Genomic DNA, 56,936 nt, shown 5'->3' with positions numbered 1-56,936 from the left:
TTGCGCTCCCAGCGCGCAGCGGCATAGCGCGCCAGCGCAGCCGGGACTTCGGACGCATCCCCGCCGTCGAGCGCCTCCGCCAGCGCGACCGCGTCCTCGATGGCCATGCCGGCGCCCTGGGCCAGGTAAGGCAGCATGGGGTGCGCAGCATCGCCCGCCAGCGCAACTCGCTCGCCGGCCATCTCGTGCGGGCCGGTCAATGGCGGGCGATCGCTCAGCGTCCACGCTCGCCATGACGGCACCGCTTCGAGCAAAGCCTGCAGTTCGCGGCACGTGCGGCCCGTCGCGGCTTGCAACGCGCCAAGGCTCGTCGCCTGATCCCAATCGCGCGCGTCACCGACGGGCGCTGCTTCGGCGAGCACAACCACGTTGAGCGCCTCGCCACGACGCACGGGGTAGGCCACCGCGTGCAGCCGCGGTCCGAGCCAGACGCGGATCTGCGTGCTGCGCATCGATGCAGGCAATGCCGCCTGATCGACCAGTGCGCGCCATGCCGTATGGCCCGTCGCCCGGGGCGGGTCGGTGTCTTCCACCACGCGCGGGCGCACAGTGCTCCATAGGCCATCAGCGCCGATCAACGCATCGCCTTCCCAGGCGCGCGTCTCGGTACTCGATGCGCAGACCAGGTCTCCCCGTGCGACCACTTGCGTCACGCGCGCCCCGGTGGTGAGCGTGACGGCGCCGGTTCCGCGCACCGCGGCAAGCATCAGCGCATGGAGGTCCGCGCGATGGACACAGAGATAAGGTGCGGCATAGCTGTGCAGCATCGCGTTGCCGAGCGGCATCCGGGCGATTTCATGACCGCGTGTTGCACTGCGGACGACCAGCGCATCCGGCCGTGCGGCAACCCGTACCAGCGCTTCCGAGACACCAAGCGCCTGCAAGCGTCGGGTGACGTTGGGCCCGAGCTGGATACCCGCGCCGATTTCGCTGAATGCCACCGATTGTTCCAGCAGGTCGATGCGATGGCGCCGACGAGCCAGCGCCAGTGCCGTCGCGAGGCCCGCAATGCCTCCGCCTGCAATCAGGATATGAGCCGACATCGACCGCGCGCTTTCAGTGCGAGCGCGTCAGTGGCGGTTGGCCGTCTGCACCTGCCTTCGAACCCGTACCGGTCGAGCAGCTGCCGCAGCTGTCGCACGATCCGCAACCTGAGGTCTTGCCCAGCGAAGCCGCAAGTTGCCGTGCACGCTCCGCATCGACCAGCCCCGCGCGCTGCGATCCGGCTGCGAGCCTCGTCGCTGCCGCGCGGCGCCAGCTGCCCGGCATCCAGCGCCAGACGGCATAGACCGCAGCCAACGCGACGATCAGCGCTACGACGATCTGCTGTGTCATCTCATCCTCCTGTGAATGCCAGCGTCACCCGATAGGTGATCCAGCATGCAATGTAGGCGAGTGCGAACAAATAGCCAGCCATGATCCACACGTAGCGCCAGGAACCGGTTTCCCGCTTGACGGTCGCCAGCGTCGAGAGGCACTGCGGCGCAAACACGTACCAGACCAGGAGCGACAGCGCCGTGGCCAGCGACCAGCTGCCCGCGATCAACGGCTCGAGCTGGCCCGCCACGTCGTCCCCGGTGGCAGAAAGTGCGTACACCGTCCCCAAGGCGCCCACGGCGACTTCGCGCGCCGCCATGCCGGGCACCAGCGCGATCGAGATCTGCCAGTTGAAGCCGATCGGCGCAAAGATGTGTTCGAGGCCACGGCCGATCATGCCGGCGAGGCTGTGCTGAATAGCCGGCCCCGTCGCACCTTCGGGCGGCGACGGGAAGGTCGAGAGAAACCACAGCAGGATCGTGAGCGTGAGGATGATCGTGCCCACGCGCTGGATGAAAATCCAGGCCCGCTCGTAGAGACCCAGCCCGAGGTTGCGCAGGTTCGGCCAGCGGTAGGCCGGTAGTTCCATCAGCAACGGCGAATGTCGCTTCACGTCGCGGAAGCGCTTCATGACCCAGGCCACTGCCATGGCCGAAACGATGCCGAAGACGTACAGGGCGAACAGCACCACGCCCTGCAGGTTGAACACGCCGCCGACCGTGCGCGCCGGAATGAAGGCGGCGATCAGCAGCGCGTATACCGGCAGCCGCGCCGAACAGGTCATCAGCGGCGCGATCATGATCGTCGTGATCCGGTCGCGCCAGTTGCTGATGGTGCGCGTGGCCATCACGCCGGGAATCGCGCAGGCAAAGCTGGAAAGCAGCGGGATGAAGGAGCGGCCCGACAGGCCCACGGTGCCCATCACGCGGTCGAGCAGGAAGGCTGCGCGCGGCAGGTAGCCCGAGTCTTCCAGCGCAAGGATGAACAGGAACAGGATCAGGATCTGCGGCAGGAAGACGATCACCCCGCCGACGCCGGCGACGATGCCGTCGACCAACAGGCTCTGCAGCATGCCTTCGGGAATGACGCGCTTAATGAGTTCGCCGAACGCGGTGGTCGCGTCCTTGATGGCGTCCATCGGCACCTCGGCCCAGCTGAACACGGCCTGGAACATCAGGAACATCGTGACCGCGAGCACCACCATGCCCCATAGCGGGTGCATCACGACGCGATCGATGCGGTCGCTGGTGGCCAGGCTGCCGACAGGCTCTTTCACAGCGAGGCCGAGGATGCGGCGGACTTCCCGCTGGGTGCCGAGCACGTCGTCGAGGCCAGGCGCATGCCAGGGTTTCGGCGCCGCGGCGGCCACGGGCGCATCGAGCGCTTCGAGCAGCCCCTTCGCGCCGCCGCTGTGCACACCGACCGTCTCGATCACCGGCACGCCGAGTTCGCGGGAAAGCACGGCCACGTCGACCTGGATGCCCTGCTTCCTCGCCATGTCGGTCATGTTGAGCGCTACGACCATCGGCAAGCCCAGGCGCTTGGCTTCGAGCACCAGTCGCAGGTTGAGCCGCAGATTGGTGGCGTCGGTCACGCAGACGAGCAGGTCGGGCGGCGCCTCCTTGCTCTTGCCGGTGACCACGTCACGCGTGACAGCCTCGTCGGCCGACAGCGCGTTCAGGCTGTAGGCGCCCGGCAGGTCGAGCACGAAAACGCGCCGGCCCGCGGGCGTGCGCAAGGTGCCTTCCTTGCGCTCGACCGTTACGCCCGCGTAGTTGGCAACTTTCTGGCGGCTGCCCGTGAGCAGGTTGAACAGCGCCGTCTTGCCGCAGTTGGGATTGCCCAGCAGCGCGATGCGATCCGGCGGGCTCGTCGATGCGGCCGCACCGGGCTGGAAGTTCAACGTCGCCTCAACCATGGCCGATCGCTCCCGGCGTGACGCGAATCAGCGAAGCCTCATGGCGGCGCAACGCGAAGGTGGTATGGCCCAGGCGAACGGCCAAGGGCTCGCGGCCCGGGACGCCGTTCGCGACGATGCACACCGGCTCGCCCGGAACGAAACCGATTTCGGTCAGGCGGAGTACCAGTTCGCGATCCTCCGGCGCATCGGGCCGAAGCACGTCGAGCACGGTGGCCCATTGATGGTTGGGAAGCTGATGGAGGCTGATGGCGGCCAAGGCCGCGCCGGTCATTGTGGTCACCCGCGAAATCCAGATCTGCAAAATGAGAATTATTCTCGAAAACAGGGCGCAGCGGGCAACTTGGCGGCAAAGCCCCGCGGCGGAACCAAACGAGCGGACGCGGCTGCTAGCGACGGCGCGTGCCCCATGCTCGAACGACAGGTTGATGTCAAGTTGCTCAAAGTAACAACTAAAAGCAACACCTGCCTAGAATGAGAAAAAAGGTTCAGGGAGTTCAGGTGATTCATTGCAACGCTATCGGCCAGCGGCCGTCGGCACGTCCGTCCAAGTGCCGGACGTGCCTCGCGACTTCCGCGCTTCGCGGCTTCCGTCGGCTCAGTCATCCTCTTCATCCAGCAGGCCGGTCGTGAGCGCGGCTGCGATCGCACGCGCCCTGCAGGGCTGCGCTTGCCTGCCCGTCCTCGCGGCCCTGGCCGCGTGCGGAACGCCTCCGCCGTCCGATTACGGAGGCGAGTGGAGCCCCGTGAACCGTCTCCAGGACGTGACCTCGGCGATTCCGCTGTCCCCGCCCTATACGTTCCATGCCACTCCCATCGACGAGACGCTGAAGACGATGCTCAAGCGATGGGCGACGGACGCCGGCCTGAAACTCTCCTATCGGCTCGGCTCCGACTTCACCTTGTACAAGCCGGTCGCCCTTATCCGCACCGCTGACATCCAAGCGGCCACATCCGCATTGAGTGCCATCTACGCGACTCAAGGCGTGTCCGTCACCGCCGACGGCAAGCAGATCGTGGTGCGGCCCGCTTGCGAGGGAGGAGCTTGCTGATGTTCAGCCCGAGGCCCTCCACGCCGAAGATCGACGAATCCGTTGCCAAGGCCGTCGATTTCGAACTCACGATCGCAGATCTCGCCCGGCGCAGCGAGCGCCGCGCCTGGGCCGTCGCCTTCGGCGCCATCGTCATGGCGCTGGTTCTCGCGGGCGGTTACTTCTACATGCTGCCGCTGAAGGAAAAGGTGCCGTTCCTCGTCATGGCCGATGCCTACACCGGCACCAGTACCGTCGCGCGGCTCACTGACGACATCGTTAACCAGCGCATCACGACCAGCGAAGCCATCAACCGCAGCAACGTCGCTCACTTCGTGCTCGGTCGCGAATCCTATGACCTGGCGTTGACGAACCTGCGCGACTGGACCACGGTGCTGACGATGTCCTCGCCCGGCGTCGCCGCGGCCTATACGAGCCTGCACGCATCTCTCAACCCCGACAGTCCCTACAAGACCTACGGCAAGGACCGGGCAGTACGCGTGAAGATCCTGAGCATCGTGCTGATCGGCAGCGGGGCCAACGCCACGCCGAAAGGAGCGACGGTCCGATTCCAGCGCAGTCTCTACGACAAGCAAACCGGTGCGACCCGTCCGCTGGACAGCAGGATCGCGACACTGGAGTTCACCTACAAGCCCAACCTGAAGATGGACGAGCAGTATCGGATCGAGAATCCGCTCGGCTTCCAGGTCACCAGCTATCGTGTCGACAACGACTATGCCTCGGCGGCACCGGAAGAGATTTCAGTCCCGCTGCCTGTCAGCGCCGACACCAGTGCCCAGCAGTTGGACCTTGTCGTTCCGCCACCGCCGGTCCCCGAACATCGTGCAACCGTAGGGCCCACCGACGCCGTTCAGGGAGCGCGGCGCCAATGAGCCCGTCAAGCCGACTTCCTCTGGCCGCCATCGTGTGCATGGTGTCGGCCACCGCCGTGCACAACTCCGCCGCGCAGGCGGTCCAGCCCTACGAGTACCGACCCGACCGCATCTACCCGGTGCACACCGGCCTGGGCATCACCACGCAGATCGAACTGAGTCCGAACGAGAAGATCCTCGACTACAGCACCGGCTTCAGCACCGGCTGGGAGTTGACCCGGCGCGACAACGTGTTCTACCTGAAGCCCAGGAACGTCGACGTGGACACCAATATGATGATCCGCACGGAGACGCATTCCTACATCTTCGAATTGAAGGTGGTCGCCACCGACTGGAAGACGCTCGAATCCGCGCGCGCCGCCGGCGTCCAATACAAGATCAGCTTCACCTATCCGTCCGACGCGAGCTTCTCGAACGAAGCCGTCAAGGCCGCGCGGGCACCGGAACTCAGCACCTCGCTGGTCAAGGGCCGCAGCTACCACTTCGACTACGACTACGCGACCCGCGACACGGGGGCGCCTTGGCTGATCCCCACCGCCGTCTACGACGACGGACGGTTCACCTACATCCGGATGAGCGACATGAAGGAGTTCCCTACCGGGAATTTCCCGGCCATCTACATGCGCCAGATCGAGCACGGCGAGGACTCGGTAGTCAACACGACCGTCGAAGGAAACACGATCGTCGCTCATGGCACTTATCCGTATCTGGTCATTCGTCAAGACAGCAACGTCGTGGGTCTTCGAAGGAACACCGCCAAGTGAACTCGAACAACCCTCCTCCTCCCGGCCACGCTTCCGTATACGGCAACCCATACTCCGAGGGCTTCCAGCAGCAGGCCGCACCTCCCGACCTGGATGCCACGGCGCCAGAACTGAGGTCCAGCGAGATGCGGCGCATGAACCGCCGCGCATTGGGCTTCCTGGCAGGCATCGTCGTGCTGCTTGCGGCTGCAGCGCTCTGGATGTTCAACAGCGTGCTTCATCGCAATGATCGCCAACAGAAGGTGCGCGAAGAGACTGTCACCGTCCCGGCGGCGCCCAAGGCGCAGATGCCATCACTCCTTCCACGTCACGTCGAGGCGATCTCACTCGCACCGCCGCTGCCGGTGCTCCCTGCGCAACCGCCGCAACCCCTGCTCCCGCCGACAGCACGGGTCCCCCGTCAACCCACCTTGATGGAGCGTCGAATGATGTCCGCCGATACCGCAGCCGTGGTCGGCGTGGCCAACGGCAATGCCCGGCCGCCTGCCCCTGGCGCTCAACCCTTTGCAGGCCCGTTCGGCGCCGCAGGGCAGGAACAAGAAGTCCCTCCCAATAGCGCGTATTCGTCGAAACCTCTGGCGCAGACATCCAGTGCCCAGCCGCTCGTCCATCCCGACACGCTGATGTTGCGCGGGACCTATATCCGGTGTGTCCTCGAAACCCACATCGTCACCGACATCCCCGGATTCACCTCGTGCATCGTCACCGAGCCCGTCTACTCCTTCAGTGGCAAGCGGCTGCTCTTGCCCAAGGGCTCCAAGGTGCTCGGCAAGTACGACACCGAGCCGAACGGGCCTCGCGTGGCGGTCGTCTGGGATCGCATCGTCACACCCACCGGCATCGACGTGAACATGGCCAGTCCCGGCGTGGACAGCCTCGGCGGCGCAGGCCATCCGGGCTACCTCGACGAGCATTGGGGCGCACGGATCGGCTCGGCCATGCTGATCAGCCTGTTCAGCGATGCGTTCAAGTACGCCGCCGCCGAGCATGGCCCGAGCGGCACCACCGTCGGCGCTGGAGGTGTCGTGGTGCAGTCGCCCTACGAGAGCAACACGGCGCAGACGCTGCAGAACATTGCCAACCAGGCCGTCCGGCGTGGCGCCAATCGACCGGCCACCGTGACCATCCACCAGGGGACCGTGGTGAGCGTCTATGTCGCCAAGGACGTGGATTTCAGCGGCGTGGTCGCCCGCTACTGACCCGACGCCATGACCGACGAACTCGTCGCCTCCGTCTCGAACGAATTCCTGGCGTACCAGTACGAAGTGCTGGGCATCCAGGGCTACATGGTCTCGTCCGAGATCACCGAGATCTGCATCAACCGGCCCGGCGCGCTCTATCTGGAAGGCCGTGATGGTTGGCGAAAGGTGGAAGTACCCGGCCTGACCTTCGCGCGCGCCCTGCAGTTCTGCACCGCCGTCGTCAACGAGAGCAACACCGGCCAGCGCATCACCGATGCCAATCCGGTGGTGTCGCTGACCTTTCCCACGGGCCAGCGCGCGCAATTCGTCATTCCACCGGCCTGCGAAACAGGCCATCTGTCGATCACGATCCGCTTGCCATCGAAGCAGACGAAAACCCTGGCCCAGTACCAGGAGGACGGCTTCTTCGACCAGATCCTCGAAGACTCGACCGGCATCGGCGAGCATGACCGCATGCTGCTGGACCTGCGCGCGACACACCGTTACGCCGACTTCTTCCGCCAGGCCGTGCTCCTCAAGAAGAACATCGTGGTCTCCGGCGCCACCGGCAGTGGCAAGACCACCTTCATGAAGTCGCTGGTGCATCACATCCCGGCCGACGAGCGGCTGGTCACCATCGAAGACGCGCGCGAGCTGTTCATCGACCAGCCCAACGCAGCGCACCTTCTTTACTCGAAGGGCGGCCAGAGCACCAGCAACGTCACGGCCAAGAGCTGCATGGAAGCCTGCCTGCGCATGAAGCCGGACCGCATCATCCTGGCGGAGTTGCGGGGCGACGAATCGTTCTACTTCATCCGCAACTGCGCCTCTGGCCATCCCGGCTCCATCACCAGTTGCCACGCCGGCAGCACCGAGCAGACCTGGGATCAGCTGGCGCTCATGGTGAAGGCATCATCCGAAGGCGCGGGACTGGAGTTCGCCACCATCAAACGGCTGCTGATGATGACGATCGACATCGTGGTGCACATCAGGGCGCATGCCGGCAGTCGCTACATCACCGGTATCGACTTCAGCCCGGGCCGGCGATTCCCCCCGGACATCGCCTAGCCAGTGGCAGAACGAACAAACAAAAAGGGAGATCGCGTCGTGCTACCGGGAATCGAATTGATGGGATGCCAGGACCTCGCAGTTCCGGCGGCGGTGATGCGCCACGTCGTCCATGTCGAGTCCGGCGCCAACCCCTACGCGATTGGCGTCGTCGGCGGGCGGTTGGAGCGCCAGCCGAAGACGCTGGACGAAGCCCTGGCGACCGCGCGCATGCTCGAAGCCAAGGGGTACAACTTTTCCCTCGGCATGGCCCAGGTCAACCGAGCCAACCTCGGCAAATACGGACTCAATACGCACGAGAAGGCCTTCGATGCTTGCTCGAACCTCGCGGCCGGCGCCCGTATCCTGGCCGACTGCTACGCCAGTGCCCAGGGAGACTGGGGCAAGGCGTTCAGTTGCTACTACTCGGGCAACTTCGTGACCGGCTTCCAGCACGGCTATGTGCAGAAGGTCTACGACTCGATCAGCCGCGGCCGCGCGATCACCGGCATCTCCGCCGCGCCGGCAGCCGCTGCCAAGCCGGCGTCCGGGTCTACCGACCGGATTGCCATGCGCAGCGTACCGGTCAATGCAGTGCCCGCCATTGCGCCTGCAGGCCTCGTGGCCGAAGCGCCTTCCGGCGCCCGACCGGGCGTCTTCGTACCGCAAGTGCGTGGCCCGGGCGATCCACCCGCCCCGACAAGCACTACCGATCAGGCCAACCTGCGCAAAGGAACCGGCGATGGCGCCTTTGTCTTCTGAGCACCGAGGCGAACCAATGCGCCCGCCGTGAACTTCGCCGCCTGACAAGCGCGCTGCGAAAGCGGTACGCGCCGACTTTTCATTCAAACAGAGAGGAAACCCAAAAATGCAAACACAACAACGCACCTTCACCCCTGCACACCCGTTCGAACGCGCCTGCCTGCGTACCCTCTTCCAGACCACATTGGCCGCAGCACTCCTGCTGCCCGGTCTGGCCATGGCCCAGGTCGGCGGCAGCAGCGACGCACTCGGCACCACCTGCGGGTTCCTCGGCAGCATCCTGAGCATCCTGAATGCCGCATCGATCGTGGTCGTCACCATCGCGGTCATCTTTTCCGGCTACCAGATCGCCTTCGCGCACAAGCGCATTTCCGACGTCGCCCCCATCATGATCGGCGCCATCCTGATCGGCGCGGCGAGCCAGATCGCCAAGATGTTTCTTTCCGGTAGCGCTGGCGGCAATGCTTGTGCTTCCTCCACCTCCAGCATCTGGACGCCCGCCATGGATCACCTGGCCTCTGCTGCCCAACTCCTGGTCCAGCATGCATAAGAACGCGATGTTCCGCGGCTGCACACGCCCGCCCATGTTCCTGGGCGTGCCTTACGTGCCCTTCTTCCTGGGCGCGGGCGGATGCATGTTGCTGGCGATGTACTTCAACCTGTTCTACCTGCTGTTGATCCCGCCGGTGATCTTCGTCATGCGCCAGATGGCGCGCCGCGACGAAATGATCTTTCGGCTACTGGGACTGCGGCTGCAGTTCCGCCTCCGCGCGCGGAACATCCAGCAGCACGACGGCATGTGGGTCTTCACGCCCAACAGCTACCGCGGCCAGTCCAAGGTCAACAGCTAGCGGACGCAGGGCATGTCGAAACCTCCCTTCAGTCCCGATACAGCCATCGGCGAGTTCATCTGTCTGTCCACCCATGTCTCGCCCACGGTTGTCAAGACCACCGGCGGCGACTACCTCCTGACCTGGCGCCTGGAGGGGCTGCCGTTCGTGGGACGCGAAGAGTGGGAACTCGAGCATCGTCACAACACATTCAACCGGATGCTGCAGACGCTGCGCGCGCCGGATTTCGTCAACGTGGCCTTCTGGGCGCACGACCTGCGCCGCCGTCGTGCGATCAATGGCACAAGTCAGTTCGACCAGGCGTTCAACCAGTCGCTGTCGGATGCCTACTTCAGCGCGCTGTCGGCGCAGAAGCTCATGCAGAACGAGCTCTACCTCACCATGATGTATCGACCGGTGGTCGGAGGTAAGCGCTTCGTCGAGAAATCGAGCGACCTCTCCAGGCTCGAAGCGGAACAGCAGCAGGCCATCAACAAGGTGCACGAACTGGCCGGCAACGTCGAAGCCGTGTTGAAGGACTACGCACCCACCCGCCTCGGCATGTACGAAGCTGCCAACGGAATCGTCTTCTCCGAGACGCTCGAATTCTTCGGCTACCTGCTGAATCACATCGACGAACCGGTGCCGGTGCTGCAGGCGCCGGTGTATCGCTACCTGGCCGTCAGCCGGCAGCGCTTCTCAGCCAAGACCGGCGACTTCGTCCTCACCACGCCTACGAGCGTCAACCACTTCGGCGCCATCCTCAACATCAAGGAGTATCCCGACGGCACCTACCCGGGCATCCTCAACGGGCTCAAGTACCTGGATTTCGAGTACGTCATCACGCACTCCTTCAGCCCCATGGGCCGGCACGACGCGCTCAATGCGCTCGAGCGCACCAAGGGCATGATGATTTCCTCCGGTGACAAGGCCGTCAGCCAGATCATCGAGATGGACCATGCCATGGACCAGCTCTCCTCCGGCAACTTCGTGCTGGGCGAATACCACTTCACCATGGCCGTCTACGCGCCGGACCAGCCGACGCTGACCCAGCACATCGCCACCGCCCGGGCCGAGCTATCCAACGCAGGCTTCGTTTCGGTGAAAGAAGACCTGGCCGTCACGGCAGCGTTCTACGCGCAGTTCCCCGGCAACTGGAAGTTCCGCACTCGCCTCGCGAACGTCAGCTCGCTGAACTTCCTGGGCCTGTCGCCACTGCACAACTTCGCCACCGGCAAGAAGAACAACAACCCATGGGATGACTGCGTCACGACCTTGCAGACGACCAACGGCCAGCCGTACTACTTCAACTTCCACGCTACCCATCCCGGCGAGAACTCGCTGGGCGAAAAGGCCATTGCCAACACCATGGTGATCGGCAAGTCAGGCACCGGCAAGACCGCACTCATCAACTTCCTGCTCAGCCAAGTGCAGAAGCTCAAGCCTTCGCCGACCATCTTCTTCTTCGACAAGGACCGTGGCGCGGAGATCTTCGTGCGTGCGTGAGGTGGCAACTACCTCGCGCTGGAGAACGGCATGCCCACCGGCTTCAACCCCTTCCATTGCGAGCGCACGGAAGCCAGCGTGCAGTTCCTCTCCGATCTCACCAAGGTGCTGGCCGGCAAGGCCGTCTACAGCTCGCGAGAAGAGGACGAGATCTTCCGCGCGGTGGAAAGCATGCTCGACACGCCAGTGCATCTGCGCAGCATGACCAACTTCCAGAAGAGCCTGCCCAACATGGGCGACGACGGAGTCTTCATCCGCCTGCGCAAATGGACCGCAGGCAACGCGCTGGGCTGGGTGTTCGACAACCCGGTCGACACCATCGACCTGGAGCGCGCCAACATCATCGGATTCGACTACACCGAGATCATCGACAACCCCGAAGTGCGGGTGCCGGTTATCAACTACCTGCTGCATCGTCTCGAGGCATTGATCGACGGCCGACGACTGATCTACGTCATGGACGAGTTCTGGAAGATCCTCGACGGTCAGGGCGGGCTCAAGGAGTTCGCGAAGAACAAGCAGAAGACCATTCGCAAGCAGAACGGCCTCGGCATCTTCGCCACGCAGAGCCCGGAAGACGCGCTGGCCAGCGACATCGCCGCTTCGCTGATCGAGCAGACGGCGACCATGATCCTGCTGCCCAACCCCAACGCGAGTCGCGAAGACTATATCGATGGACTGAAGCTCACCGAGTCCGAATACCAAGTGGTGGTCAGTCTTGATGAGCGCTCGCGCCGATTTCTTGTCAAGCAGGGACACATGTCATCGGTGTGCCAGCTCGACCTGCGCGGGATGGACGATGCGTTGGCGGTCATTTCTGCGTCGACGGACAACACTGAAATCATGCATGAGGTGCTGCGCGAACGTGCAACTGCCGAAGGCGTGGCCGTGGACGACTTGCGGCCCGAACAGTGGCTGCAGACTTTCTACGAACGCCGCAAAGGCAGCGGCAAACAAAAGCCGGCAAACCCGGCGCGCGACACACGTCCGGTAACTGCGCACTGAGAGTTTCCATGAACCGACGACCAAGGATCACGCTCATGAATAAGACCCGACACCATGTGTCTCTACGCAAAGCCGCCTCCACCTCGGCCCTCGTGCTGGCCAGCATTCTGTTCACCGGTCCGGCCAGAGCGCAATTGGCAACTTTCGACTTCGCTGCCCTCGGCCAGGCAATCGCGCAATATTCCGCCCAGGCTTCGGAATACGCAGAGCAGGCGCAGCGCTGGGCCGAAACCGTACAGCAGTACCAGAAGCAAGTCGCGCACTATCAGCAGATGATCGCCAAGGTCGCGAGACTCGACTTCTCGGTCCAGCCCACGAACACCCTAACCCCCATCACCGACATCTCGGGCATGGTCGCTCAGGCTTGCCCTGGGGCTGGCAACAGCGTCACGGATACCGCCTTGAGCATCGTAGGGCTCTCTTCGCTGGACCTGAATGGCAATCTCGCAGTCAGGCAACGAACGATTTGCCAGCAGATCACACTCCTGCAGATCGACAAATACAACGAGACCGCCAAGATGCTCGAACGCATGAGCCAATACAGTTCCCTGCTTCAGAAAATCGATCAACACCGCGATCTTGTCCAGGGAATCAGTTCCGTCGGAGATCTCCAGGCCAACACCAATGAAGCCGTGCGCAATGCCAACAAACTCGCGAAGGAAATGAGTGACTGGCAAGCACTCATGGCAGCCAAAGATGCCGCGATCCACGCACTTCAAGCGCAGCAAACCACCGTGGCCAAGGTCCGCTTGAAAGGCAGCCCCAAAACCGTCCTGGGCGAGATCGTTCAAGCAGGCGCTTTTGCAGCCGCATTCAACTAGGCGCAGCCACGATGACCACCAGTATTGGCGATTTCGTCTATTTCGCACTGATCTACAAATGGCTTAGTGAACGGATTGCGCAATTCGGCAGCGATGTCATGGCTCGTACCATGGTGTGGGTCAGCGCAATGGCAATGATCCTTGTCACGCTCTGGGTGCTGATCCAGGGCTACCGCATGATCACCGGCCAGTCGCGCGAGCCGATGATGGCCATAGTGTCGAGCATGGGCAAAATCGCGGTGGTCGTCTCCGTGGCCTCCACCATGTCCCTGGGCAGCATCCAGCTGCAGGACTTCTTCACCAGCGGGCTGGCGCGCGAGATCAGCCGTCTCGTCACCGGCTCGGACAGTTCGCCCGCCAGCATCATCGACAAGAATCTGGCCTACACCCAGTTGGCCATGGGCGCCATCGATGCCGTGTATGTGCCTATAGGCGATCTCGCCACCGCAGACGAGAAGGCACGCACGATGCTGATCGCCACGCTGGGCACGGCAGGCCCGGCCATGGCCGCGGGCGCCATGCTGCTGCTCTATCAACTGGCCATGGCGCTGTTCATCGGCTTCGGGCCGCTATTCATCCTGTGCCTGATCTTCGATCAGACCAAGGAGTTGTTCCGCCGCTGGCTGATGCACGGCCTGGGCACGCTGTTCTCGCTGGCGGTGCTCAACTTCGTGGTCTCCCTGGTGCTGGAGATGACGCTGCGCGTCGCCGGCGCACTCTGGGGCACCGAAGTCATCTCCCGCATCACGGGTCAGGGCGCCGAGGGCTTCTCCAGCCAGGCCATGCAGCAAGGCGGCGTCGGACTGCTGATGACCGCACTGATCATCTCTACGCCTCCTATGGCTGCGATGTTCTTCAACGGGACGATGGGCAACTTCATGTTCCAGTCGGCCTTCAGTGGTGGAGGGGGTGCCCGCATGGGCTCGCAGGGGCAATTGATGCAGGGTGGGGGATATGGGGGGAATGCGCCGCCAACCAACACGCAACAATTGAATGCGGGAGACAAAGGCGTCGATACCAGTCGGCTCAACTCTGCATCTCATCGCAGCAACGGCGTCACGGCACCGTCGGACACAGTCAAGCCTTATCAGGGCGGGCCGGGCGTGCGCGCATGAAGCCCCGGTTTTTGTTAGCTCTACTCCTGGGCCTGTCGAGCTTGAGAATTACCGCGCATGCGGAGGGCGGATGCCCACCGGGATGGATGCCATACAGCAGCACCAATATCAGCTCATGCGGTCTTATTCCTGGCTACAACAACCCGCAACAGCAGGCGGCACCGCAACCTACGCCGCCACGGTGGGCGGATCGGTGGGGAGCTGTTGTCGCCGACATACCAAGAGGAGTTGTGGGCGCCTCCGCCAATATGTTCAATCGGCAAGCGGCCGAGCAATCGGCCATGGCCGATTGCTCGGCCCAGGACGGTAAGAATTGCAAGCTCGAAACCTGGTACAGCAATGGCTGCGTTGTATTGGTCGTGGGTGACGGGGGATACAACGTCACTGCTGAGGCCACCCTAGATCGGGCCACAGCATTGGGTACGAAATTTTGTACCGACGCCAAACGCACCAACTGCCACGTCTACTACTCTGCCTGCAGTCCGCCAGTACGAATTCAATAGACCAAAAGAACGATATGAGGTCACATCTTTCCGACGTCTTGTTCACACTCCTAGCGCTCTCCACGTTGGCATGCCATTCATCCATGAAAACACCCGACATCAAGCAGAATCCGCATCCGAAGATGCGCTATGAAATCACTCTGACCATTCAGGATGCGCCAGGGCCGTTCGAGTCGGTGGAGGGGTATGTCTATTACGAAGTGACGAATAAGGAATGCTCGCCGGAAAACCCGATCAGTGGCACGTGGGGCCAGCGACCAACCGCGAGCATTCCACTTGTCTTCACCCCAATAGCTGACGGCGTCTACACCGGCACGGTGTATCTCGACCTGTTGCAGGACGAGGATTATTTTGGACTCGGAGTGTGTCATTGGAAATTTGGCACGGCAGGAGCATCGCTAAAAGCCAAAGAAGTAGGGTTCACCCCGGGAATTTCCTCGGCCAGTATTGCTACGGGTCGGTCAGAGACAACGTATTTCTCCAGAGAACACTATGTCGACACCACCGCCAAGGGCATGTCTTTCGGCGGTGTTCCTCTATCGGCCTGGATCACCAAACAGCCAGATAGATTCTTCTCTGCGACGTTGATCGCCAAGGAGCAACTCGAATGACCATCGGTACTCATGAGCATGCGGTCTTGGCAAACGACACCTATGGGGATCGCTCTAAGAACTTAGGCAAAGACCCCGTCCCCATCGATGGCGTCAACTACAAGGTTCTGGCTGTCGTTGATCGACCCTCCGGCTACCAAGGCACAGCCTACCAACGCGTTGACACCGGCGAATTCATCATCGCCCATCGCGGCACCGAGTCGATCAACGACGGCATCACCGACATCGGCATGGCGCTCAGAGGCCGCAGTAACCAACTCGATGACGCGCTGGCATTTACCAAACACGCCGTGGAGCTGGCAAGGAAAACCGAGTCCAACTATCCCCACTCCATCGCCATCAGCATCACCGGTCATTCCCTGGGCGGCACCTTGGCCGAGATCACCGCGGCCAAGTACGACCTGCCCGCCGAGACGTTCAATGCCTATGGCCCCACCAACCTGAAGAATCTCAAGGACTACGGCGTCAATATGCATGGCCAGTATCCGAACATTGTCAATCACGTGCGCGCCACTGATGTGGTCGGCGCGGGCAGTGCTCATCTCGGCGAGGTTCACACGTATGCCGCGCCGCAAGATATCGAGAATCTGAGGCGCGGGCGCTATCTCGAATCGGGGTCTTTGTACCTGCCCACCAATCCGCTGCTGACCGCCGATCTGTCGGCGCACAAGATGGGCAACTTCCTGCCGAACAACGATGTTATTGGCGAGTCGGTCCTCTCACCGGTGAACGAGGCAAGAGCACGCGCATATCACGGCGCGATTGCGCACTACCGTCGGGATGTGGTTCAGGGACGCATTGACCTGGCGGCGATCGCCCATCGCGCGCCTTCGCCATTGCACCAATTCAATCCGCTCGACACCGGTGTCAAGCTCAAGGCGCAAGCATTGGATGCGGGGGTGACCATGGGCGGGCATGCGGTGGCCGACGGGGTGGTGCAAGCGGGGCGTGCGGCAGTTCAAGGCGCGAAAATCGTCGGCGATGGCGCTTCACGCACCTATAGCTCGCTCACTGGCTCCCTGTTCGGCAGCAAGCAAGCAACTCCATCCCCGTCGCCTCCTCTGAATCAACCGGCCCACCCCGCCCATGCGCTGTTCAAGCAGGCCCAGGTCGGCGTACACAAGATGGATGCCGATGTTGGCCGCGCACCCGATCCGCGCAGCGACCAACTGGCCGCCTGCCTTGTGGTGGCCGCACGCAGCGATGGGATGAACCGCATCGACCATGTGTCGCTGAGCACCGACGCCTCCAAGGTGTTCGCAGTGCAGGGTGCGTTGAATTCGCCGCTCAAGCAGATCACGAGTGTGCCGACGGTGAAGTCACTCAATACGCCGATTGCGCAAAGCAGTGCCACTTTGCAGCAGGCTATGCAACACAAAGCGCAGGACCATCAGGTGCCATCGCAGGTCCAGCAGCAAGATCGCCAGCAAGCGCAGCGCCATGCAGGTCCGGCAATGTCCATGTAGTCCGATGGCGATGCATTGCACCATTCAGGGCTACCGCATGATCACCGGCCAGTCGCGCGAGCCGATGATGGCCATGGTGTCGAACATGGGAAGGATCGCGGTGGTCATTTCTCTGGCCTCCTCCATGTCCCTGGGCGGCATCCAGCTGCAGGACTTCTTCACCAACGGGCTGGCGCGCGAAATCAGCCGTCTCGTCACCGGCTCGAACAGTTCGCCCGCCAGCATCATCGACAAGAATCTGGCCTACACCCAGTTGGCCATAGGCGCCATCGATGCCGTGTATGTGCCTACAGGCGATCCCGCCACCGCCGACGCGAAGGCGTCCGACTGCTGATGACTGCGCTGATCATCTCTACGCCTCCTATGGCTGCGGTGTTCTTCAATGGAACGATGGGCAACTTCATGTTCCAGTCGGCATACAACAATCCAAGCGCTCCAGCTCGCATGGGGTCGCAGGGGGAACTGATGCACGGTGGTTTCACCGGCGGGAACGCGCAACCGAAGTCCAGTCCAGGGCAATCAAGCGGAGGCAGTCAAGGAAATCCGGGAGCCCTCACTAACCCACGTCCACTCGGCACAGCCAACACGGCATCACCAGACATGATCAAACGCTATGAAGGACCGGAGACGCGTGTATGAAGCACTTGGCAATGTTGAGTCTGTTGCTGGGCCTGCTCGGTACTAGTGTCGCCGCGCATTCAGAGGGAGGATGCCCACCAGGGTGGATGCCTTACAGCAGCACAAGTATGAGTTCATGCGGTTTCATTCCTGGCTACAACCAGAAGCGAGCGGCACCTCAACCTACGCCACCGCAGTGGGCAGATCGATGGGGGGCAATTGCGACGGATGCGTCGCGCGGCGCCGTGGGGGAAGCCAAGGACTTTCCAAGTCGACAGGCGGCCGAGCAGTCAGTCATCGCCGACTGCCGAGCCAAAGGCGGCACCGATTGCAAGCTCCAAGTTTCTTACGTCAACGGTTGTGGTGCCTTGGTCGTGGGTGATACCGCATTCGTCGCTGATTGGGGCATCACCCAAGAGGATGCCGCTCAAAAAAGCCTTCGCGTCTGTAGTGCGGACACCACCAACTGCCACGTCTATTTCACCACCTGCAGTCCGGCAGTACGGTTTCGCTGAAAAGCGCATGCAGCTATACACCAAGGATTCGATAGCCGCGCAACCATGACACGCCTCGTTGTCCTCCTCGCCATCTTTCTCGCCATCACCACTACCGCCTGTGGATCGACCGTGAAAACACTTGACATCAAGCAGAATCCGCATCCGAAGATGCGCTACCAGATCACGCTGACGATTCACGACGCCCCAGGGCAGTTCGAGTCAGTCACTGGACACGTGCAATACGCGATCACAAATGAGCGATGCGCACCAGAGAACCCGGTCGCAGGCGTGTATCTCCCACCACCAAACCAATACATCCCTTTCGTTGTCACACAAGTGGCTGACAACACCTATACCGGCACGGTGTATCTCGACCTGCTGCAAGACGAGGATTACTTCGGAAAAGGCGTATGTCATTGGGCGCTGGCTCATGCCGGCATGGACTTGAAGGCCAAGGAAACGGCATTCGGAACAAGCATCTCATTGAGAGACATCGTGGCGCAAAAACCGTCTACGGAATATCTCTCCAGGACAACCTACTTTGACACTTTGCCTGCCGATCGCCGTGAGACTGGAATACCGGTTGGAACGCCGGCTTCTGAGTACGCGCACAAGAATCCTCAGAGATTCTTCTCCGCCACGCTGACGGCCAAGGAGCACCTCGAATGACCACCGGCACTTATGAGCATGCGGTTTTGGCAAGCGACGCCTACAAGGATCGTTCGAGCGATGTCGACAAGGACCCCGTCACAATCTATGGCGTCGACTACAGGATTCTCGACGTTGCCGATCGATCTTCCGGCTACCAAGGCACGGTCTACCAGCGCGTCGATACGGGCGAAGTCATCATCGCCCATCGCGGCACCGAGTCGATGAAAGATGGCATCACCGACGCCGGCATGGCACTCAATGGCCGCAACAACCAACTCGGCGACGCAATGGCGTTCACTCAGCGCGCCGTTGAAAAGGCTAAGGGAAGCGAAGCGAAACTGGGGCGACCTGTCGGAATCACCATTACTGGCCACTCGCTAGGCGGCACCCTCGCGGAGATCACCGCCGCACGCTATGGCGTGCCAGCGGAGACCTTCAACGCTTACGGCCCCGCCAGGCTGAAGAACCTCAAGGAGTACGGCGTCAATGTGCATGGCCATTATCCGAACATCGTCAATCACGTGTGCGCCACAGATGTGGTCGGAGCGGGCAGCTCCCATTTCGGAGAGGTTCATACGTATGCAACGCCGCAAGATATCGAGAGCCTTAGGCGTGGGCGCTATCTCGAGGCGGCGTCGCTGCACCTACCAACAAACCCACTACTCACCGCCGATCTCTCAGCGCACAAGATGGGCAACTTCCTCCCTCACAACGAGATCACCGGAGCCTCCATCATCACGCCAGTAAACGAGGCACGGGCGCGTGCCTATCGGGGAGCCATCGAACACTATCGGCAGGACGTGGCGCAGAGCGGCATCGATCTGGCGACAGTGGCCCATCGCGCTCCGTCGCCGCTGCATCAGCTCAATCCGCTGGATCCCGGCGTCAAGATCAGATGGCAGGCGATAGACGCCGGAACTGTGATGGGTGCGGCTGCCGTGGTGGATGGTGTCACGCAAGTAGGTCACGCAGCAGCATGCGGAGTGAAAGTCGCCAGCGACGGCGCTTCGCGTGGCTACAACTCGCTCACCGGCACCTTGTTCGGGAGCAAGACCGCCGCGTCAACCACCTCACCGAGCATGGATCAACCGACCCATCCCGATCACGCGCTTTTCAAGCAGGCGCAGGCCGGCGTCCACACCATCGATGCCCAGAATGGCCGCCCGTCCGACGAGCGCAGCCACAGCCTCGCAGCCGCCCTTGTGGTGGCCGCGCGCAGGGATGGCCTGAGCCGCATCGATCATGTGGCTCTGAGTACCGATGCCTCCAAGGTGTTCGCTGTGCAAGGTGCATTGGACTCGCCGCTCAAACAGATCACCAGCGTGCCGACGGTGAAGGCACTCAATACGCCGATCGCTCAGAGCGACCAAGCCCTCGATGCATCCATGCAGCGAAACCCATCGGAGCAATGGCCGCAGAAACAGGTCCGGCATCCAGAACCGCCACAGGCACATCGAAACGCCGGACCGGCCGCGACGATGTGAGGCAGCTTTTTCACTTTAGCCTTCACAATGAATACTCCCTTCACTTCTCCTTGCGCGCTCGTGCTGTGCTTGGCACTGGCCGGCTGCAATACATCGGAAGGCACGTCATCGACGCCGGCGTCGGCGTCCGCAACAACTCCCTCCGCCTCAGCACCCGCTCCGGCAACGCCCCAAGCTTCCGGCCCGAGCGAACTGCGCGCCCTCGAAGTCAACGGCGCCAGGGTCCTCAGTTCCCAGTTCGGCGACTTGAACGGCGACGGCCGATCAGACGCACTTGTCGTTGTCGATCCGGCCAGCGAAGGCCAGGCAGCGGGCAAAGGCCCATCACGAACCGTTCTGCTGCTGATTCGCGATGCCGACGGGCACCTTCAAAGGGTGGCGCAGAACGATCGGATCATTCCTTGCGAGCGGTGCGGGGGCCTGGCGGGCGATCCCTTTGGCTACGCGCGCATTGACAAAGAGGGGTTCACCTTGGTGACCGAAGGTGGCTCTCGCGAGCGCTGGGGGAACGAGTTCACCTTCAAGTTCGCGACCGAGCAAGAAGCCTGGATTCTCGAAGTGGTCCGGCGAGGAGTCCGAGACACGGCGACAGGCGCCACGAGAAAGTTCACCCTGACCGCGAAGCAACTGGGGAAGGTGAAGTTCGAAGACTTCGATCCGTCGACCTTGCCGTCGGCGAGATTGCCCTGATCGCGCCCCTGCTTTGAAGCAGAGAGCCATCTTTTTATCAGAAGACTAGAAATGGGAGCAGAACATGACTAGAGATCGCGAAACCCAAGTATTGATGGCCGCCATGTCAGCGGGGGTCAAATCCCCAAAGGAACTGGCCAATTTCATGGCGCAGGTGACCCACGAATCTTCGGACCTTAAACGCCTGGAAGAGGGCTTTCGCTACACGAAGGGCATTTCCCAGATCCCCGTGGAATCGGCCTTGAGGGAAGGCTCGAAGGCTCTGGAGGCCGCTCGACTCGAAGCGCTGCGCGGCAACCCGGAAAGGCTGGCCGATCTGATGTACGGCGGCAGGATGGGAAACAGCGATACCGGTGACGGCTTCAAGTACCGCGGTCGCGGCTACATCCAGTTGACGGGGAAGAACGGCTACCGCGAAGCGGGCGATGCGTTGGGACTCGATCTTGTCAAGGATCCAGATCTGGCCGCCGATCCAGGCAATGCCGCGAAGATCGCGGCTTGGTACTGGAACAAGAATGTGCATCGCGTCGCTCCGGAGAACGTCATCAAGGCGACTCACGTCATCAACAACGGCGAGAACGGCTTAAAGGACCGCAAGGCCCGCTTCGCCCAGTGGGAGCAAAGACTGACTCCCGAAGTTTTTGCGCATCTCGCTCAAGGCGAAACGAGGCTCACGGAACTGGCCGAGAAGCATCCTCAGTCAAAGGCTGCACCTCATCAAGCTGAAGTCGCATTTCGCCAAGGCGCCCACGGTCATGCCGTGGTCGAATTGCAAGCCCAACTCAAGGCATTGGGCTACACCGATGCACATGGAAGAACGCTTCAGGCAGACGGCCACTTCGGCGCCAACACGCGTCACGCCGTCGAAGCCTTCCAACGCGATAGCGGACTGCCCGTGAATGGCATCGCCGCGCGTCACACCTTGAGCGGTATTCACGAGGCGAACCCGCCGCAGACGACAGCCCGGACCACGGCCTGCCTCAACGACGCCTCCCACGCAGACCACGCGCTGTTCAAGCAGGCGCAACGTGGCGTTCATGAAATGGATGCCAAGGCCGGCCGAACGCCTGATCAACGCAGCGACAACCTGGCCGCAGCGTTGGTGGTCGCAGCGCGCAGCGACGGCATGAGCCGCATCGACCACGTGTCGCTGGGCACCGACGCCTCCAAGGTATTCGCGGTGCAAGGTGCATTGAACTCGCCGTTCAAGCAGATAACCAGCGTCCCGACGGTCGAGTCGCTCAACACGCCCGTCGCTCAAAGCACACAAGCCTGGGATCGAGCCATGCAACAAGCGACATCCCAACGCCTGGAGCAGCATGCTTCACAACCGACGCATCAGACGCCGCGCCAGCAAGCTCAGCCCTCACTGGCGCAAGGCCACTGAGGCCGAGCACGGCACTCCTCAGGCGACGATTTCGTGAACAAGGCCAAATGGTATGGGGCAATCGGTCTGACCTTGATTGCTCTTGTTGCAGGCAACTATCTTGCTGGATTCAGCATTCTTCTACTGCTCCGGCTCGGCGCGGATTCCCTCCAATGGGACACCTACCTGGGCTACCTTCGGGCATTGGACCTTCCACAGGTGCAGCCGTACGCCAGCCGCATCCAATGGGCTGGCTACGTCGGATTTGGGCTGCCAATCGCACTAGGGTTCGCTTTGCTGTTCTTGCTCGCTAGAACGAAGGCACCCTCGATCCACGGCGATGCCCGCCTCGCAAACGCAGGCGACCTGAGCAAGGCCGGCATGTTCAAGCCATCGAGCGACGGCATCCTCGTCGGCAAGTTCAAAGGCGACCTCGTCCGATTGAGCGGCCAGCAGTTCGCGATCCTGGCCGCGCCGACGCGCTCCGGCAAAGGCGTGGGTGTGGTCATCCCCAATCTGCTGGAGTACCAGGAATCGATGGTCGTCCTGGACATCAAGCAGGAGAACTATGAACTCACAAGCGGTTGGCGCGCCAGCCAAGGGCAGCAGGTATTCCTGTTCAACCCTTTCGCGGAAGACCGGCGATCGCACCGTTGGAACCCGCTGAGCTACGTGTCGAATGACCCCGCCTTCCGTGTCTCCGACGTGATGAGCATCGCGGCGATGCTCTACCCGGAAGGTTCCGATGATCAGAAGTTCTGGGTCAGCCAGGCCCGAAATGCCTTCATGGCCTTCACGCTGTATCTGTTCGAGAAATGGGAGCACGACGAGGCGAACGCGCTGACCGAGGAAATTCGGGACGCGCGAACGCTCGGCAATGTCTACCGTTTGTCGTCAGGCGACGGAAGCGATCTGCGCGAGTTCTACCAAGGCCTCGCCGGCAAGGCATTCCTGAGCGGACATGCGCGATCCGCCTTCGCGAACCTGCTGTCGCAGGCAAACGAAACCTTTGCGTCGATCCTCGGCTCCTTCAAGGAGCCTCTCAACGCCTGGATCAACCCGGTCCTGGACGCAGCGACCAGTGCGGACGACTTCCTCCTGACCGATGTCCGGCGCAAGAAGATGACGATCTACATCGGCATCCAGCCCAACAAGCTGGCTGAAGGCCGATTGATCGTGAATCTCTTCTTCAGCCAGCTGATCAATGTCAACACCCGGGAGTTGCCGCAGAACAACCCCAGCCTGAAGCATCAATGTTTGCTGCTGATGGACGAGTTCACCTCCATCGGCAAGGTGGACATCATTGCCAAGGCGGTGTCATACATGGCCGGCTACAACATCCGGCTACTGCCCATCATCCAGAGCGTGGCGCAGCTCGATGCCACCTACGGCAAGGAAGTCGCCCGCACCCTCATCACCAACCATGCCTTGCAGATCGTGTACGCGCCCCGCGAGCAGCAGGACGCCAACGACTATTCAGAGATGCTTGGGTACACGACAGTGCGCAAGGAAAATCTCACTCGCAGCCGCGGCGATGTGTCACGTGGCCAGTCCGAGGAGCGACGTGCGCTGATGCTGCCGCAGGAACTCAAGGCGATGGGGCCGGAAAAGGAGGTCTTTCTGTACGAAGGCATTCCTCATCCGGTGATGTGCGAAAAGATCCGCTACTACCAAGACCGCTACTTCACTGCGCGCCTGCTGCCCAAGGTAGTAGTCCCGGCTCTTGCGATCTGAAGCGCAGGCTACGCCGCCAGCAGCTGCCGCAGCACGAACGGCAAGATCCCGCCGTGCTTGTAGTAGTCGACCTCGATCGGCGTATCGATGCGCAGGCGCACCGTCACTTCCTGATGAGTGCCATCCGGCCGGTGAACGACGATCTTCACGTCCATCTGCGGCCTGAGTTCGCCGCCGATGACCACGTCGATCTTCTCGTCGCCCGTAAGGCCGAGGCTCTCCCATGAGTCCGCGCCGCGGAACTGCAGCGGCAGCACGCCCATGCCGACCAGGTTGGCGCGGTGAATGCGCTCGAAGCTGCGCGCCACCACCGCCTTGATGCCAAGCAGCTGCGTGCCCTTCGCAGCCCAGTCACGCGAAGATCCGGTGCCGTATTCCTCGCCACCGAAGACGACGGTCGGCACGCCCTGACCCATGTATTTCATCGCCGCGTCGTAGATGAACATCTTCTCGTTGCCGGGCTGGAAGAGCGTGAGTCCGCCCTCCTCGCGCGAACCGTCCGGCCCGGCGGGGATCATGAGGTTCTTGATGCGCACATTGGCGAAGGTGCCACGCATCATCACGTCATGGTTGCCGCGGCGCGAACCGTAGCTGTTGAAGTCGGCCTTCGACACGCCATGCGCCTTGAGCCAGATGCCTGCCGGTGAGCTTTCCTTGATGGAGCCTGCCGGCGAGATATGGTCGGTCGTGATCGAGTCGCCGAACAGCGCCATGATGCGCGCGCCCGTGAAGCCGGCGTCAGCCGCGTGCGGCTTCATCTTAAAGTCTTCGAAGAACGGCGGCTCGGCGATGTAGGTCGACTTGGGCCAGTCATACACCTGCCCCTTCGTGCCCTTGATGCTGCTCCAGAGCTTGCCCGGGTTGTCCTTGATCTGCTCGTAGTTCTGGCGGAAGGCCTTGGCGTTCATCGCAAAGCGCAGGTTGTCGTCGATCTCCTTCATGCTGGGCCAGATGTCGCCGAGATAGACGTCCTGGCCCTTCTTGCCCTTGCCCACCGGCTGGGTCATCAGGTCGACCATCACGTTGCCGGCGATCGCATAGGCCACCACCAGCGGCGGCGAGGCCAGGAAGTTCGCCTTGAGGTTGGGATGGATGCGGGCCTCGAAATTGCGATTGCCCGACAGCACCGCGGCACCGATCAGCTTGTTCTTGGTAATGACCTCGTTGATCTCGGGCGTGAGATCCCCTGCGTTGCCGATGCAGGTGGTGCAGCCATAGCCCGCCAGATAGAAGCCCAGTTTTTCGAGGTACGGCAGCAGGCCAGCCTTCTCGAGGTACTCGGTCACGATGCGCGATCCAGGGGCGAGCGAGGTCTTGACGTGCGGTTTCACGGTGAGGCCGGCTTCGACCGCCTTCTTCGCCAGCAGGCCGGCGGCCAGCATCACGCTCGGATTCGAGGTGTTGGTGCAAGAGGTGATGGCGGCGATCAGCACGTCGCCGTTGCCGATCGTCACCTGGCCCTTGGGCGGGGGAGGCGCGGTCGCGCCCACGTGGGCCGCAGCCTTGGTCGAGCGGTTGGCGACCATCTCGACCACTTGGCGCGGCGCGCCGGGCGGCGGCGGCGCGGCTTCCTGCTCGCCGGTGCTGCCACCATGCGTCAATGGATAACGCAGCTTCAGCGTGTCGGCCGGCTGGTTGAAGCCGTTGGCCTCATTGGGCTTGCTGTAGAGCTCGGAGAACTTCGTCGCCAGATGGCCCAGATCGATGCGGTCCTGGGGCCGCTTCGGACCGGCCAAGCTGGGTGATACGGTGCCGAGGTCGAGCTTGACGACCTTGGTGTACTCCAGTTCGCCAGGGGCCGGCATGCCGAAGAGGCCTTGCGCCTTGTAGTAGGCCTCGAAGCGCTCGATCTCGGCCTCGGTGCGGCCCGTGCCCTTGAAGTAGGCGACCGTCATTTCGTCGACCGGGAAGAAGCCCATCGTGGCGCCGTACTCGGGCGCCATGTTGCCGATGGTGGCGCGGTCCGGCACGGCGATCGATGCGGCACCGGGGCCGAAGAACTCGACGAACTTGCCGACCACCTTCTCGCCGCGCAGGATGGCCGTGACATAGAGCACCAGGTCGGTCGCCGTCACGCCCTCGCGCAGCTTGCCGGTGAGCTCGAAGCCGACCACGTCGGGCGTGAGCATGTAGACCGGCTGGCCCAGCATCGCGGCCTCGGCCTCGATGCCGCCAACGCCCCAGCCCACGACGCCGATGCCGTTGATCATCGTCGTGTGGCTGTCGGTGCCGACCAGCGAATCGGGGTAGTACACCGGCGGGTCGCCCTTGTCGTGCGGGCTCTTGTAGACGCCGCGCGCGAAGTATTCCAGGTTGACCTGGTGGACGATGCCGAAGCCGGGCGGCACCACGCCGAAGGTGTCGAAGGCCTGCATGCCCCACTTCATGAACTGATAGCGCTCGTTGTTGCGCTGGAACTCGAGCTTCATGTTGAGGTCGAGCGCCTTGGGCGTGCCGTAGTAGTCGACCATCACCGAGTGGTCGACTACCAGGTCGACGGGCACCAGCGGCTCGATGGTCTTCGGCGACTTGCCCAGCGACTGCGCCACGCTGCGCATCGCGGCCAGGTCTGCCAGCAGCGGCACGCCGGTGAAATCCTGCAGCACCACGCGCGTCACGACGAAAGGCACCTCGTCCGTGCGCTCCGCATTGGGCGACCAGTTCGCCAGTTGCTCGACGTGCTCCGCCGTGACCTTCTGCCCGTCGCAGTTGCGCAGCACGGATTCGAGCACGATGCGGATCGAAACCGGGAGTTTCTCGACGTTGGGATATTGCTTGGCGAGTTCCTTGAGCGACCAGTACTTGCCGGATTTGCCCGACGCAGTCTTGAAGGTTTTCAGCGTAGGGGCAAAGGCGTGCGCCGGTTCTTTGGCCATAAGGAAACTCCTGTGATTCGTGGAAGCTCCTGAAAGATAGCAGGGATCGATGACATCGGTGTAGCCATAACGTGAGAGGTCATGGCCTGCCATCCGGGCTTCACTAGTATGGCGGCCATGAGCACCCCAAGCACCCCGCCGACCGCTGCCGATCCGTTCGGGACCCACCTTCGCCACTGGCGCCAGCACCGGCGCCTGAGCCAACTCGATCTGGCGCATGAGGCCCAGGTCTCGACCCGTCATCTCAGCTATGTCGAAACCGGCCGCGCCGAGCCCAGCCGGGAGATGGTGCTGCGCCTCGCCGAACGGCTCGAGGTGCCGCTGCGCGAGCGCAACGCCCTGCTGGTCGCGGCTGGCTACGCGCCCATGTACCGCCAGCGCTCGCTGGACGATCCCGCACTGGCGTCGGCGCGGCGGGCGGTCGATCTGGTACTCAAGGGCCACGAACCCTTTCCGGCGCTCGCCGTCGACCGCCACTGGAATCTCGTGGCGCACAACGCGCTGGTGCCGCTGTTGATGGCCGGCGCCGCGCCCGAGTTGGTGAAGCCGCCGGTCAACGTCCTCCGGCTCAGTCTGCATCCGGATGGCCTGGCACCGCGCATCGCCAATTTGCCCCAATGGCGTGGGCATCTGCTCGAACGCCTGCAGCAGCAGATCGCCGCCACCGGCGATGCCACGCTGGCCGCCTTGCACGACGAACTGGCCGCGTATCCGGCGCCCAGCGTCAGCCACGATGCGCCGGCAGCCGGAGGTGAGCTCGCCAATGTGGTCGTGCCCTTCCAGCTCGTCACGCCCAACGGCGTGCTGAGCTTCATCAGCACCACCACGATCTTCGGTACGCCGGTCGACGTCACGTTGCAGGAACTCGCCGTGGAATCGTTCTTTCCGGCCGATGCGCAGACGGCGAAGGCCCTGGCCACGCTGGCGGAACACCCACCAGCCTGACGACTGCGCTCCGTCGGTCCTGGACGACACGCGAAAGCGCCATGCCTGCGCGCGGGCGTAGAAGGGATGGCCCTAGGTTGTAGCTTTCAACCCATTCATCCCCGGAGAACGCGCATGAGCACCACCGACGAACAAGCCAAGCTGTGGGACCTGATCAAGGACACCCGCTACGGCATGCTGACCCACCGTCACGACGACGGGCAACTGCATAGCCATCCGCTGACCACGCAGAACAAGAAGGTCGACGAAGGCGCGACCCTCTACTTTTTCGTGCCGAAGGACGGCGATATCGCCCGCCATGTCGTGGACGACCCTAGCGTCAACGTGGCCTACGCCAACACCGATGCGGACAGCTACGTCTCGATTTCCGGGCAGGCCGCACTGATCGACGATCAGGCCAAGAAGCAGGAACTGTTCACGACGATGGCAAAGGCATGGTTCCCTCAGGGCGCAGGCGACCCGAATCTGGGATTGCTGGCGGTTCGCATCGTCGATGCGGAGTACTGGGATGTGGACGACAGCAAGATGGTTCAGCTGTTCAAGATGGCGAAGGCGGCGATCACCGGCAAGCCGCCGGCGAACCTGGCGGAGCACAAAAAGCTCGACGTTGTCTGACACGCGGCCTGCGTGACCACCAAAAAAAAGCCCCGCCGAAGCGGGGCTTTTTGTCGAGGCCCGGCTCGATCAGGCGGCGACGGTCGCAGCGACGTCCCTGTAGTCGTCGATCTTGTCGAAGTTCAGGTACTGGTAGATCTGTTCACTGGAAGCATCGATGACGCCCACGTCCGTCATGTACTCCTCCCGAGTCGGAATGCGACCGAGGCGCGAGCAGATGGCGGCCAGCTCAGCGCTGCCGAGGTACACGTTGGTGTTCTTGCCCAGGCGGTTCGGGAAGTTCCGCGTGCTGGTCGACATCACCGTCGCGCCTTCGCGCACCTGCGCCTGGTTGCCCATGCACAGCGAGCAGCCCGGCATTTCCGTGCGTGCGCCAGCGTTGCCGAACACGCCGTAGTGGCCTTCCTCGGTCAGCTGCTGCGCGTCCATCTTGGTCGGCGGAGCGATCCACAGCTTGACTGGGATGTCGCGCTTGCCTTCGAGCAACTTCGACGCAGCGCGGAAGTGGCCGATGTTCGTCATGCAAGAGCCGATGAACACTTCGTCGATCGTCGCGCCGGCCACGTCCGACAGCGTCTTCACGTCGTCGGGGTCGTTCGGGCAAGCGACGATAGGCTCGTGGATGTCGGTCAGGTCGATCTCGATCACGGCGGCGTAGTCGGCGTCGTCGTCTCCCTTCAGCAATTGCGGGTCCTTCAGCCAGGCTTCCTGCGCGGCAATGCGGCGGGCCAGCGTGCGGCCGTCGGCGTAGCCTTCGGCAATCATCCAGCGCATCAGCGTGATGTTGCTGTTGATGTACTCGATGATCGGCTCCTTGTTCAGGTGCACCGTGCAGCCCGCGGCCGAGCGTTCGGCGGAAGCGTCGCTGAGTTCGAAGGCTTGTTCCACCTTCAGGTCCGGCAGGCCTTCGATTTCGAGGATGCGGCCCGAGAAGATGTTCTTCTTGCCCTTTTTCTCGACGGTGAGCAGGCCTTGCTTGATTGCATACAGCGGGATCGCGTTGACCAGGTCGCGCAGGGTCACACCGGGCTGCATCTTGCCCTTGAAGCGCACGAGCACCGATTCGGGCATGTCGAGCGGCATCACGCCGGTGGCGGCCGCGAAGGCCACGAGGCCCGAACCCGCCGGGAAGCTGATGCCGATCGGGAAGCGCGTGTGGCTGTCGCCGCCCGTGCCGACCGTGTCGGGCGTCAGCAGGCGGTTGAGCCAGCTGTGGATCACGCCGTCGCCCGGACGCAGCGAGACGCCGCCGCGCGTCGCCATGAAGTCGGGCAACTCGTGGTGCATCTTCACGTCGACCTTCTTCGGGTACGCCGCGGTATGGCAGAACGATTGCATCACCAGGTCAGCGCTGAAGCCGAGGCAGGCCAGGTCCTTCAGCTCGTCGCGGGTCATTGGGCCGGTGGTGTCCTGGCTGCCGACGGAGGTCATCTTGGGCTCGCAGTAGGTGCCGGGACGCACGCCCAGGCCCTCTGGCAGGCCGCAGGCGCGGCCGACCATCTTCTGCGCGAGCGAGAAGCCCTTCTTGGTGTCGACCGGACTGACCGGCAGGCGGAACAGCGTCGACGCAGGCAACCCCAGCGCCTCACGCGCCTTGGCCGTAAGGCCGCGGCCGATGATCAGCGGAATGCGGCCGCCGGCACGCACTTCGTCGAACAGCACATCGCTCTTGACGGAGAACTCGGCGATCACCTTGCCGTCCTTGAGCGCCTTGCCCTCGTAGGGACGCAGCTCGACGACGTCGCCCATGTTCATCTGGCTGACGTCGAGTTCGATCGGCAGCGCGCCGGAATCTTCCATCGTGTTGTAGAAGATCGGAGCGATCTTGCCGCCGAGGCACACACCGCCAAAGCGCTTGTTCGGCACGTAGGGAATGTCTTCACCTGTGAACCAGAGCACCGAGTTGGTCGCGCTCTTGCGCGACGAGCCCGTGCCGACCACGTCGCCGGCGTAGGCCACCAGATGGCCGCGGGCGCGCAGGTCTTCGATGAACTTCACCGGGCCGCGCTTGCCGTCTTCCTCGGGAACGATGCCGGGGCGCGCATTCTTGTGCATCGCAAGGGCGTGCATCGGGATGTCGGGACGCGTGGTCGCGTCAGGTGCGGGCGACAGGTCGTCGGTGTTGATTTCGCCTGCCACCTTGAAGATGCTGACGGTGATGCTTTCCGGCACTTCGGGACGGCTGGTAAACCATTCGGCGTCGGCCCAGCTTTGCAGCACGGCCTTGGCGTTGGCATTGCCCTTGTCGGCCTTCTCCTTGACGTCGTGGAACTGGTCGAACATCAGCAACGTCTTCTTCAGGCCATCGGCCGCGACGGCACCGACTTCGGCATCGTCCAGCAGATCGACCAGCGGTCCGATGTTGTAGCCACCGAGCATGGTGCCGAGCAGTTCGGTCGCGCGGGCGCGTGTCAGCAGCAGGCTCTTTTCAGTGCCGTGCGCCACGGCGGCAAGGTAACTGGCCTTGACCTTGGCTGCGTCGTCCACACCCGCGGGCACGCGGTGCGTTAGCAGGTTGAGCAGGAACTCGGCACCGGCAACGGCCGGCGACTTCATGAGCTCGATCAGCTCGGCGGTCTGCTTGGCGGTGAGCGGCAGTGGCGGGATGCCGAGCGCGGCGCGCTCGGCGACATGGTCAACGTAGGCTTGCAACATCTTCTTTTCTCCGGAAACACAAATGGGCGGGCGGCTCTCGCGTCAAGCAAGAGCCGCGCCTTGCTTACTCTTCACTGCTTGGTGGGCTGCGCGTCGCCTTCGAACAGGCTCTTGGGCGGGTTCTTCTTCATGTCCTCAGCGAATTCCACCTGTTTGGCGGCCTGGCATTCGTCAGCCAGGCGCAGACCCTGCTTCTGGCTCATCAGCATCGACTTGTTGCCCAGCTGCAACCACATGGCCTCGCGCACCGGGTCTTCGAGCCGGACCGCGCCGGTGCGGCTGGCGACCGGATGCAGGCGGTACTTGACGCCGGCATGCGTCAGGACGAAGAAGCCGGGCTTCTTGGGGTCGGCCTCGATGTTCACGCTGGCGCCGAGTTCGCACTTGATCGTGCCAGTCAGGATGGTTTCAGCGACCTTCAGGTCCTGCTCCGACAGGGTGACGTCGGTTTCTTCGCTGATCGGCTTGGCCTCTTCGACCTTCTTGATGACGCGCTTGGGCACCACCTTTTGCACGATCTTCTTGCCAGTCGTATTGGCGGCCGGCTTCGCTGCGGAACCCGTAGCGTTGTTCTGGGCCATTGCGGCCATCGGCATGACGAAGGCGGCAGCGGCAATCAGCGCAATAGTCTTCATGGATGTAGTTCTTTCGCGGGTTGGATTTCAGGATGATGAAGATGCAAACCACGCCTGCGCCTCGGGGGGCAAGGAGCGGCCTGTGGCGTGCGCCCGTTCGAGTACCTGCCAAAAATGGCGGTAGCTGGCCCGGTCATGCAATGTGCCATCGATGCTGACCGGCGCCCACGCGGCGTCGGCTGCAGCAGCAGTGATTTTTGTAGCGATTTGAATCTGCCGGTCGTCGGGCGCGAAGGCCTCGAGGATGGGACGGATCTGGTTCGGGTGGATGCTCCACATGCGCGTGTAGCCGAATTCGCTGGCGGCTTTCTTCGCTGCCGCGCGCATCGCATCGATGTTGTTGAACTCTGTCACGACGCAGTGCGAAGGCACCTTGCCGTACGCGTGCGCGGCCGATGCGATATCGAGCTTGGCGCGCACCACCAGCGGATGCGAGAACTGCCCTGCCGCGCCCATGCCTTCGGCCGGAATCGCGCCGCCATGGGAAGACACGAAATCCATGAGCCCGAAGCTCAGCGATTGCACGCGCGGATGCGCGGCGATCTCGAACGCGCGATGAACAGCGAGCGGGGACTCGATCAGCACATGCAGCGGCAGGGCTTCGGCACCGGCGGCGTCGAGCGCCTCGACCGCATCGCGTACGTCGTCCACGGATTCCACCTTGGGAACCATCAGATGGCTCAGGCGATGGCCAGCACGTCCGGCGATCGTGATCACGTCACCGACAAAGCTCGGATGGTCGACCGGATGCACCCGTGCACCGACGCGCATGCCGGGCGCTGCAGACAGAGCAAGTTCGGTGACCAGCGCGGCATGCTCGGCCTCGCCGCCCACCGGGGCGCCGTCCTCGCAGTCGAGCGTCACATCGAAGACGCATGCGCCGAACTCCGCGGCCATCTCGGCCTGCAGCGCGAGACTCTTGCGCATGCGGGCTTCGACGCCGCTGTAGTGATCGCAGACGGGCAGCACGACTGCGCCAGCCTGCGCGCCAAGGAGAACCTCGCGCGGATGAAGACTTGGGGAAGAAGAAGCACTCATTCGGGTGTTCATGCCTTTCGCTGCGCCACGATGAACATGCGCGGGAAAGCCAGCAGCAAGCGGCCGTCGCTGCGCGGCGGATAGGCCGTCGCGATGCGCCGTTCGTATTCGGCCAGGTAGCTGCCGCGAAGCTCGGGCGTCAAGCGGTCGACGAAGGGCTTGAGCCCCGTGCCGCTCACCCATTCGACGATCGCGGCGGCCGAAGCCATGGGATGCTGGTAAGCGGTGCGCCAGACATCGGCCTTCGCAGCATCAGCAGCGAGCAAATCGTAGTAGCTCGAAATCGACAGCAGTTTCGTGCGCAGCTTGTCGGCGTTGCCGATGGCCTGCGCCCAGGGCGCCTCGGCCGCGACCTCGCGCATCACCCGATGCGTGGGTTCCTCGCGGTTGTCGGGCATCTGGATGGCCAGGACGCCGCCCGGCGCCAGCGCAGCAAAGAGCCGGGGAATCAGCGCTTCGTGGTCAGGCACCCATTGGAGGGCGGCATTCGCGTAGATGAGATCGGGTGGCAGCTCGGGCTGCCACGTGGCGATGTCGCCGAATTCGAAGCGGGCTGGTGGCAGGCGCTCCCGCGCGCTCGCCAGCATGGCCTCGGAGTTGTCGATGCCGACAACGGCAGCGCCGGCGAAGCGCTGCACCAGAAGCTCGGTGGAATTGCCCGGCCCGCAGCCAAGATCGACCACTTGGGCCGCTTCGGTCAGCGGGACGCGCGCCAGCAACTCTGCTGCCGGGCGCGTGCGCTCGTCTTCGTAGCGACGATAGAGCGCGGGGTTCCAGTCGAGCATTCGGACGGTTGCTTTAGAGCAGGTGCGCGACGCCGGCTTGCTCGTCTTGCAGTTCCTTGAGCGTCTTGTTGATGCGTTCCTGGCTGAATTCGTCGATCGCGAGGCCTTCGACCAGCTTGTACTCACCGTTTTCGGTGGTGACGGGGAAGCCGAAGATCACGTCCTTCGGAATGCCGTACTGGCCGTCCGACGGGATGCCCATCGTGACCCACTTGCCGTTGGAGCCCAGGGCCCAGTCGCGCATGTGGTCGATGGCGGCGTTGGCAGCCGAGGCAGCCGACGACAGGCCGCGGGCCTCGATGATCGCTGCGCCGCGCTTGCCGACGGTCGGCAGGAACACGTCGGCATTCCAGACCTGGTCGTTGATGAGGTCCTTGACGCTCTTGCCGCCGACGGTGGCGAAGCGGTAGTCGGCGTACATCGTGGGCGAGTGGTTGCCCCAGACGGTGAGCTTCTCGATGTCGCCCACGGCGGTGCCGGTCTTGGCAGCGATCTGGCTGGCAGCGCGGTTGTGGTCCAGGCGCAGCATGGCGGTGAAGTTCTTGCGCGGCAGGCTCGGTGCGCTCTTCATGGCGATGTAGGCGTTGGTATTGGCGGGGTTGCCGACCACCAGCACCTTGACGTTGCGGCTCGCCACCTGGTCGAGGGCCTTGCCCTGGGCCGTGAAGATCTGGGCATTGGCTGCCAGCAGGTCGGCACGCTCCATGCCGGGGCCGCGCGGGCGGGCACCGACCAGCAGTGCGTAGTCGGCGTCCTTGAAGGCGACCAGCGGGTCACCCGTGGGAATTACGCCGGCGAGCAGCGGGAACGCGCAGTCTTCGAGTTCCATGATGACGCCCTTGAGGGCCTTCTGGGCCTTCTCGTCGGGGATCTCGAGCAGTTGCAGGATGACCGGCTGGTCCTTGCCGAGCATTTCGCCGGAGGCGATGCGGAACAGCAGGGCGTAACCGATTTGGCCAGCGGCACCGGTGACGGCAACGCGAACAGGCTTTTTGCTCATGGGAAAACTCCAGGAAATGATGAAAACGGTGCACGGCCGCGGAGCGCGGCCACGAGGTCGACCCGGACAAAGACGCCCGGGCTTCAGGCCGTCTTCGATTTTATGCCGATTTGAGCTTTCGATGGCGCCTGTCTTATGTCTTATATAAGATGTCGATCCTGAAGGCACCTTCACGGTGCGCAGACGCACCCCATGACCACCTCCCCCACCGCCATCGCGGAGCTCTCGACGCCGTCGTTCAGTCCGCTCTACCAGCAGATCAAATCGCTGATCCTGCAGAGCCTGCACGCTGGCGAATGGAGGCCGGGAGAGCCGATCCCCAGCGAAATCGACCTCGCCGCGCGCTTCCGCGTGAGCCAGGGCACCGTGCGCAAGGCGATCGACGAACTCGCCGCCGAAAACCTCGTGGTGCGCCGCCAGGGCAAAGGCACATTCGTTGCGACGCACGCCGAGCAGCACGTCCAGTACCGCTTCCTGAAGCTGGTGCCCGATAGCGGCGACGTCGACACCGAAGGCCCCGCAGAGCGCGAGATCGTGGACTGCCGCCGCCAGCGCGCCACCGCCGACGTGGCGCGTGCGCTAGCACTGCGTACCGGCGACCCGGTGCTGCAGGTCCGGCGCGTGCTGGCGTACCGCGGCACGCCGACCATCCTGGAAGACCTCTGGCTGCCCGGCACCCCCTTCAAGGGACTCACAGCAGAGCGGCTGACCGCATGGCATGGGCCGATGTACGCGTTGTTCGAAACCGAATTCGGCGTGCGCATGGTGCGCGCCGAAGAAAAGATCCGCGCCGTGCTGCCCGACGCGGCGCAAGCTGCGCTGCTCGCAGTCTCCACGGCGACACCAGTGCTGAGCGTCGAAAGAGTCGCCCACACCTATCACGACACCCCGATGGAACTGCGCCGCGGCCTCTATCGCACGGACACGCACCACTACCGCAATGAGTTGGGATGAGCGCGCAGCATCCGACCGCGCCAGTGCGATGACCGGGCAACTTGAGCAGCGTGATGGTGCGTTGCAATAGAATTTTGAGTTGTTTGCATTTTTGCTACAGATCAAGCCGCCCCTCGAAAAATACCGAAAGCCCCCATGACAGAGCTGGCCACACCACCCCGACCGCCGCGGCGCGAGTTCCGCAATATCAACGCCATCACCGACCTGACCACCTACCGGCTCCCGCCGGCCGGCATCGTGTCGATCCTGCACCGCGTGAGCGGCGCGCTGATGTTCCTGCTGCTGCCCTTCATCATCTGGATGTTCGACACCTCTGTTTCATCCGAGATCTCGTTCGCCCGCTTCAAGGCCGCCTTCAACAGCGGCCTTGGTTTCGTTCCGGGCTGGTTCGTCAAGCTGGTCGCACTCGCTCTGATCTGGGCTTACCTGCATCACATCATCGCCGGCCTGCGCCATCTGTGGATGGACGTGAGCCACGCCGCAGTGAGCAAGGAATTCGGCCGCAGCTCGGCCATCGCCACGCTCGCCATCAGCATCCTGCTGACCGTCGTCCTCGGCGCCAAGCTGTTTGGCCTGTACTGAAGGAGCACCCCATGTCTGTGAATTACGGCTCCAAGCGAATCGTCGTCGGCGCGCACTACGGTTTGCGCGACTGGCTCAGCCAGCGCATCACGGGCGCCCTGATGGCGCTCTTCACCGTCATCCTCCTGGCGCAGGTGATCTTCACGCGCGGACCCGTCGGCTACGACGCATGGGCCGGCATCTTCGCCTCGCAGTGGATGAAGGTTCTCACCTTCGTGGTGATCGCCTCGCTGCTGTATCACGTCTGGGTCGGCATGCGCGACATCTGGATGGACTACGTCCAGCCGGTCGGCATCCGCCTGGTGTGCCAGGTTTTCACGATCGTCTGGCTTGTAGCGTGCGCAGGTTGGGCCATTCAAGTGCTCTGGAGGGTGTGATGCCCCCACGCTTTTCGTTTCACATAATCGCTGCCCCCCGCGGGGGCGAGGCCTCCCTTGGGGCGGCCCGGCAGGAGTCCTGACCCCATGACCTACACCAAAGAACAAATCACCAAGCGGAAGTTCGACGTCGTCATCGTCGGCGCCGGCGGCTCCGGCATGCGTGCCTCGCTGCAGCTCGCTCGCGCCGGCCTCAACGTGGCCGTGCTGTCCAAAGTGTTCCCGACGCGCTCGCACACGGTCGCTGCCCAGGGGGGCGTCGGCGCCTCGCTCGGCAACATGAGCGAGGACAACTGGCACTTCCACTTTTACGACACGATCAAGGGCTCCGACTGGCTCGGCGACCAGGACGCGATCGAGTTCATGTGCCGCGAAGCGCCGAAGGTGGTCTACGAGCTCGAGCACTTCGGCATGCCCTTCGACCGCAATCCGGACGGCACGATCTACCAGCGTCCCTTCGGCGGCCACACGGCCAACTACGGTGAAAAGCCCGTCCAGCGCGCCTGCGCAGCGGCCGACCGTACCGGCCACGCGATGCTGCACACGCTCTATCAGAAGAACGTCGAAGCGCGCACTCAGTTCTTCGTCGAGTGGATGGCGCTCGACCTGATCCGCGACGACGAAGGCGACGTGGTCGGCGTGACCGCGCTCGAAATGGAAACCGGCGACCTGCACATCCTGCAGGCCAAGACCGTGCTGCTCGCCACGGGTGGCGCAGGCCGCATCTTCGCGGCGTCGACCAATGCCTTCATCAACACCGGCGACGGTCTCGGCATGGCCGCACGCGCAGGTATTCCGCTGCAGGACATGGAGTTCTGGCAGTTCCACCCGACCGGCGTGGCCGGCGCCGGCGTGCTGCTGACCGAAGGTTGCCGCGGCGAAGGCGCGATCCTGCTGAACAGCAACGGCGAGCGCTTCATGGAACGCTACGCGCCCACGCTGAAGGACCTCGCACCGCGCGACTTCGTCTCGCGTTCGATGGATCAGGAAATCAAGGAAGGCCGCGGGTGCGGTCCGAACAAGGACTACGTGCTGCTCAAGCTGGACCATCTCGGTGCCGAGACGATCCACAAGCGCCTGCCTTCGGTGTACGAGATTGGCGTCAACTTCGCCAACGTCGACATCACGAAGGAACCGATCCCGGTCGTGCCCACCATCCACTACCAGATGGGCGGCATTCCGACCAACATCAACGGCCAGGTCGTCATCCAGAAGGGCGAGGAGAACAGTGCCGTCGTGAACGGCCTCTACGCAGTCGGCGAATGCTCCTGCGTAAGCGTGCACGGTGCCAACCGCCTGGGCACGAACTCGCTGCTCGACCTGCTGGTGTTCGGCCGCGCGGCGGGCAACCACATCGTCGAGTTCAACGACAAGCTCAAGGAGCACAAGGACCTCCCGGCCGATGCCGCCGACCGCACGCTGGAGCGCCTCAACCAGCTCGAACGCTCCACCAGCGGCGAATACGCGCAGGACGTCGCCAACGAGATCCGTTCGGTCATGCAGCAGCACGCCGCCGTGTTCCGCAAGCAGGCATCGATGGACGAAGGCGTGCAGAAGATTGCCGCCGTGCGCGAGCGCGTTGCAGCGGTCACGCTCAAGGACAAGTCGCGCGTGTTCAACACCGCTCGCATCGAAGCGCTGGAAGTCGACAATCTGATCGAAGTGGCGCAAGCCACGATGGTCTCGGCCGCCGCACGCAAGGAATGCCGCGGCGCCCACACGGTGGAAGACTACGAACGACCCGCCGACGACCCCGTCGCACCGCTGGGCCGCGACGACGCCAACTGGATGAAGCACACGCTCTGGTACAGCCAGGACAACCGCCTCTCGTACAAGCCCGTCAAGCTGCAGCCGCTGACAGTCGAGTCCGTGCCGCCCAAGGTCCGCACGTTCTAAGCCCACGAGAAAGCATCACAAGGTCATCACGATGAAGCGCACATTTCAAATCTACCGCTACGACCCGGACAAGGACGCCAAGCCCTACATGCAGACCGTCGAGATCGAACTCGACGGCCACGAGCGCATGCTGCTCGACGCCCTGATGAAGCTCAAGGCGCAAGATCCGACGCTGTCCTTCCGCCGCTCGTGCCGCGAAGGCGTCTGCGGCTCGGACGCCATGAACATCAACGGCAAGAACGGTCTGGCCTGCCTGACCAACATGCTGACGCTCAAGGGCACGATCGTGCTGAAGCCGCTGCCCGGCCTGCCGGTGATCCGCGACCTGATCGTGGACATGACGCAGTTCTTCAAGCAGTACAACTCGATCAAGCCCTACCTGCAGAACGACACGATTCCGCCCGAGAAGGAGCGCCTGCAGTCGCCCGAAGAGCGCGACGAGCTCAACGGCCTCTACGAGTGCATCCTGTGCGCAAGCTGCTCGACGAGCTGCCCGAGCTTCTGGTGGAACCCCGACAAGTTCGTGGGCCCTGCAGGCCTCCTGCAGGCTTACCGCTTCATCGCCGACAGCCGCGACGACGCGACCGGCGAGCGCCTGGACAACCTTGAAGACCCCTATCGCCTGTTCCGCTGCCACACGATCATGAATTGCGTGGACGTGTGCCCCAAGGGGCTGAATCCGACCAAGGCGATCGGCAAGATCAAGGAACTCATGGTGCGTCGCGCCATCTAGTGAGTTGAACCCCATGCAAGCCACCGACGACTTCGACCAGCCGATCAGCGAACGCGCGCTGAGCAAGCTGAAATGGCGTTGCCGGCGCGGCCTGCTCGAAAACGACCTGTTCATTGCGCGTTTCTTCGAACGACATGAAGCAAGCCTGACCCGCGGGCAGGCACAGGCACTGGAGACATTGATGGACCTGTCGGACAACGATCTGCTCGACCTTCTGCTTCGGCGAAAGGAGCCTGAGCCCGAATGGGCCGGGGCCGGGGTGGTCGCACTGTTGCAGCTGATGCGCACCGACGGCGCGCAATCCTTATCTTCCTGAACAATCCTTTGAAAGACACTCGAAATGAAAGCATCCGAGACCAAGGCCACTCTGTCGTTCAGTAACGGCGGACAGAACGTCGAGCTACCGATCTACAAGGGCACGATGGGCCCCGACGTGATCGACATCCGCAAGCTCTACGCCCAGACGGGCATGTTCACCTACGACCCGGGCTTCATGTCGACGGCCTCTTGCGAGTCGGCGATCACCTATATCGACGGCGACAAGGGCGAACTGCTGTACCGCGGCTACCCCATCGAGCAACTCGCGACCAACTGCGACTTCCTCGAGACCTGCCACCTGCTGCTCTACGGCGAACTGCCCAACGAGGGCCAGAAGGTCGGCTTCACCAAGCTCGTGACCAATCACACGATGGTCAACGAGCAGATGCAGTTCTTCCTGCGCGGCTTCCGCCGTGATGCGCACCCGATGGCCATCATGACCGGCCTGGTTGGCGCGCTCTCGGCCTTCTATCACGACAGCACGGACATCAATAATCCGAAGCACCGTGAGATCGCCGCGATCCGCCTGATCGCGAAGATGCCGACACTGGTCGCCATGGCCTACAAGTACACGGTGGGCCAGCCCTACATGTACCCGAAGAACGAACTCAGCTATGCAGGCAACTTCCTGCACATGATGTTCGCGACGCCGTGCGAAGAGTACAAGGTGAGCCCGGTTCTCGAGCGCGCGCTCGACCGCATCTTCATCCTGCACGCAGACCACGAGCAGAACGCATCGACCTCCACCGTGCGCCTGTGCGGTTCGTCGGGCACGAACCCCTTCGCGGCGATCGCAGCGGGTGTGGCCTGCCTCTGGGGCCCGGCCCATGGCGGCGCCAACGAAGCGGCGCTCAACATGCTCTACGACATCCAGAAGGCTGGCGGCGTCGAGAAGATCGGCGAGTTCATCAAGCAGGTCAAGGACAAGAACTCGAACGTCAAGCTCATGGGCTTCGGGCATCGCGTCTACAAGAACTACGACCCGCGCGCCAAGCTGATGCAGGAAACCTGCAAGGAAGTGCTCGGCGAACTGGGCCTGGAAAACGACCCGCTGTTCAAGCTCGCCATGGCGCTCGAGAAGATTGCCCTCGAAGACGAGTACTTCGTTTCGCGCAAGCTCTACCCGAACGTCGACTTCTACTCGGGCATCGTGCAGCGCGCGATCGGCATCCCGGTGCCGCTGTTCACCGCCATCTTCGCTCTGGCCCGTACGGTGGGCTGGATTGCGCAACTCAACGAAATGATCGGCGACCCCGACTACAAGATCGGCCGCCCGCGTCAACTGTTCGAAGGCTCGGCCAAGCGCGACGTGCAGCCCATCGCTCAACGCTGATCTTCCGTTCGACCCTCAACCAGGAAAGCTGCCTTCGGGCAGCTTTTTTGCGTTTTGGCTGACACGGACAGGCCGACCAGGGCGATAAGTTTCATCGGGGGAATGAATCCATTCACCTTTTTCGCCAATTTGAACGAAGGAGTTCCATCATGAAGAAGCTTGCCGCGTTGATCACAGTCGCCTTTGCTTTCGCCGTTCCGCTGGCCGGTTGCAACACCATGAAGGGTGCCGGACAGGACATCCAGAAGGGTGGCGAAAAGATGGAGGATGCGGCGAAGAAGAAGCAGTAACGGCCCTGGGGCGCTCATCGCCCCACGGCAATGAAGTCATCGCGCATCGCGATGACTCCCACCCCAAAACGGAGAGAAAATACGGGCCTCCATCTCAGAACGAGATGCCAAGACCCGTATGACCTCCTCCGAACGCAGCTTCGCCCGACGCATCGACCTCACGTCCTTGCAGTTGTTCGTGGCCGTTTGCGAGCTGGGCAGCATCGGCCGTGCTGCCGAACGCGAGTTCATCGCGGCCTCGGCGATCAGCAAGCGCCTGTCGGACCTCGAGGCCACGCTGGGCACCCCTCTCCTCTATCGCCATGCGCGCGGCGTCGACTTGACGCCCGCTGGCGAGAGCCTGCTCCATCATGCGCGTTCGGTGCTCTATAGCCTCGAAAAGATGCAGGGCGAACTCAGCGAGTACGCCGACGGCGTGCGTGGCCATGTGCGGGTGCACGCCAACATCTCGGCGATCGTGCAGTTCCTGCCTGAAGACCTCGGAGCCTTCACGCGCGAGCACGACGCGATCAAGATCGACCTCGAGGAACATCTGAGCAGCGAAGTCGTCCGCGCGGTGCACGAAGGCGCGGCCGACCTCGGCATCTGCCATCTCCCCGAAGGCGCGAGCGAACTGCAAAGCCTGCCATACCGCGAAGATGCATTGGTGCTGATCGTGCCGACGGGCCACCCTCTGGCAGGCCAACGCGCAATCGATTTCTCGGACTCGCTGGACTTCGACCATGTCGGGCTGCACACCAACAGTTCGATCTATGTCGCCATGCACCAGGCTGCCCTGGCCGCCAATCGCACGATCCGGCTGCGCATCCACGTGACGGGCCTCGACGCCATGTGCCGCATGATCGAGAACGGCCTCGGCGTCGGCGTGATGCCCCGCCGGGCCTTCGAATTGATGCGCGGTGGCATCGGCCGCAGCCTTCAGAGCGTGGCGCTCAACGATTCCTGGGCGGCACGCGAGATCCGGTTGATTGCACGCGACTTCTCGACGCTGCCGGTTGCGGCGCGCATGCTCGTCAAACACCTGCACACCCCGGCGGGGGCAACTGCCCAGTTCGCCGCCGCATAAGACAAATTCCTTCCCACGAAAGAGACCACCATGGCACGCACCCTCTACGACAAACTCTGGGACGAACACGTCGTCCACACCGAGGAAGACGGCACCGCGATCCTCTACATCGACCGGCACCTGGTCCATGAAGTGACCAGCCCGCAGGCCTTCGAAGGCCTGCGCGAAGCCGGCCGCAAGCTGTGGCGCATCAGCTCGGTCGTGGCCACGGCCGACCACAACACGCCGACCACCCACTGGGAACGCGGCTACGACGGCATCGAGGACCCGATCAGCAAGGAACAGATCACCACGCTCGACAGCAACATCAAGGAATTCGGCGCCGCCGCGTTCTTTCCGTTCCTGAGCAAGCGCCAGGGCATCGTGCACGTGATCGGACCGGAATCGGGCGCCACGCTGCCGGGCATGACCGTGGTGTGCGGCGACTCGCACACGTCCACGCACGGCGCCTTCGGTGCACTGGCGCATGGCATCGGCACGAGCGAAGTCGAGCACGTCATGGCCACGCAGACCTTGCTCGCCAGGAAGGCGAAGAACCTGCTCGTGAAGGTCGACGGCAAGCTGCCGCTGGGCTGCACGGCCAAGGACATCGTGCTCGCCGTCATCGGCAAGATCGGCACTGCCGGTGGCACGGGCTACACGATCGAGTTCGCCGGCTCCGCCATCCGTGACCTCACGATGGAAGGCCGCATGACGGTCTGCAACATGGCGATCGAAGCCGGTGCACGCGCCGGGCTCGTCGCCGTCGACGAAAAGACCATCACCTACGTGAAAGGCCGCCCGCTCTCCCCCACCGGCGTCGAGTGGGACCAGGCGGTCGAGTACTGGAAGACGCTGCACTCGGACCCGGGCGCGCACTTCGACACGGTGGTCGAGTTCGACGCCGCGCAGATCAAGCCGCAAGTGACCTGGGGCACCTCGCCCGAGATGGTCGTTCCCGTGGATGGCCGCGTGCCCGATCCGGACAAGGAAAAAGACGCCAACAAGCGCGGCGCCATCGAGCGTGCGCTCACCTACATGGGCCTGGAGCCGAACAAGCCGATGAACGACATCCTCATCGACAAGGTGTTCATCGGCTCCTGCACCAACAGCCGCATCGAGGACATGCGGGAAGCTGCAGCCATGGTCAAGAAGCTCGGCCAGAAGGTCGCCAAGAACGTGAAGCTGGCGATGGTCGTTCCCGGGTCGGGCCTCGTGAAGGAGCAGGCCGAGCGCGAAGGCCTCGACCAGATCTTCAAGGCGGCAGGCTTCGAATGGCGCGAACCCGGCTGCTCGATGTGTCTCGCGATGAACGCCGACCGGCTCGAACCCGGCGAGCGCTGCGCATCGACCAGCAACCGCAATTTTGAAGGACGGCAAGGCGCCGGCGGTCGCACCCATCTCGTAAGTCCGGCCATGGCCGCGGCCGCGGCTGTGCATGGCCATTTCGTCGACGTCCGCCAATTCGCCTGAACCAGGAGCCAGACACCATGCAGAAATTCACAGTGCACAAGGGCCTCGTGGCGCCGATGGACCGCGAGAACGTCGACACCGACGCGATCATCCCCAAGCAGTTCCTGAAGTCGATTCGCAAGACCGGCTTCGGTCCGAACCTCTTCGACGCCTGGCGCTACCTGGACCCGGGCGAGCCCGGCCAGGATCCGACGACGCGCAAGCCCAACCCCGACTTCGTGCTGAACCAGCCGCGCTACGCGGGCGCCTCCGTGCTGCTCGCGCGCAAGAACTTCGGCTGCGGCTCGTCGCGCGAGCACGCGCCCTGGGCGCTGGACCAGTACGGTTTCCGCGCCATCATCTCGCCGAGCTACGCGGACATCTTTTTCAACAACAGCTTCAAGAACGGCCTGCTGCCGATCGTGCTGAGCGAATCCCAGGTCGCGCAACTCTTCGACGAAACCTTGGCCTTCCCGGGCTACAGCTTGACGATCGATCTCGAGCGCCAGGTCGTGATCAAGCCGGACGGCGTCGAGCTTCCGTTCGAAGTGCAGGCCTTCCGCAAGTTCTGCCTGATCAATGGGCTGGACGACATCGGCCTGACCCTGCGCCAAAAGGACAAGATCAAGGCCTTCGAGGCCGAGCGCCTGGCGAAGAAGCCCTGGCTCACGCACCAGTTGATCGCCTGAACCCTTCACTCTCTTCAGAACAGACTCTCATGAAAATCGCAGTTCTCCCCGGTGACGGCATCGGCACTGAAATCGTCGCCGAGGCGCTTCGCGTCCTCGAAGTGCTTGACCTCTCGTTCGAGACCGAATCGGCGTTGGTCGGCGGCGCGGCCTACGAGGCCCACGGCCATCCGCTGCCCGAATCCACGCTCAAACTCGCCAAGGAAGCCGACGCCGTGCTGTTCGGCGCGGTCGGCGACTGGAAGTACGATAAGTTGGAGCGGTCACTTCGGCCCGAGCAGGCCATTCTGGGCTTGCGCAAGAACCTCGGCCTGTTCGCCAACTTCCGTCCGGCCATCTGCTACGAGCAACTGGTGGACGCATCGAGCCTCAAGCCCGAACTGATCGCAGGCCTGGACATCCTCATCATTCGCGAGCTGACAGGCGACATATATTTCGGCCAGCCGCGCGGCCGCCGCACCGCGGTCGACGGCCACTTCCCGGGCGCCGAAGAAGCCTTCGACACGATGCGCTACTCGCGCCCCGAGGTCGAACGCATCGCCCACGTCGCATTCCAGGCGGCGCGCAAGCGCAGCAAGCGCGTGACCAGCGTCGACAAGGCCAACGTGCTGGAGACCTTCCAGTTCTGGAAGGACATCGTGACCGAGGTCGGCAAGGAATACCCCGACATCGAGCTCGACCACATGTACGTCGACAACGCGGCGATGCAACTGGTCAAGGCGCCGAAAAAATTCGACGTGGTCGTCACCGGCAACATGTTCGGCGACATCCTCTCCGACGAGGCGGCGATGCTCACCGGCTCCATCGGCATGCTGCCCTCCGCATCGCTCAATTCGAGCAACCAGGGCCTCTACGAGCCCAGCCATGGCAGCGCGCCAGACATCGCCGGCAAAGGGGTTGCCAACCCATTGGCTACAATCCTGTCCGCTGCCATGATGCTCCGCTTCTCCCTCAACCAGCCCCAGGCTGCCGACCGAATCGAGTCGGCGGTCAAGCAGGTGCTGGCCCAGGGGCTGCGCACGGCAGACATCTGGTCCGCAGGTACCACCAAGGTCGGCACCCGCGAAATGGGCGATGCTGTGGTGGCTGCCATCACCAAAACGACGATTACCGGCTAACCGCAGCCCGATTCGTCACGCCCTCCCCCGGCTCTGACGAGCCGGGCGCAAAGAGAAGACAACTTTCTTTTTTACAAGGGCAAACTGAAATGGCGAACGCAAATCAACCTCTGGTCGGCCTTGTGGGCTGGCGCGGCATGGTCGGCTCGGTCCTCATGGACCGCATGCAGGCCGAACGCGACTTCGGACTGTTCGAGCCGGTCTTCTTCTCGACGTCCAATGCCGGCGGCAAGGCCCCGGCGATGGCGAAGAACGAAGCCACGCTCAAGGACGCGCACGACATCGACGCACTGAAGAAGTGCGACATCATTGTCACCGCGCAGGGCGGCGACTACACGACCGAAGTCTTCCCCAAGCTGCGTGCAGCCGGCTGGAAGGGCCACTGGATCGACGCAGCCTCCACGCTGCGCATGAACGACGATGCGATCATCGTGCTCGATCCGGTCAACCTCCCCGTCATCCAGAACGCACTGGCGAAGGGCGGCAAGAACTGGATCGGCGGCAACTGCACCGTCAGCTGCATGTTGATGGGCGTCGGCGCCCTCTACAAGGCCGGCCTGGTCGAGTGGATGACCAGCATGACCTACCAGGCCGCTTCCGGCGGCGGCGCCCAGCACATGCGCGAACTGCTGACCCAGTTCGGCACGATCAACGCCGAAGTGCGCGCCCTGCTGGATGATCCGAAGTCGGCCATCCTCGAAATCGACCGCAAGGTGCTCGCCAAGCAGCAGTCGCTGACCGCCGCGGAAACCGCGAACTTCGGCGCGCCGCTCGGCGGCAGCCTGATCCCGTGGATCGACAAGGATCTCGGCGACGGCATGAGCAAGGAAGAGTGGAAGGGCGGCGCCGAAACCAACAAGATCCTCGGCCAGGGCGCTGGCTTCGGAACGGCGGCGACGCCGGTCGACGGCTTCTGCGTGCGCATCGGCGCCATGCGCTGCCACAGCCAGGCGCTGACCTTCAAGCTCAAGAAGGACGTCCCGGTGGCCGACATCGAGGCGCTCATCGCGGCGGACAACGATTGGGTCAAGGTCGTGCCGAACTCCCGCGAGGCCACGGTCAAGGACCTGACCCCCGTCGCCGTCACCGGAACGATGACGATCCCCGTCGGGCGCGTGCGCAAGCTGGCCATGGGCCCCGAATACGTCGGCGCCTTCACCATTGGCGACCAGCTGCTGTGGGGCGCGGCGGAACCGCTTCGCCGCATGCTGCGCATCCTCCTGGAGGCTTAAAACGGGGAGCGCGTACCTCGTGGTGCGCGCTCCGTTGCTACGCCGCAACGGCGGATGCATGACGAAGTTTGCACGCACTGGGTAGATAAGGCCTGTCGCCTTGTCAGTGCGGGGTGATGATGTTAACGTCCTCTTACACTTTTGGGCCGAGCTGCCCCCTAACAGCATGACACGACATCCGTTGCCTGCGGCCCGCCCTTCGGCCATCCGCCCGACTCCGACGATTTCTGGTCGGAACCAGCTTTCCCTTCTCAGTGCTGCTGTTGCTTTGGCCCTGGGCGCGTTCGGCGCCGATGCCAGCGCTTTGGCGCTGGGTCGGCTGAACGTCCAGTCAGCGCTCGGCGAGCCGCTCCGCGCGGAAATCGAAGTCACGGAGATCACGCCCGCAGAGGCAGACGGCCTGAAGGTCAACATCGCTTCGTCCGAGGCCTTCCGCTCTGCCGGCGTCCCCTACAACTCCGCACTGCTGGATGTGCGCGTCGGCGTGCAGAAGCGCGCCGACGGGCGCTACGTGGTGCGCCTGTCCAGCAACCGCCTGGTCAGCGAGCCCTTCATCGATCTTCTGCTCGAAGCCAATTGGGGTTCGGGCCGGATCATGCGCGACTACACGGTGCTGCTCGATCCCCCGGCCAGTCGCCAAGCCGCCAGAACCGCTCCCATCGCGCCGACCGCGCCTCAAATCAGTCCGACACCGCCGCTGGCCGCCGTTCCGGCGGTGGTTCAAGCGCCCGCACCCCGCAGGCAGCGACCGGCGCCCGTCGCCGCGGTCACGCCGACGGAAGCCGATACGGTTCGCACCGGAGGCGGCGAGCAGGTCACCGTGCGCCCCGGCGACACCGCCAGCAAGATCGCAGGCGCGTACAAGCCCACCGACGTGTCGCTCGACCAGATGCTCGTGGCCCTGCTGCGTGCCAATCCCAACGCGTTCATTGGCGGCAACATCAATCGAATCAAGGCGGGCGCGGTACTGGAAATGCCTGGCGCATCGCAGGCCGAAGCTGTTGCGCCGGCTGAAGCACGCCGCACCGTGACCGCGCAGAGCCAGGACTTCAGCGAATATCGCCGCCGCCTGGCCGACAACGCACCGACTTCGCAGCAGGCCGATGCCGGCCGCCAGGCTTCGGGGAAGGTGGATGCGAATGTCGAGGACCGCAATGCGGCCAACGCGCCGACCGACAAGCTCAAGATCTCGCAAGGCATCGCACCTGGCCGTGCGACCGAAGAGCAGCTCGTGCAGGCACGCCAGGAGCAGGCGAACAAGGCGCGCGTCGCCGAATTGTCCAAGAACATCGAGGACATGAACAAGCTGAAGGCCGAGACGGGCAAGTCGCCTTCGACCGCAGCAAGCCCCGCACCCGCTACAGCGGCTCCGACGGCCGCGGCTCCGGCAACTCCCGCACCGGCAGTTGCAGCCGTCCCGGCCGCGACCGCAGCACCTGCCGCGACAGCTGCGCCCGCCCCAGCCGCCGCAACGCCGCCGGCCGTTGTCGCGCCCGCTGCAACCGTGACAGCCGTTCCTGGCACTGCCGCAGCGCCCTCGCCGGAGCCCTCCACAGCAGCGGCCCCGGCCGCTGCGAGTCCAGCACCCGTGCCGGCAGCAGCGCCGGTCGCCGCCAATCCGGTCAAGGCAGCACCACCCCCGCCACCTCCGCAGCCCAGCTTCTTTGCCGAACTGATGGAGAACCCGCTCATGGTCGGCGCTGCGGCGTTGATCGCCTTGCTGATCGGCTTCTTGCTCTATCGCGTATTGGGCCGCAAGCGCCGTGACGCCGGCGACAGCGTGTTCATCGAAAGCCGCATCCCCAAGGATTCGTTCTTCGGTGCCAGCGGTGGCGAATCGGTCGATACGAAAAACCGCGGCAATTCCGTGGTGTCCTCGCTGTCGTACTCGCCGAGCCAGCTGGATGCTGGCGACGTCGATCCGGTGGCCGAAGCCGACGTGTACCTCGCCTACGGCCGCGACCTGCAAGCAGAGGAAATCCTCCGCGAAGCGCTGCGCGTCAACCCGGAACGCACGGCGATCCATCTCAAGCTGCTCGAAATCCACGCCAAGCGTCGTGACCTGCGCGCCTACGAGGCACTCGCCGCTGACGTGCACAAATTGACAGGCGGCACCGGCTCCGAGTGGAACCGCGTCGTCGAACTGGGCAAGGACCTCGATCCGGGCAATCCGCTCTATGAGACGGGAAGCCGCGGCGTATCGGCAGCCGAAGCCGCTGCTTTCGCAGGAACGCTGGCTGCCGCGACAGCAACGGCGCCCGCGGCATCGACCGCACCTGTTGCCAGCCTTGTCGAAGAGCCTGAAGCTGCGGCACCGCCACCGGCCTTCGTGCCCTCGGTCGCTCCGCTGGACTTCGACCTGGATCTGAGCAAGCCATCGGTGGCGCCGGCTACCGCGCCGGCGCCGCTCAGCGTCAGCCTGCCGCCTGCTGCCTCGACCCCGCCGCCGGAGCCTTTCATGTCGACCCTGCGCGAAGCACCCCGCGCCATTCCGGCCGCGATGGGCATGAATGGCGTCAACGGCCACATGAACGGAAACGCCGCGGCCAGGCTCGACCTCGAGAACGACTTCGACACAGCCCCTGGCGCCCTCGAACCGGCCACACGTGCTCCGTCGCTTCCTGAAGAAGAGCGCACGCAGCCGGCGCCCCTGCGCGCTGGCCTGCCGGCGGATTCCGGCTTCATCGAATTCGACATGAGCTCGCTGGCCGGCCTGTCGGGCCGCCCCCCCGCCGACACTGAGCGCGGCCGCCTCGAACCGCTCGAAGAAAGTGGCGAAAGCCCCCACGCGATCAAGCTTTCGCTGGCACGCGAACTCAAGGCGTTGGGCGACGTCGAAGGCGCCCGGTCGTTGGTCGAGGAAGTGGCTGCCGAAAGCTCCGGCGACATCAAGGCCGAAGCCAAGCAACTGCTCGGCCAGTTGCACTGAGTGGCCGCGCGGCCGCCCAATTCACCGTGAGGCTGGCGCTCGGCGTCCGCTACAACGGCCAGGCGTACGAGGGCTGGCAGAGCCAGCTCTCGGGCCGCACTGTTCAGGACAAGCTGGAAGCGGCACTCGCTCAATTTGCCGCGCAGCCCATCTCCACGCTCTGCGCCGGCCGCACCGATGCCGGTGTCCATGGCCTGATGCAGGTGGTGCATTTCGACACGTCCGTCGAGCGCACGCCCTTCTCCTGGGTGCGCGGCACCAACCGCTTCCTTCCCGGCGATATCGCGGTGCAATGGGCACAACCCGTCCCGGACCAGTTCCACTGCCGCGCGAGCGCGCTGGCACGCCGCTATCTCTATGTGCTCTCGCAATCGCCGGTCAGGCCGAGCCTCGACGCCGGCCGGGTCGGCTGGTCGATGCATCCGCTCGACGGTGATGCGATGCGGACGGCCGCCGAGATGCTGCTGGGCCAGCACGACTTCAGCTCGTTCCGCGCTTCAGCCTGCCAGGCGCGGTCACCCGTCAAGGACGTGCGTCGGATCGCAATCGCCCGACACGGCGAAACCGAGCGTTGTCGCTGGCATTTCGAGTTCGAGGCCGATGCCTTTCTCCACCACATGATCCGCAACATCATGGGTTGCCTGGTGCGCATCGGCCGCGGTGACGAGCGTCCGGAGTGGATGGGCGAAGTGCTGGAAGCACGCAGCCGCGTCGTCGCAGCGCCGACCTTCTCGCCCAACGGGCTCTATTTCGTGGGCCCGCTGTATGCGGCCGGTTGGGGCTTGCCGCCCGAAGCAACGATGGAGGGCACGGGCGCTGCGTATGATGGCCCGCCATGACTGCCGCCGTCGCCACTGCCCGTACCCGAATCAAGATCTGCGGACTCACCCGTGAGCAGGATGTGGATGCCGCCGTCCACGCGGGTGCCGATGCAGTCGGCTTCGTCCTTTATCCGGCCAGCCCGCGCGCAGTGACGGTCGAACGCGCGGCCCAGTTGGCCGCACGCCTGCCGCCGTTCGTGACGCCGGTGCTGCTGTTCGTCAATGAATCCGCCGAAAACACCGTGGATGCGCTCTCCAAAGTGCCTGGTGCCATCGCCCAGTTTCACGGCGATGAATCGCCCATCCAGTGCTGGGATGGCTGCGGCCAGGGCGCCTACCGGTTCATGCGCGCGGCCCGCATTCCGCTCGGTGCGGCCGGCGCCGGCTTCGACCTCGTAAAATACGCGTCCGATTACTCCCGCGCCCAGGCCATCCTGCTCGACGCTCATGTCGAAGCGTATGGCGGTGGCGGCAAGGCATTCGATTGGTCACTTCTTCCACCCGCCGTCGACGCTCACCTCGTCTTGAGTGGTGGGCTCACACCTGCAAACGTGGGCGATGGCATTCGTCAGCTGCGGACGCGCTGCAAATCGCTGTCCGTTGACGTGAGTTCCGGCGTCGAGGCCTCCAAGGGCATCAAGGATGCCGCAAGGATTCGCGATTTCGTGGCCGCCGTGCAGGCGGCCGATGCCTCTTCCTAGTTTGCCGCTGGCCGCCGCCTCGATCGTCTGGCGCCGGCCAGCCCACCGATCGAGACCATGAACACCTACCAGCAACCCGACGCCAGCGGCCACTTCGGCATCTACGGCGGCACCTTTGCCAGCGAAACGCTGACCCACGCGATCAGTGAACTTCGAGACGCCTACGCGAAGTACAAGGACGACCCCCAGTTCCAGGCCGAGTTCCACTACGAGCTTGCGCATTTCGTGGGCCGGCCTTCGCCGATCTACCACGCAGCGCGCACCAGCCGCGAAATGGGCGGCGCACAGATCTACCTGAAGCGCGAGGACCTGAACCACACCGGCGCCCACAAGGTGAACAACACCATCGGCCAGGCGATGCTTGCCAAGCGCATGGGCAAGCCCCGGGTGATCGCCGAGACCGGCGCCGGCCAGCACGGCGTGGCCACCGCCACCATCTGTGCGCGGTATGGCCTCGAATGCGTGGTCTACATGGGCAGCCAGGACGTCAAGCGCCAAAGCCCCAACGTCTACCGCATGAACCTGCTGGGCGCGACAGTGGTGCCGGTCGAATCCGGCAGCAAGACCCTGAAGGACGCGCTCAACGAAGCGATGCGCGACTGGGTCACCAATGTCGAGAACACCTTCTACATCATCGGCACGGTGGCCGGCCCACACCCCTACCCAACCATGGTGCGCGACTTCCAGAGCGTGATCGGCAACGAGTGCATCGAGCAGATGCCTGCCATGCTGGCCGCGCAGGGCATCACGGGCGAAGCCGAGGGCAGGCAGCCCGACGTGGTGGTCGCCTGCGTGGGCGGCGGCAGCAACGCGATGGGCATCTTCCACCCCTACATCCCGTTCGCGGGCACTCGCCTGATCGGCGTCGAAGCAGCGGGGGAAGGGCTGGACAGCGGCAAGCATTCGGCCTCGATTCTTCGCGGCAGCCCCGGCGTTCTGCATGGCAACCGCACCTACCTGCTTCAGAACGAAGACGGCCAAGTGACCGAAACCCACAGCATCAGCGCGGGCCTCGACTATCCCGGAGTCGGCCCCGAACATGCCTATCTGGCGGACATCGGCCGCGCCGAGTACGTCGGCGTCACCGACAGCGAAGCGCTCGAAGCCTTCCACTACCTGTGCCGCACCGAAGGCATCATCCCGGCGCTCGAATCGAGCCATGCGATGGCCTACGCGATGAAGCTTGCGAAGACCATGCGCGCGGACCAATCGATCCTGGTCAACCTTTCGGGCCGCGGAGACAAGGACATCGGCACGGTCGCCGATCTGTCGGGCGTGGACTTCTACGATCGGCCGTCGATGCGCGGCCTCAGCGTGAAGGGAGGCAAGGCATGAGCCGCATTGCTGCAACCTTCGAAGCCTTGCAGAAGGATGGACGCAAGGCTCTCATCCCGTACGTGACGGCCGGCTTCCCCTTCGCCGACATCACTCCCGAACTCATGCACGGCATGGTCGAGGCGGGTGCCGACGTGATCGAGCTCGGCGTTCCCTTCTCCGATCCGATGGCTGACGGCCCGGTGATCCAGAGTGCCGGCGAGGCCGCGCTGGCGCTGGGCATCGGCATGAAGCAGGTGCTGGCCATGGTCACCGCCTTCCGGAAGAAGGACGACCGCACGCCGGTCGTGCTGATGGGCTATGCCAACCCGGTCGAGCGCTACGACCTCGTGCACGGCAAGGGAAGCTTCGTCCGAGACGCAGCCGCTGCGGGCGTCGATGGCTTGCTCGTGGTCGACTACCCGCCTGAAGAGTGCGAGGATTTCGCCGCCGAGCTTCAGGCCCACCATATCGACCTGATATTCCTGCTTGCGCCCACGAGCACCAGCGAGCGCATGGCCCAGGTCGGCCGCATCGCGACCGGCTACGTCTACTACGTCTCGCTCAAGGGCGTGACGGGCGCCGGGCACCTCGACACCGAGGCCGTCGGCCAGATGATTCCGCGCATCCGCCAGCACGTGAAGGTGCCGGTCGGCGTGGGCTTCGGCATCCGCGATGCACGCACGGCGCAAGCGGTCGGCTCCACGGCTGATGCGGTCGTGATCGGCTCCCGCATCATCCAGCTGATTGAGGACCAGCCCCGCGATGCCGTAGTGCCGCGGGTGCGCGAGTTCCTGGCCGAGATCCGCCAAGCGCTTGACGCGCTGCCCGCCGCCACGCCCAAGAACGCGGCTGGCCGATAATCCACGCCAACACTAGGAGCCCCCATGAGCTGGCTTGAAAAACTGCTACCCGCCAAGATCGCGCCCTCCGACCCGAGCGAGCGCCGCCAGATGCCGGAAGGCCTCTGGATCAAGTGCCCGAGTTGCGAAACCGTGCTCTACAAGACGGATCTCGAGCACAACCAGAACGTCTGCCCGAGCTGCGGCCACCACCATCGCATCGGCGCCCGCGCGCGGCTCGATGCCTTCCTGGACGCTGAAGGCCGTTACGAAGTGGGGCAGGAGGTCTTGCCCGTCGACGCCCTCAAGTTCAAGGACAGCCGCAAGTACCCCGAGCGGCTCAAGGAAGCGCTCGAGAACACCGGCGAGACCGACGCACTCGTCGTGATGGGCGGCTCCGTGCACAGCATCAACGTGGTGGTCGCCTGCTTCGAGTTCGACTTCATGGGCGGCAGCATGGGCAGCGTGGTCGGAGAGCGATTCGTGCGCGGCGTCGAGACCGCCATCGAGCAGAAGGTCCCCTTCATCTGCTTCACCGCCACCGGCGGTGCTCGCATGCAGGAAGGCTTGCTGTCCCTGATGCAGATGGCGAAAACCAACGCATCGCTCACCCGCCTCGCGAAGAAGGGTCTGCCCTATATCAGCGTGCTGACCGATCCAACCATGGGTGGTGTGAGCGCAGGCTTCGCGTTCGTCGGCGACGTGGTCATCGCCGAACCCAAGGCGCTGATCGGCTTTGCCGGCCCGCGCGTGATCGAGTCCACCGTGCGTGTGACCCTGCCCGAAGGCTTCCAGCGGGCGGAGTTTCTGCAAACCAAGGGTGCGATCGACTTCATCTGCGATCGCCGCGAACTGCGCAAGACGGTCGCGAACACGCTCGCCATGCTGCTACGCCAACCCGCCGACGCTGTAGTCTGACCCGATCGCCTGGGGCGCGGGCTAGCGCCCCAGGGTGAAGACCGAGCCCATCACGTTGCCGAGGATGATCGCGCCGACCTGCAGAATCACGATGGCGGCCAGCGGCGACAAGTCGACCCCACCCACCAGCGGGATGAAGCGCCGCAGCGGACGCACCAGCGGCTCCGCGAGCCGCGCGATCAGGTCGTGCAGCATCGACGAGGCGTTCGGCACCCACGACAGGACGGCGTAGACGATCAGCAAGGCGGTGAGCCCCGACACCGCGAGTTGCAGCAAGCCGATCAACGACACCAGTGGCAGGATCGCCCAGCGCTCCAACGTCCCCATCAGCATCCAGAGCAGCAAGAATTTCACCAGCACCAGCAGCCATGCAGCCACCGTGCTCGCCAAATCCCAGCGCTTGACCGACGGCACGACGCGCCGTAGCGGCAGCACGATCCAGTCGGTGACCGCGAACACGAACCGCCCCAGGGGATTCCCGAACGGCACGCGGTGGTATTGCATGTAGAGACGCAGCAGGCAAGCGCCGCCCAGAAGGCCGACGATCACGTCGAGCAGGAACGAAGGAATCTGATAGAACATGGCGCGAGGTCGTGAGCGGAATGCGATGATAGCCACGCAAGGTTCATCGATGACGACACAACCCCTTCTGAGCTCCCTCCCCTTGTTTCCCCTGGGCACCGTGCTGTTCCCCGGCGGCCTCCTGCCCTTGCGGATCTTCGAGGTGCGCTACCTCGACATGATCGGCAAATGCCACAAGGCCGGCTCGCCCTTCGGCGTGGTCAGCCTCACGCAGGGATCGGAAGTCCGCAGGGCTGGCGCGGAAGCCGAAAGCTTTGCGACGCTCGGCACGCTCGCCGTCATCCGCGAGTTCGAAATGCCCCAGTCGGGCCTCATGCAGATCGAATGCGTCGGCACACAGCGTTTTCGCGTCCGCTCCAGCGAATTGCAGAAGTACGGACTGTGGACAGCCGAGGTCGAGTCCGTGCCCGACGACATCGCCCTGGAAGTCCCCACAGACCTCCAGCACGCGGCCAACGCGCTGCGCCGCCTGGTCGACACGCTCGAAGAACGACGGCGCATCGAGGGTGACGAAAGCGTTCGCCTGCCCATCGCGCAGCCCTATCGCTTCGAAGATTGCGGCTGGGTCGCCAATCGCTGGTGCGAGTTGCTGCCGATGCAGGCTGAACTCAAGCAGCGGTTGATGGAGCTCGACAGCCCGCTCATGCGCCTGGAATTGGTCAGTGATTTGCTCGCGCGCACCGGTATCGCTGAATAGCTTGCTATAACTTCAATAGCGCTCGATGCAGCACCGGTGAGCGCTGCGGACCGGTCCTCCGCGGAGCCCGGACGGCTAAAATGGTGGGTTGCGCGCGCTCCCGCCCGTGCCCCATCCTGCTTCCCCATGTCCGACCATCTGACCCCCTCCGTACCCGTTCCTGCCTCCACGCCAGCCGCCGCGACCGACGACAACCAGCTCATTGCCGAACGGCGTGAAAAGCTCAAGGCGCTGCGTGCCGCCCAGGCCGAAGGCAAGGGTGTCGCCTTCCCGAACGACTTCAAGCCGGGCGACCGCGCCGCCGCGCTCGTCGCGGCACACGGCGAGACCCCGTCCGACGTGCTCGAAGCGACCCCCATCGCGGTCAGCGTGGCTGGCCGCATGATGCTGAAGCGGGTGATGGGCAAGGCCAGCTTCGCGACGATCCAGGACGCCACGGGCCGCATCCAGCTCTACATCACCCGCGACGCGGTCGGCGAAGAGGCCTACGCCGAATTCAAGCACTGGGACCTCGGGGACATCGTCGGCGCCGAAGGCTCGGCGTTCAAGACCAAGACCGGCGAACTCTCGGTCAAGGTCACGAAGCTCCGGCTCCTGACCAAGAGCTTGCGCCCGCTGCCGGACAAGTTCCACGGCATGGCCGACCAGGAACAGAAGTACCGCCAGCGCTATGTCGACCTGATCACCGATTCCACGGCACGCGAGCGATTCGCGGCACGCAGCCGTGCCGTGAGCGCGTTGCGCGAGTTCATGGTGGCCAACGACTTCCTCGAAGTCGAGACGCCCATGCTGCATCCGATTCCCGGCGGCGCGAACGCCAAGCCCTTCAAGACGCACCACAACGCGCTCGACCAGGAGATGTTCCTGCGCATCGCGCCCGAGCTGTACCTGAAGCGACTGATCGTCGGCGGCTTCGAGCGCGTGTTCGAGATCAACCGGAGCTACCGCAACGAAGGTATTTCGGTGCGGCACAACCCCGAGTTCACCATGATGGAGTTCTACGCGGCCTACTGGAACTACCGCGACCTGATGGACTTCACCGAGACGCTGATCCGCACGATCGCCGACAAAGCGGTAGGCACCCAGCAGCTGACCTACCAGGGCAAGGCGGTCGATCTGACCCAGCCCTTCGAACGGCTCACGATCCGCGAGGCGATCCTCAAGCACACCGATGCCGACACGAACGTGGATGACGCCACCTGGCTGATCAACGCGCTGCGCAAGATCGGCCTGAGCGAGGAAAAGGACAAGCTCTCGCAGCGCAGCCTCGCCAGCCTGCAGGTGATGTACTTCGAGGAGACGGTCGAGGAAAAGCTCTGGCAGCCGACCTTCATCATGGAGCACCCCACCGAGATCTCGCCGCTGGCACGTGCCAACGACGAACGCCCGGAAGTGACGGAACGCTTCGAGCTCTACATCACCGGCCGCGAGTTCGGCAATGGCTTCAGCGAACTCAACGACGCCGAAGACCAGGCCGCGCGCTTCAACGCGCAGGTCGCGGCCAAGGACAGCGGCGACGACGAAGCCATGTTCTACGACCACGATTTCGTGCGCGCGCTCGAATACGGCATGCCACCGACCGGCGGCTGCGGCATCGGCATCGACCGCCTGATGATGCTGCTGACCGACTCGCCGAGCATCCGCGACGTGATTCTGTTCCCTGCGCTGCGTCGGGAATCTTGAGTACGCGCGCACCCGCCATCGGGATCGACTTCGGCACGTCGAACTCCGCAGTCGCCTTCGTGGCGGACAAC

Annotated in this window: 57 protein-coding genes (2 of these 57 cut by a window edge); 46 read left to right on the top strand and 11 right to left on the bottom strand. The window is 63.7% G+C overall.

The annotated features are described in order from the left end of the window. The 4 genes in view from QTI24_RS07695 to QTI24_RS07680 are tightly spaced (at most 13 nt apart) and all read right to left on the bottom strand, a layout consistent with a single transcriptional unit that may run on beyond the window. On the bottom strand, nt 1-1,043 hold the 5' portion of the coding sequence (locus tag QTI24_RS07695; protein WP_286599528.1) for an FAD-dependent monooxygenase. Its footprint begins 136 nt before the window's first position; 1,043 of the gene's 1,179 nt are visible here — the first part of the coding sequence; its start codon is at nt 1,041-1,043; the stop codon falls past the left edge of the window. A gap of 13 nt (nt 1,044-1,056) precedes the next feature. Beyond that, the gene (locus tag QTI24_RS07690) at nt 1,057-1,335 is read right to left on the bottom strand and encodes a DUF6587 family protein (protein WP_286599527.1); all 279 of its coding nucleotides are present in this window, start codon (nt 1,333-1,335) and stop codon (nt 1,057-1,059) included. A 1-nt stretch (nt 1,336) separates the two neighbouring features. Then, nucleotides 1,337-3,235 carry a ferrous iron transporter B gene (gene feoB / locus QTI24_RS07685; RefSeq protein WP_286599525.1) on the bottom strand — a complete coding sequence of 633 codons (1,899 nt, stop codon included), beginning with the start codon at nt 3,233-3,235 and terminating at the stop codon, nt 1,337-1,339. Beyond that, nucleotides 3,228-3,509: a FeoA family protein gene (locus QTI24_RS07680; RefSeq protein ID WP_286600072.1), complete on the bottom strand. Its 282-nt coding sequence runs from the start codon at nt 3,507-3,509 to the stop codon at nt 3,228-3,230. Before QTI24_RS07680 ends, feoB begins: the two co-directional genes overlap by 8 nt. 472 nt (nt 3,510-3,981) lie before the next feature. On the opposite strand from QTI24_RS07680, the gene QTI24_RS07675 reads away from it, so the two are divergent. The 22 genes from QTI24_RS07675 (at nt 3,982) to QTI24_RS07575 (ending at nt 23,810) form a co-directional block, all read left to right on the top strand. Beyond that, the gene (locus QTI24_RS07675; RefSeq protein ID WP_286599524.1) at nt 3,982-4,287 is read left to right on the top strand and encodes a hypothetical protein; all 306 of its coding nucleotides are present in this window, start codon (nt 3,982-3,984) and stop codon (nt 4,285-4,287) included. Further along, complete coding sequence (locus QTI24_RS07670) at nt 4,287-5,159, top strand: VirB8 family type IV secretion system protein (protein WP_286599522.1); 873 nt, start codon at nt 4,287-4,289, stop codon at nt 5,157-5,159. The genes QTI24_RS07675 and QTI24_RS07670 overlap by 1 nt, the downstream gene beginning before the upstream one ends. After that, complete coding sequence (locus QTI24_RS07665; protein WP_286599521.1) at nt 5,156-5,923, top strand: TrbG/VirB9 family P-type conjugative transfer protein; 768 nt, start codon at nt 5,156-5,158, stop codon at nt 5,921-5,923. The genes QTI24_RS07670 and QTI24_RS07665 overlap by 4 nt, the downstream gene beginning before the upstream one ends. Beyond that, nucleotides 5,920-7,122: a TrbI/VirB10 family protein gene (locus QTI24_RS07660; RefSeq protein ID WP_286599519.1), complete on the top strand. Its 1,203-nt coding sequence runs from the start codon at nt 5,920-5,922 to the stop codon at nt 7,120-7,122. Before QTI24_RS07665 ends, QTI24_RS07660 begins: the two co-directional genes overlap by 4 nt. A 9-nt stretch (nt 7,123-7,131) precedes the next feature. Then, nucleotides 7,132-8,172, top strand: a complete 1,041-nt coding sequence (gene virB11, locus QTI24_RS07655) for a P-type DNA transfer ATPase VirB11 (protein WP_286599517.1) — start codon at nt 7,132-7,134, stop codon at nt 8,170-8,172. Nucleotides 8,173-8,232: 60 nt separating this feature from the next. After that, nucleotides 8,233-8,913 carry a lytic transglycosylase domain-containing protein gene (locus QTI24_RS07650; RefSeq protein WP_286599516.1) on the top strand — a complete coding sequence of 227 codons (681 nt, stop codon included), beginning with the start codon at nt 8,233-8,235 and terminating at the stop codon, nt 8,911-8,913. 106 nt (nt 8,914-9,019) lie between these two features. Then, the gene (locus tag QTI24_RS07645; protein ID WP_286599515.1) at nt 9,020-9,463 is read left to right on the top strand and encodes a TrbC/VirB2 family protein; all 444 of its coding nucleotides are present in this window, start codon (nt 9,020-9,022) and stop codon (nt 9,461-9,463) included. A gap of 7 nt (nt 9,464-9,470) precedes the next feature. Beyond that, a complete protein-coding gene (locus tag QTI24_RS07640) occupies nt 9,471-9,764 on the top strand; it encodes a VirB3 family type IV secretion system protein (RefSeq protein WP_286599514.1) in 294 nt (97 codons plus the stop codon). Between the two features lie 12 nt (nt 9,765-9,776). Next, nucleotides 9,777-11,249, top strand: a complete 1,473-nt coding sequence (locus tag QTI24_RS07635; RefSeq protein ID WP_286599513.1) for a VirB4 family type IV secretion/conjugal transfer ATPase — start codon at nt 9,777-9,779, stop codon at nt 11,247-11,249. Between the two features lie 30 nt (nt 11,250-11,279). Beyond that, nucleotides 11,280-12,254 (top strand): TraG/VirB4 family ATPase, encoded by a 975-nt coding sequence (locus tag QTI24_RS07630; RefSeq protein WP_286599512.1) that lies wholly within the window; start codon nt 11,280-11,282, stop codon nt 12,252-12,254. Between the two features lie 35 nt (nt 12,255-12,289). Then, a complete protein-coding gene (locus tag QTI24_RS07625) occupies nt 12,290-13,075 on the top strand; it encodes a hypothetical protein (RefSeq protein WP_286599511.1) in 786 nt (261 codons plus the stop codon). Nucleotides 13,076-13,086: 11 nt separating this feature from the next. Continuing rightward, nucleotides 13,087-14,190, top strand: coding sequence for a TrbL/VirB6 family protein (locus QTI24_RS07620; protein ID WP_286599509.1), 1,104 nt, complete (start codon nt 13,087-13,089; stop codon nt 14,188-14,190). Beyond that, a complete protein-coding gene (locus QTI24_RS31475) occupies nt 14,187-14,693 on the top strand; it encodes a DUF4189 domain-containing protein (protein ID WP_353506087.1) in 507 nt (168 codons plus the stop codon). Before QTI24_RS07620 ends, QTI24_RS31475 begins: the two co-directional genes overlap by 4 nt. A gap of 83 nt (nt 14,694-14,776) precedes the next feature. Further along, on the top strand, nt 14,777-15,304 hold the full coding sequence (locus tag QTI24_RS07615) for a hypothetical protein (RefSeq protein ID WP_286599507.1): 528 nt from the start codon (nt 14,777-14,779) through the stop codon (nt 15,302-15,304). Further along, nucleotides 15,301-16,770: an XVIPCD domain-containing protein gene (locus QTI24_RS07610; RefSeq protein ID WP_286599505.1), complete on the top strand. Its 1,470-nt coding sequence runs from the start codon at nt 15,301-15,303 to the stop codon at nt 16,768-16,770. Before QTI24_RS07615 ends, QTI24_RS07610 begins: the two co-directional genes overlap by 4 nt. After that, the gene (locus QTI24_RS07605) at nt 16,745-17,104 is read left to right on the top strand and encodes a type IV secretion system protein (RefSeq protein WP_353506086.1); all 360 of its coding nucleotides are present in this window, start codon (nt 16,745-16,747) and stop codon (nt 17,102-17,104) included. Before QTI24_RS07610 ends, QTI24_RS07605 begins: the two co-directional genes overlap by 26 nt. 301 nt (nt 17,105-17,405) lie before the next feature. After that, nucleotides 17,406-17,903 carry a DUF4189 domain-containing protein gene (locus tag QTI24_RS07600; RefSeq protein WP_286599502.1) on the top strand — a complete coding sequence of 166 codons (498 nt, stop codon included), beginning with the start codon at nt 17,406-17,408 and terminating at the stop codon, nt 17,901-17,903. Nucleotides 17,904-17,948: 45 nt separating this feature from the next. Next, the gene (locus tag QTI24_RS07595) at nt 17,949-18,554 is read left to right on the top strand and encodes a hypothetical protein (protein WP_286599501.1); all 606 of its coding nucleotides are present in this window, start codon (nt 17,949-17,951) and stop codon (nt 18,552-18,554) included. Beyond that, nucleotides 18,551-20,020 (top strand): XVIPCD domain-containing protein, encoded by a 1,470-nt coding sequence (locus QTI24_RS07590; RefSeq protein ID WP_286599499.1) that lies wholly within the window; start codon nt 18,551-18,553, stop codon nt 20,018-20,020. Before QTI24_RS07595 ends, QTI24_RS07590 begins: the two co-directional genes overlap by 4 nt. 69 nt (nt 20,021-20,089) lie before the next feature. Beyond that, the gene (locus QTI24_RS07585) at nt 20,090-20,710 is read left to right on the top strand and encodes a hypothetical protein (protein WP_286599497.1); all 621 of its coding nucleotides are present in this window, start codon (nt 20,090-20,092) and stop codon (nt 20,708-20,710) included. Between the two features lie 64 nt (nt 20,711-20,774). Then, complete coding sequence (locus QTI24_RS07580; protein ID WP_286599495.1) at nt 20,775-22,097, top strand: XVIPCD domain-containing protein; 1,323 nt, start codon at nt 20,775-20,777, stop codon at nt 22,095-22,097. Nucleotides 22,098-22,130: 33 nt separating this feature from the next. Then, nucleotides 22,131-23,810 carry a type IV secretory system conjugative DNA transfer family protein gene (locus tag QTI24_RS07575; RefSeq protein ID WP_286599493.1) on the top strand — a complete coding sequence of 560 codons (1,680 nt, stop codon included), beginning with the start codon at nt 22,131-22,133 and terminating at the stop codon, nt 23,808-23,810. 8 nt (nt 23,811-23,818) lie between these two features. On the opposite strand, the gene QTI24_RS07570 is transcribed toward QTI24_RS07575, so the two are convergent. Further along, nucleotides 23,819-26,686: an aconitate hydratase gene (locus tag QTI24_RS07570; protein WP_286599489.1), complete on the bottom strand. Its 2,868-nt coding sequence runs from the start codon at nt 26,684-26,686 to the stop codon at nt 23,819-23,821. A 108-nt stretch (nt 26,687-26,794) separates the two neighbouring features. Between QTI24_RS07570 and QTI24_RS07565 the strand changes: the two genes are divergently transcribed. After that, on the top strand, nt 26,795-27,631 hold the full coding sequence (locus tag QTI24_RS07565; protein ID WP_503011234.1) for a helix-turn-helix domain-containing protein: 837 nt from the start codon (nt 26,795-26,797) through the stop codon (nt 27,629-27,631). Between the two features lie 114 nt (nt 27,632-27,745). Further along, nucleotides 27,746-28,246, top strand: coding sequence for a pyridoxamine 5'-phosphate oxidase family protein (locus tag QTI24_RS07560; protein WP_286599485.1), 501 nt, complete (start codon nt 27,746-27,748; stop codon nt 28,244-28,246). A gap of 69 nt (nt 28,247-28,315) precedes the next feature. On the opposite strand, the gene QTI24_RS07555 is transcribed toward QTI24_RS07560, so the two are convergent. From QTI24_RS07555 to QTI24_RS07535, 5 genes are all read right to left on the bottom strand, one after another. Further along, nucleotides 28,316-30,901: a bifunctional aconitate hydratase 2/2-methylisocitrate dehydratase gene (locus QTI24_RS07555; protein WP_286599483.1), complete on the bottom strand. Its 2,586-nt coding sequence runs from the start codon at nt 30,899-30,901 to the stop codon at nt 28,316-28,318. Nucleotides 30,902-30,972: 71 nt separating this feature from the next. Further along, nucleotides 30,973-31,536 (bottom strand): hypothetical protein, encoded by a 564-nt coding sequence (locus tag QTI24_RS07550; protein ID WP_286599481.1) that lies wholly within the window; start codon nt 31,534-31,536, stop codon nt 30,973-30,975. Nucleotides 31,537-31,563: 27 nt separating this feature from the next. Next, on the bottom strand, nt 31,564-32,574 hold the full coding sequence (locus tag QTI24_RS07545) for an HpcH/HpaI aldolase/citrate lyase family protein (protein WP_503011221.1): 1,011 nt from the start codon (nt 32,572-32,574) through the stop codon (nt 31,564-31,566). A gap of 8 nt (nt 32,575-32,582) precedes the next feature. After that, nucleotides 32,583-33,359 (bottom strand): trans-aconitate 2-methyltransferase, encoded by a 777-nt coding sequence (tam, locus tag QTI24_RS07540; RefSeq protein ID WP_286599479.1) that lies wholly within the window; start codon nt 33,357-33,359, stop codon nt 32,583-32,585. Between the two features lie 13 nt (nt 33,360-33,372). Further along, nucleotides 33,373-34,359 carry a malate dehydrogenase gene (locus tag QTI24_RS07535; RefSeq protein WP_286599478.1) on the bottom strand — a complete coding sequence of 329 codons (987 nt, stop codon included), beginning with the start codon at nt 34,357-34,359 and terminating at the stop codon, nt 33,373-33,375. 192 nt (nt 34,360-34,551) lie between these two features. On the opposite strand from QTI24_RS07535, the gene QTI24_RS07530 reads away from it, so the two are divergent. The 19 genes from QTI24_RS07530 to accD all read left to right on the top strand — a co-directional run bounded on the left by QTI24_RS07530 (nt 34,552) and on the right by accD (nt 53,903). Further along, a complete protein-coding gene (locus QTI24_RS07530; RefSeq protein WP_286599477.1) occupies nt 34,552-35,313 on the top strand; it encodes a GntR family transcriptional regulator in 762 nt (253 codons plus the stop codon). Between the two features lie 135 nt (nt 35,314-35,448). Continuing rightward, nucleotides 35,449-35,895: a succinate dehydrogenase, cytochrome b556 subunit gene (gene sdhC / locus QTI24_RS07525; RefSeq protein ID WP_286599475.1), complete on the top strand. Its 447-nt coding sequence runs from the start codon at nt 35,449-35,451 to the stop codon at nt 35,893-35,895. Nucleotides 35,896-35,906: 11 nt separating this feature from the next. Then, nucleotides 35,907-36,272 (top strand): succinate dehydrogenase, hydrophobic membrane anchor protein, encoded by a 366-nt coding sequence (sdhD, locus tag QTI24_RS07520; protein WP_286599473.1) that lies wholly within the window; start codon nt 35,907-35,909, stop codon nt 36,270-36,272. 87 nt (nt 36,273-36,359) lie between these two features. Beyond that, nucleotides 36,360-38,168 (top strand): succinate dehydrogenase flavoprotein subunit, encoded by a 1,809-nt coding sequence (gene sdhA, locus QTI24_RS07515; RefSeq protein WP_286599472.1) that lies wholly within the window; start codon nt 36,360-36,362, stop codon nt 38,166-38,168. A 31-nt stretch (nt 38,169-38,199) separates the two neighbouring features. Continuing rightward, a complete protein-coding gene (locus QTI24_RS07510; RefSeq protein WP_286599471.1) occupies nt 38,200-38,901 on the top strand; it encodes a succinate dehydrogenase iron-sulfur subunit in 702 nt (233 codons plus the stop codon). Between the two features lie 13 nt (nt 38,902-38,914). Beyond that, nucleotides 38,915-39,217 (top strand): FAD assembly factor SdhE, encoded by a 303-nt coding sequence (locus tag QTI24_RS07505; protein WP_286599469.1) that lies wholly within the window; start codon nt 38,915-38,917, stop codon nt 39,215-39,217. Between the two features lie 24 nt (nt 39,218-39,241). Continuing rightward, nucleotides 39,242-40,552, top strand: coding sequence for a citrate synthase (gene gltA / locus QTI24_RS07500; RefSeq protein WP_286599468.1), 1,311 nt, complete (start codon nt 39,242-39,244; stop codon nt 40,550-40,552). Between the two features lie 149 nt (nt 40,553-40,701). Next, complete coding sequence (locus QTI24_RS07495; protein ID WP_286599466.1) at nt 40,702-40,842, top strand: entericidin A/B family lipoprotein; 141 nt, start codon at nt 40,702-40,704, stop codon at nt 40,840-40,842. A gap of 118 nt (nt 40,843-40,960) precedes the next feature. Then, a complete protein-coding gene (locus tag QTI24_RS07490; RefSeq protein ID WP_286599463.1) occupies nt 40,961-41,908 on the top strand; it encodes a LysR family transcriptional regulator in 948 nt (315 codons plus the stop codon). 30 nt (nt 41,909-41,938) lie between these two features. Then, the gene (leuC, locus tag QTI24_RS07485; RefSeq protein WP_286599462.1) at nt 41,939-43,360 is read left to right on the top strand and encodes a 3-isopropylmalate dehydratase large subunit; all 1,422 of its coding nucleotides are present in this window, start codon (nt 41,939-41,941) and stop codon (nt 43,358-43,360) included. A 17-nt stretch (nt 43,361-43,377) separates the two neighbouring features. Next, nucleotides 43,378-44,028 carry a 3-isopropylmalate dehydratase small subunit gene (leuD, locus tag QTI24_RS07480; protein WP_286599459.1) on the top strand — a complete coding sequence of 217 codons (651 nt, stop codon included), beginning with the start codon at nt 43,378-43,380 and terminating at the stop codon, nt 44,026-44,028. A 29-nt stretch (nt 44,029-44,057) separates the two neighbouring features. Further along, on the top strand, nt 44,058-45,146 hold the full coding sequence (gene leuB / locus QTI24_RS07475) for a 3-isopropylmalate dehydrogenase (protein ID WP_286599457.1): 1,089 nt from the start codon (nt 44,058-44,060) through the stop codon (nt 45,144-45,146). Between the two features lie 89 nt (nt 45,147-45,235). Then, nucleotides 45,236-46,378 (top strand): aspartate-semialdehyde dehydrogenase, encoded by a 1,143-nt coding sequence (asd, locus tag QTI24_RS07470; RefSeq protein WP_286599456.1) that lies wholly within the window; start codon nt 45,236-45,238, stop codon nt 46,376-46,378. Nucleotides 46,379-46,646: 268 nt separating this feature from the next. Beyond that, nucleotides 46,647-49,307, top strand: a complete 2,661-nt coding sequence (locus QTI24_RS07465; protein ID WP_353506085.1) for a motility hub landmark protein FimV — start codon at nt 46,647-46,649, stop codon at nt 49,305-49,307. Between the two features lie 26 nt (nt 49,308-49,333). Further along, nucleotides 49,334-50,146, top strand: coding sequence for a tRNA pseudouridine(38-40) synthase TruA (gene truA / locus QTI24_RS07460; protein WP_286599453.1), 813 nt, complete (start codon nt 49,334-49,336; stop codon nt 50,144-50,146). Then, nucleotides 50,143-50,829, top strand: coding sequence for a phosphoribosylanthranilate isomerase (locus QTI24_RS07455; protein WP_286599452.1), 687 nt, complete (start codon nt 50,143-50,145; stop codon nt 50,827-50,829). The genes truA and QTI24_RS07455 overlap by 4 nt, the downstream gene beginning before the upstream one ends. Nucleotides 50,830-50,886: 57 nt before the next feature. Continuing rightward, entirely contained in the window at nt 50,887-52,164 is a 1,278-nt protein-coding gene (gene trpB / locus QTI24_RS07450) for a tryptophan synthase subunit beta (RefSeq protein ID WP_286599451.1), read from the top strand. Continuing rightward, entirely contained in the window at nt 52,161-53,006 is an 846-nt protein-coding gene (gene trpA / locus QTI24_RS07445; protein WP_286599450.1) for a tryptophan synthase subunit alpha, read from the top strand. Before trpB ends, trpA begins: the two co-directional genes overlap by 4 nt. Nucleotides 53,007-53,030: 24 nt before the next feature. After that, nucleotides 53,031-53,903: an acetyl-CoA carboxylase, carboxyltransferase subunit beta gene (gene accD, locus QTI24_RS07440; RefSeq protein ID WP_286599448.1), complete on the top strand. Its 873-nt coding sequence runs from the start codon at nt 53,031-53,033 to the stop codon at nt 53,901-53,903. Nucleotides 53,904-53,924: 21 nt separating this feature from the next. On the opposite strand, the gene QTI24_RS07435 is transcribed toward accD, so the two are convergent. Next, nucleotides 53,925-54,485, bottom strand: a complete 561-nt coding sequence (locus tag QTI24_RS07435) for a YggT family protein (protein WP_286599446.1) — start codon at nt 54,483-54,485, stop codon at nt 53,925-53,927. A 49-nt stretch (nt 54,486-54,534) separates the two neighbouring features. On the opposite strand from QTI24_RS07435, the gene QTI24_RS07430 reads away from it, so the two are divergent. The 3 genes from QTI24_RS07430 to QTI24_RS07420 all read left to right on the top strand — a co-directional run. Next, the gene (locus tag QTI24_RS07430; protein ID WP_286599445.1) at nt 54,535-55,182 is read left to right on the top strand and encodes an LON peptidase substrate-binding domain-containing protein; all 648 of its coding nucleotides are present in this window, start codon (nt 54,535-54,537) and stop codon (nt 55,180-55,182) included. Between the two features lie 126 nt (nt 55,183-55,308). Next, nucleotides 55,309-56,865: a lysine--tRNA ligase gene (lysS, locus tag QTI24_RS07425; RefSeq protein WP_286599444.1), complete on the top strand. Its 1,557-nt coding sequence runs from the start codon at nt 55,309-55,311 to the stop codon at nt 56,863-56,865. Continuing rightward, nucleotides 56,859-56,936 carry the start of an Hsp70 family protein gene (locus tag QTI24_RS07420; protein ID WP_503011233.1) on the top strand. Its footprint extends 1,203 nt past the window's final position, so the window shows 78 of its 1,281 coding nt (coding positions 1-78); its start codon is at nt 56,859-56,861; its stop codon lies beyond the right edge, outside the window. Before lysS ends, QTI24_RS07420 begins: the two co-directional genes overlap by 7 nt.

Origin of the sequence: Variovorax sp. J22P240 (genome assembly GCF_030316855.1) — a bacterium.
Taxonomy (GTDB): Bacteria; Pseudomonadota; Gammaproteobacteria; order Burkholderiales; family Burkholderiaceae_C; genus Variovorax.
The sequence above is the reverse complement of the archived record's forward strand: the minus strand, read 5'-3'. Positions and strand labels throughout refer to the sequence as shown.

Bases quoted from the DNA above. Each gene is read 5' to 3' on its own strand.
- QTI24_RS07530 (WP_286599477.1), top strand. From the start codon at position 34,552: ATGACCACCTCCCCCACCGCCATCGCGGAGCTCTCGACGCCGTCGTTC.
- leuC (WP_286599462.1), top strand. From the start codon at position 41,939: ATGGCACGCACCCTCTACGACAAACTCTGGGACGAACACGTCGTCCAC.
- QTI24_RS07430 (WP_286599445.1), top strand. From the start codon at position 54,535: ATGACGACACAACCCCTTCTGAGCTCCCTCCCCTTGTTTCCCCTGGGC.
- QTI24_RS07510 (WP_286599471.1), top strand. From the start codon at position 38,200: ATGAAGCGCACATTTCAAATCTACCGCTACGACCCGGACAAGGACGCC.
- QTI24_RS07490 (WP_286599463.1), top strand. From the start codon at position 40,961: ATGACCTCCTCCGAACGCAGCTTCGCCCGACGCATCGACCTCACGTCC.
- QTI24_RS07505 (WP_286599469.1), top strand. From the start codon at position 38,915: ATGCAAGCCACCGACGACTTCGACCAGCCGATCAGCGAACGCGCGCTG.
- QTI24_RS07650 (WP_286599516.1), top strand. From the start codon at position 8,233: ATGGGATGCCAGGACCTCGCAGTTCCGGCGGCGGTGATGCGCCACGTC.
- virB11 (WP_286599517.1), top strand. From the start codon at position 7,132: ATGACCGACGAACTCGTCGCCTCCGTCTCGAACGAATTCCTGGCGTAC.
- QTI24_RS07690 (WP_286599527.1), bottom strand. From the start codon at position 1,335: ATGACACAGCAGATCGTCGTAGCGCTGATCGTCGCGTTGGCTGCGGTC.
- QTI24_RS07610 (WP_286599505.1), top strand. From the start codon at position 15,301: ATGACCATCGGTACTCATGAGCATGCGGTCTTGGCAAACGACACCTAT.
- QTI24_RS07645 (WP_286599515.1), top strand. From the start codon at position 9,020: ATGCAAACACAACAACGCACCTTCACCCCTGCACACCCGTTCGAACGC.
- QTI24_RS07615 (WP_286599507.1), top strand. From the start codon at position 14,777: ATGAAAACACCCGACATCAAGCAGAATCCGCATCCGAAGATGCGCTAT.
- QTI24_RS07455 (WP_286599452.1), top strand. From the start codon at position 50,143: ATGACTGCCGCCGTCGCCACTGCCCGTACCCGAATCAAGATCTGCGGA.
- QTI24_RS07535 (WP_286599478.1), bottom strand. From the start codon at position 34,359: ATGAGCAAAAAGCCTGTTCGCGTTGCCGTCACCGGTGCCGCTGGCCAA.
- QTI24_RS07580 (WP_286599495.1), top strand. From the start codon at position 20,775: ATGACTAGAGATCGCGAAACCCAAGTATTGATGGCCGCCATGTCAGCG.
- QTI24_RS07435 (WP_286599446.1), bottom strand. From the start codon at position 54,485: ATGTTCTATCAGATTCCTTCGTTCCTGCTCGACGTGATCGTCGGCCTT.
- lysS (WP_286599444.1), top strand. From the start codon at position 55,309: ATGTCCGACCATCTGACCCCCTCCGTACCCGTTCCTGCCTCCACGCCA.
- QTI24_RS07605 (WP_353506086.1), top strand. From the start codon at position 16,745: ATGCAGGTCCGGCAATGTCCATGTAGTCCGATGGCGATGCATTGCACC.
- QTI24_RS07545 (WP_503011221.1), bottom strand. From the start codon at position 32,574: ATGAGTGCTTCTTCTTCCCCAAGTCTTCATCCGCGCGAGGTTCTCCTT.
- QTI24_RS07625 (WP_286599511.1), top strand. From the start codon at position 12,290: ATGAATAAGACCCGACACCATGTGTCTCTACGCAAAGCCGCCTCCACC.
- QTI24_RS07595 (WP_286599501.1), top strand. From the start codon at position 17,949: ATGACACGCCTCGTTGTCCTCCTCGCCATCTTTCTCGCCATCACCACT.
- QTI24_RS07635 (WP_286599513.1), top strand. From the start codon at position 9,777: ATGTCGAAACCTCCCTTCAGTCCCGATACAGCCATCGGCGAGTTCATC.
- QTI24_RS07670 (WP_286599522.1), top strand. From the start codon at position 4,287: ATGTTCAGCCCGAGGCCCTCCACGCCGAAGATCGACGAATCCGTTGCC.
- gltA (WP_286599468.1), top strand. From the start codon at position 39,242: ATGAAAGCATCCGAGACCAAGGCCACTCTGTCGTTCAGTAACGGCGGA.
- asd (WP_286599456.1), top strand. From the start codon at position 45,236: ATGGCGAACGCAAATCAACCTCTGGTCGGCCTTGTGGGCTGGCGCGGC.
- trpB (WP_286599451.1), top strand. From the start codon at position 50,887: ATGAACACCTACCAGCAACCCGACGCCAGCGGCCACTTCGGCATCTAC.
- QTI24_RS07630 (WP_286599512.1), top strand. From the start codon at position 11,280: ATGCCCACCGGCTTCAACCCCTTCCATTGCGAGCGCACGGAAGCCAGC.
- QTI24_RS07620 (WP_286599509.1), top strand. From the start codon at position 13,087: ATGACCACCAGTATTGGCGATTTCGTCTATTTCGCACTGATCTACAAA.
- QTI24_RS07495 (WP_286599466.1), top strand. From the start codon at position 40,702: ATGAAGAAGCTTGCCGCGTTGATCACAGTCGCCTTTGCTTTCGCCGTT.
- sdhA (WP_286599472.1), top strand. From the start codon at position 36,360: ATGACCTACACCAAAGAACAAATCACCAAGCGGAAGTTCGACGTCGTC.
- QTI24_RS07640 (WP_286599514.1), top strand. From the start codon at position 9,471: ATGTTCCGCGGCTGCACACGCCCGCCCATGTTCCTGGGCGTGCCTTAC.
- QTI24_RS07560 (WP_286599485.1), top strand. From the start codon at position 27,746: ATGAGCACCACCGACGAACAAGCCAAGCTGTGGGACCTGATCAAGGAC.
- sdhC (WP_286599475.1), top strand. From the start codon at position 35,449: ATGACAGAGCTGGCCACACCACCCCGACCGCCGCGGCGCGAGTTCCGC.
- QTI24_RS07555 (WP_286599483.1), bottom strand. From the start codon at position 30,901: ATGTTGCAAGCCTACGTTGACCATGTCGCCGAGCGCGCCGCGCTCGGC.
- QTI24_RS07590 (WP_286599499.1), top strand. From the start codon at position 18,551: ATGACCACCGGCACTTATGAGCATGCGGTTTTGGCAAGCGACGCCTAC.
- QTI24_RS07600 (WP_286599502.1), top strand. From the start codon at position 17,406: ATGAAGCACTTGGCAATGTTGAGTCTGTTGCTGGGCCTGCTCGGTACT.
- QTI24_RS07550 (WP_286599481.1), bottom strand. From the start codon at position 31,536: ATGAAGACTATTGCGCTGATTGCCGCTGCCGCCTTCGTCATGCCGATG.
- accD (WP_286599448.1), top strand. From the start codon at position 53,031: ATGAGCTGGCTTGAAAAACTGCTACCCGCCAAGATCGCGCCCTCCGAC.
- QTI24_RS07665 (WP_286599521.1), top strand. From the start codon at position 5,156: ATGAGCCCGTCAAGCCGACTTCCTCTGGCCGCCATCGTGTGCATGGTG.
- trpA (WP_286599450.1), top strand. From the start codon at position 52,161: ATGAGCCGCATTGCTGCAACCTTCGAAGCCTTGCAGAAGGATGGACGC.
- tam (WP_286599479.1), bottom strand. From the start codon at position 33,359: ATGCTCGACTGGAACCCCGCGCTCTATCGTCGCTACGAAGACGAGCGC.
- leuD (WP_286599459.1), top strand. From the start codon at position 43,378: ATGCAGAAATTCACAGTGCACAAGGGCCTCGTGGCGCCGATGGACCGC.
- feoB (WP_286599525.1), bottom strand. From the start codon at position 3,235: ATGGTTGAGGCGACGTTGAACTTCCAGCCCGGTGCGGCCGCATCGACG.
- QTI24_RS07565 (WP_503011234.1), top strand. From the start codon at position 26,795: ATGGCGGCCATGAGCACCCCAAGCACCCCGCCGACCGCTGCCGATCCG.
- QTI24_RS31475 (WP_353506087.1), top strand. From the start codon at position 14,187: ATGAAGCCCCGGTTTTTGTTAGCTCTACTCCTGGGCCTGTCGAGCTTG.
- QTI24_RS07570 (WP_286599489.1), bottom strand. From the start codon at position 26,686: ATGGCCAAAGAACCGGCGCACGCCTTTGCCCCTACGCTGAAAACCTTC.
- leuB (WP_286599457.1), top strand. From the start codon at position 44,058: ATGAAAATCGCAGTTCTCCCCGGTGACGGCATCGGCACTGAAATCGTC.
- sdhD (WP_286599473.1), top strand. From the start codon at position 35,907: ATGTCTGTGAATTACGGCTCCAAGCGAATCGTCGTCGGCGCGCACTAC.
- QTI24_RS07680 (WP_286600072.1), bottom strand. From the start codon at position 3,509: ATGACCGGCGCGGCCTTGGCCGCCATCAGCCTCCATCAGCTTCCCAAC.